Raw genomic sequence first — 57,671 nt, forward strand, 5'->3', positions numbered from 1 at the left:
AAAGCTCGACAGACGGGGGTTCATGAAAACACTAGTGGGAGCTGCAGGAGTATTCGCGATTTCCTCCCTTCCTTGGGGAGCGATTGCGGCTAAAGAATTGATGGGTCTTGGGGAAAAGGAGTATCCTCACAAAAAAATAACCGATGTAAGCGGACTTGCAATTGGTGACGCAGTGGAATTTAAATTTCCAGGGGATCATGATGATGCCATTTTGATCAGATTGTCTGAAACGAAATACGTAGCATACCAAAATGCATGCACACATCTTCGTTGCCCGGTATTTTGGGTGAAAGAAGAAGGTGAAATGATCTGTCCTTGCCATCATGGGAAATTTGATGTTGAAACAGGTGCTCCAACTGCCGGACCGCCAAGAAGGCCCCTGCCTGAAATTCAAGTGAAAGTTGAAAATGGCGCAGTATACGCTGTAAGGGTGAAGCGTTATGAAGTTTAAGTACATCGGTGTCGCGTTGCTTTGTGCCTTCTTTATGATGAATATTGTATTTACCCAATTTATGGTTCATCAATATTATTATGAAAATTATGTAAATGTTCTAATATTTGGGGGATTAAACATAGTGGTGTTTCCCTTAGCGTTATTTACTTATAAAAAAACGAAAAACGAAAAGGCGTGAATCAAATGAACAGTGAAACATACTTTGATTTTTGTTTTGTAAAAGAAGCATCTGGAAATTTTGCTGCTGAAATCGATAAGCTCCTTTCAGACCTTTTTAAAGATGTCCTTCTTAACTGGTATTTAGATGAAAAGTCAATAGATGGGGCCGATATTGTAGTTGCCGAAGTAAAGGGAATGAGCAATTGGGAGTCTGTAGTGGAAACAATTGAATTTATCGAGAATCATGCAGAAGATACATTCTGGGAATATTTGCAGGGTTTTCAAATGAATGTATACAGTGCAAAGAGAGGGTGCAATACATGTGGAACACATTAATTTGGAAGGTTTACAATCATTAGTCTCGGAAAAAGCCAGAGTGGCTATCTTGGATTATGATGGGCAGGATAAAGCGCTTTTTGTTACTAAAACGATAGATAAGGTGGAGATTTGTCCTGACATGACCCATCTACGCATTTATTTTGATCACCTGAATTTTTTCGCTGTTCCCCTGACATGCAATATGGTACGAAACAAAAATGAGTGGTCAGCTTTTGACGCAAACACGGGTTTACAATATGTAATTAGAAGAGAGAGTGATCAGAATGATTAAGAAAATACAGCTTCCATTACAGACTTTAAACTTAGTAGTCGGATTTATGGTATGGGTATTAATTTCTTCCCTGATGCCCTTTATTAAAGAAGATATTGCTATACCGGAGAGTCAGCTTGCCCTGGTGACAGCCGTTCCGGTCATTTTAGGATCTGTACTTCGTATCCCCCTTGGCTTTTACGCCAATCAGTTCGGTGCCAGGAAAATTTTCCTGATTAGCTTTATGTTACTATTGTTCCCTGTTTATTATATCAGCATTGCCGATTCCCTTGTCGATTTGTTGATTGGAGGACTTTTCCTTGGTATTGGAGGAGCCGTATTCTCAGTTGGAGTAACCTCTTTACCTAAGTATTATCCAAAGGAACGTCATGGTTTTATAAACGGAATTTACGGTGCTGGAAACCTTGGTACGGCAGTATCGGCTTTTGCAGCACCCGTTGTAGCTGAGAATTTTGGCTGGTCAACAACTGTACAGCTTTACCTTGTGATTTTGGGGGTCTTTATCGCAGGTAACTTTCTGTTAGGGGATAAAAAAGAGCTGAAAGTAAAAACACCGCTATTAGAACAAGTGAAGAGTGTCTACAAAAATGAAAAACTATGGCTGCTAAGTTTATTTTACTTTATAACATTCGGTTCTTTTGTTGCATTTACTATCTATCTGCCAAATTCTCTTGTAGCTAACTTTGGATTGGATAAGGTTGATGCCGGTTTAAGGACAGCAGGCTTTATTGTACTTGCTACCCTTATGAGACCAATTGGCGGATGGCTTGCAGATCGTTTTCATTCTCTCATTCTGCTCATGTTCGTTTTTGGAGTGTATACAGTTTCAGCGATGATCCTATCCTTTGCTCCATCAATTGGCTGGTACACTATTGGCTGTTTGAGTATTGCCCTATGTGCCGGAATGGGAAATGGTGTTATTTTTAAACTGGTGCCGATGTATTTCCAAAAGCAGGCTGGTATTGTGAATGGGATCGTTTCCGCCATGGGCGGTTTGGGAGGTTTTTTTCCGCCATTAATTTTATCCTTGTTATTCAATATCACAGGACATTATGCAATCGGGTTCATGGCGTTGTCAGAAGTTGCCCTTGCAAGTTTGATTTTAGTTGTTTGGATGTATTTCCAAGGCAAAATGGGGCTTGCCAAAGAAGTGATCGATCATACAATAGAAGGGATTCTAATTACCGATACCACCGGTAAGATCATTTCAGTAAACCCGTCGTTTTGCAGTATTACGGGTTATCAGGAAAATGAAGTAATTGGTAAGAGCCCTAGTATACTTAAGTCGGGTAAACAGTCTCGAACTTTTTATGAGGATTTGTGGAAATCCATTGAGATAAATGGATTTTGGCAAGGTGAAATCTGGAATAGCCGAAAGGATGGGCAGCAATATCTGCAATGGCTGACCATAAGTTCGATAAAGAATGATGCGGGGGATGTCGTTCAATATGCAGGTATGTTTAGTGACATTTCAAGTCATAGAGTGAAGAAAGCATAAAATGGACTGCGCACATGAAATGATTGGATTTGAAGGCTGAATTGGAGCTTTCAAGAACTACAAGTTCAAATGCTAGGTTTCAGGTGGGAAAGAAGGTATACGTCAGTTTTCTCACCACTCTGCCGAAAGTGTAATTGGGGGTGCATGCCGCATTTTGAATGGCCAATAATAAGCGACAATTGAAAAAGGAGGGTGGGAATGAATACTCAGCCACTTAAAAACAACATCAGTTCTTATATCATACAAACACATGAAGAAGAGATTAAAAGAATTGCTATGGAGCTTCATGAAGGTGTGGGGCAGTCCCTTTCCAGTCTCTTTTCCGGAATGCAGCTCATTGAAACGGCAATCGAACAGCCTGCCATGAAAATCTATGCAGGTGATATGAAACAGCTATTGGAGAAGGCAATTCAAGAAATCAGGCTTTTGGCTGTTGAATTGCATCCTCCTACCCTTACGACTTTTGGGCTTATTTCAGCTGTTAAAAGCTACATAAAAATATACACCTCAACCTACGGAATTGAGGTTGAGATGGAGAATCTGGGAATTGAATCGCAAATCTCTGATAGAGATAGCATTACACTTTTCAGGGTCTGCCAAGAAGCATTGGTGAATATAGCAAGGTATGCTGATACAACAAAAGCAAGTATACTATTCAAATGGGAAAAAAGCATGTTATTAATTATGATAAAAGATTCAGGGAAAGGATTTGAGGTTGAAGCCGCCATGAATAAGCTGAGCGGGCTTGCTGCCATGTGTGAAAGAATGCATTTGATTGGCGGGAATTGTACCATTTTTTCAAAAATAGATCATGGGACTTCTATAGAGATTTCTCTGCCATTATATTAAAATGCTAAACAAGGGGCTTGCGAATTGTGCAATCCCCCTTGTTGTTTCATATAACGATACAAACAAGAACAATGCTAGGGGGAGCTGCTTTGATAAAAATTTTGCTTTGCGATGATCACGCCGTTGTAAGAATGGGCTTAAAGATGCTACTAAATAATCATCCTGATATGGAAGTCATAGGGGAAGCTTCAGAGGGGAATGAAGGTATACAACGAGCACTAGAGCTTAAGCCTAATGTGGTAGTCATGGATTTAAGCATGCCACATGGGAAAGATGGCTTATCGGCTACTTCCGAACTGAAGAAACTAATGCCTGAGGTAGCCATATTAATACTTACCATGCATGATGATGATGAATATTTGTTCAGAACCATTCAAGCCGGGGCTTCAGGCTGTATTTTAAAAAGTGCTCCCCATGAAGAACTATTGGTGGCCATCCGATCTTTATCAAACGGAGATGCTTACCTTCATCCATCTGCAACCAAAAGGGTAATGGAAGAATATTTAGGCAGTGTGAAGCAGGGAACCGCTGATTCCATCAATCTTTTGTCTGACCGCGAAAAAGAGGTACTTACGTTGATTGCGAAAGGGTTTTCCAATAAAGAAATTGCCGGACAGCTTGTCATAAGTGTGAAAACGGTTGAAAGCCATAAGGGAAACCTAATGGAAAAGCTAAAGATGAAAACAAGGCATGAACTTGTTGCATTCGCTTTAAAAAAGGGGTTATTAGGGTATGGAATTTAACGGGGACAGTAAATCGAAAGATGATCAACCATTAAAAAAAGCGTGTGAATATGTATTAGATGAAATGAACGGTGATTTTGTAGGACTTGCCTTACAAAACAGAAAAGGTCCTGATATAAGCTGGCATTATGCTGCCGGAAACAGAAATGATAAGTACAAAAGGATAACTGTTCGATATGGAAAAGGAATAGCAGGCAGGGTCATATCAACGGGGGCGCCGATGAAGATTGAAGGTTTCCCAAATAATATCAACGGCAAAGCTTTAGATTATCCCATCATGCTTGCGGAAAATCTCAGTTGCGCCTTCGCAGTTCCGATTCAATTTAAAGGTGTTCCCAAAGGGGTATTATTAGTAGGTAAACGAACAGCTCAGCCTATTTCTGAAAGCGACCAGCATAAGATCCTTGATGCAGCGAAAAAACTGGAAAAAGAATTGAACAGCTCAATTTAATGGCAACAAGGGGGATTATGTATGGAATTTAAGAAACATTTGGAAATGGGAAAAGAGGTTACGCCTGGATCTAGCGATGCGACAATCCTTGTCAATGAATCTGGAGTCATCTCGTTTGCGAATCAACAGGTATATGAAAACTTTGGTTATGAACATCATGAATTGAACGGGGAAAAGCTTCTTAAACTTATACCAGGGGCAAACCTGCAACACAGCGGAGTAGGGGAGATTATCCACCAGTTGGGGATCCACCGGGATGGTCATGCTTTTTCGCTTTTTTTCAGGGTGAACTCCTTTCAGCTTGCGAAAGAGCTTTATTACTTAATTGTAGTCCATAAAGTGAAAGACCAATCACGGATTAACCAGCAGCAATCCTATCCGATCAATGAACTGGTTGATTTAATTTACGCACTTGATGAATCAACGATTGTTGCATTTACTGATGAAAAGGGCAAGATAATAAACTTTAATAAGAAATTTTGTGAGGTATCCAAATATTCAGCAACAGAGCTTATCGGGAAGGATCACCGAATTATCAATTCAGGTTATCATTCAAAGGAATTTATGCAAGATCTTTGGAGAACAATTTCATCAGGAAGTGTTTGGCGGGGTGAAATCAAGAATAAAGCTAAGGATGGAACTTATTATTGGGTCGATACTACAATTGTCCCTTTCTTAAATGAAAAAGGGAACCCATATAAATACCTGGCAATTCGCAAGGAAATTACCGAATATAAACGAGTTTTAGAGGAATTAGGAAAATTCGTAAATAAAATGGCCGATTTCCAATTTGCTTTGGATGCTTCCTCGATTGTAGCAATAACCGATCAAAGAGGGACGATCAAATATGTCAATGATCAATTTTGCCGGATTTCAAAGTTTTCAAAAGAAGAGCTGATCGGACAGGATCATCGAATCATTAACTCGGGATTTCATTCGAAAGAGTTTTTCAACAATCTTTGGAAAACAATATCATCAGGGGAAGTATGGAAAGGTGAGATTAAAAATAAGACCAAGGATAATACTTATTATTGGGTGGATACGACAATCGTTCCATTTCTTGATGAGTTCCAGAAACCTTACCAATATTTAGCGATTCGTTATGAAGTGACCCAGCGTAAGCTTGCGGAAGAAGAGATTCAGAAAATGACCGGGAAAATCATTGATGTGCAGGAAGAAGAAAGAAAACGCATTTCCCGAGAGCTTCATGATGATATCGGACAAAACTTATACAGCCATCTCATAACGATTAACAGACTGCAGACAGAAATGGATCATCCCTTGTTAGATCAAATGCAAGATGAAGCGACCGAAATTATCGAATCACTCCGGCATCTATCCTGGGAATTAAGGCCATCAGTACTTGATGATCTTGGACTGTTCCCTGCCATACGCTCTTTAGTGGTGCAATTTTTAGAGCATCATCATATCAAGATCCATTTTGAATGCTATTTGAACTGTCGTCTGAATGCAAACAAAGAAATTACCATTTACCGTATTATTCAAGAGGCATTAACAAATATTAGGAAGTATGCTGAAACCGAGGAAGCTACAGTGACGATCCAGGAAATAGAGGAAGAAGTTCGTGTAGAAATAGAGGATAAAGGAAAGGGCTTTGATATAGAAAAAGTTACCCGTGGAGTAGGCTTATTCAGTATGGAGGAGAGAGCCAGAGTTTGCGGCGGAAACCTTATCCTTCATTCTCGTGAAGGTAAAGGGACAAAAGTAATATTGAAAATGCCTTTGTAGTGGATAAATGATCAAGTAACTTTATCCCTAAACGCTTCAGCATTTCACATTATTACTCGTTCCATGGGCTTGCGGGATGATAAAATGATTCGATCAAATTTTAAAAAATGCCGGTAAATCAAATGAGAGTACAGACAGAGCATTTCGAAAAACAATCAATACGGTTATTTTCATTACACCCTTTCTTCCATGTTTTATAATAGAATGATAGTTAAGGAAAACATGTATCATGAAAGGAGACATTGTATGCAGGCACATAACAAAACGGTCGTGAAATCCATGCAAATCCTAACCCTTTTCATAAATCATCCAAAACTGACCTTTAATGAAATGATGGAACTATCCAATTTGCCGAAAACGTCGTTACACCGTATGGTGGGATCTTTGGAGGAAATGGGGTTTTTAACAAAGGACGATGATGGGCACTATTCACTTGGATTGATATTTCTGCAGTTTGGTCAACTGGTAGGGGAGCGTTTGGATATCAGGTCAATCGCCTATCCGATCATGAGAGACCTACGGGATGAAGTTGAAGAAGCAGTGAATTTAATTGTGAGGGATAAGGATGAAGCGATGTATATTGAAAAGGTGGACACCCTGCATCCTGTTCGACTTTATACATCCATTGGAAGGCGTTCGCCATTGTACGCTGGCGATTCTCGAATCATCCTAGCATTTTTGCCAGAAGAAGAGCGTAAAAATTATTTGGAAAACATCCAATTAAAACCAATCGCCATGGGAACGATTACGGATAAAACTAAACTCCGTCATGCAATGGATGAAGCGAGATCGAATGGTTACACGATAACTTCATCAGAACTTGAGGATTATACAAAAGCGGTGAGTGCACCGATACTCAATGGTAAAGGTGAAATAGTAGCTGGTATTAGTGTCGCTGGAATTGAAGCAAGATTTCAGGAAGATCGCTTGCCTGAATTGATTGAGAAAGTAAAGAAAGCTGCCAAAGGCATTTCCGTGAAACTTGGTTCTCAAACACATCAATGAAAATAGAAAATCATTTCATTTTCGGAATATATTTTTCTGAAATAAAATAACTTACATAAGATAGTCGATTCCTGCATACTACATATAGGAAGTAAAGCCACCGCTTATGGTGGTTTTTTCTCAAGTTGGCATGCCCTGCTGAACCAAAACGAAAAGGTGAACCATTAGTGGTTCACCTTTTCCAATATCGCAAGATTGTTAGTCAGCCATTAAATACGCACAAAGTGTGATTGATTTATATTTCTTGGCACCCCGATGTCAGCCATTGTAAGTAAACCTGTTTTTCGGAGGGCATCAATTTGCTTAGCGGTATTGATAATCATTGCTGCGGTTGCAGTATCTCCAAAAATTCCGTTTGGAACAATCAACCTTTGGGTTTCGTTCCCCTCAATAACGATTTCATCTTCCTGTTTAATACCTGCAGACATCGTTAAATCCAAGGAAATTTCCTTTCCGTCCACAGTCTTGCCTGTGGAAATTTGATGAAGCCCCATAACATTCCCTCGTTTTAAGGTAGTTAGCGGAACGGTCATATTTTCGCTTGCAATCGTTGGTTCAATGGTATTGATAACATTTGAAAGTTTCCAATTCAGCCCATAAGCGATTAACCTTACAGACTCCTCAAGACCTACATGCCCAATTTCATTCCGTTGGGCTAAAAATTCAAACTCTTCTCTGGTCATCCCGAATCCGACCTTTTTTTGTAAAGGGAGGCGCCTTTTCGAAACATCAACTTTACGAATGACCTTAATTTGGTTAACAGTGGTCAATACTGTCGTAAAAGAAATGGCCATAGTATCCATGATGTACCCTGGATTGATTCCGGTCCCGATGACACTAAGTCCTTTTGCTTTAGCATAATCATCTATTTCCTTTGAAAGTAAAGGGTAGCGATGCCAAGGGAAGGAAAGCTGTTCACAGGTGGAAACCACTGAAAAGCCGTGATCTAGCAGCTCTTTGATTTGGGGCCATACTTGTTGTGCATTGGAACCGGTTGCATGGAGGGCGATAGGGTGGTCAGCTTCAGTATTTACTTCCTGGATATGGGGAACTACACACTTGTTCGTTTCCTTTTCATTGATCAGGAAGCCAATATCCTTCCCTACCTTATCGGGATCAATATCGACAACACCGATAATCGATTGAGGATTCGTTTGATAAGCACTGCGTAGAATTTCAATTCCGATGGGACCGAGCCCGAATACTGCGAATTCAGAATATTGGATAGTCATTCATCTCTCATCCTTTCAAATAACTTATAACAAAATGCTAACATTGAGTGATAAATAATAAAAATAGTTAATTTTTATATATTTATAAAGAATCGTTATAAAAGGAAAGACGGCAACCGAATGAGCGGAAGAACATTCTTCAATTTTGAGTTTCCCTATCTAAGGAATCGTTGGTTGGCGGTTCAGGAACTGTATGCCTTTTTCACCTCAAGCTGCAGCATAAGTTGGGGTGATGGACTGAAAACCGCCATACTATTCCCGGTTAAAACTCTTTACTTGAACGGGAATACTTAGCAGTGCTTCAGTCTCATGATGGACACTTTTATTGCTGCAGATAATGATGTTTCAAATAATTATGGAGTTGCATTACCTAAGGTACGAGGATTTGCAGAAACGTTATCCGGTTTTATGTGATAGATGGGCAAGGTTCGGGTTGTTTTCATCGAAACAATACCTTATTTAGTTTTGTATATAAAACTACTTTTTCTGTTGGAAAAATATTATTCTGAATATTATTGACTATTACGAAAATTCAATATAACATTAAATATCGGTAACAATGTTTTTTATATGAAACAAGAGTTGCTGTTATCTTTTGAAAGGAGGAGTTGGTGAAGTTTGATAGCATGATAGTCATTGTCGTATCGAAAATCATGAAAGCGCATTCAAATGAGCCTATTATAAGGGGGAAATAACATGTTACAAGGTCAAAAAAGATGGTTGTACATTGCGATTCCTATTTTTTTCTTCTGGTTTTTCGGTCAGATTGATAAAGTAGGTATCTCTGTTATCCAAACCGATCCGGGATTTTTAAGTGATCTTGGTCTGACTGGTCCGGATAAAAATGCGAAAATTGGCTTGATCTCCTTTATATTCATGATTTCATATTCCTGTTCCAACATTTTTTGGGGAGTTATTATCGACAAGTTAGGGGCGCGGAAAACAGCAGTTTTAGGTTTACTGGTATGGACTGCGACAATGGTCATGGGAGGACTGTCCACTTCATACGAAATGTTTTTAATTAGTAGGGTCATCCTCGGAATCGGGGAAGGCATGATGATCCCGATATCGGGTAAATTCATATCGAATTGGTTTAATAAAAGGGAGCTTGGCAGGGCACAGTCATTCTGGATTACTGGAAACTACCTTGGCCCGGCAGTGGGTACCGTTATGCTGATCCTCATTATTTCAACATTTCATTGGCAGGCCGCGTTCTTTGCTCTCGCTGCCTTTAACTTGTTTATAAATATTCCAATGTTCTTGTATTTGGCTCGTAATACGCCAGAAGAACATCCACGCATGAGTAAAGAGGAAGTCTCCTATATTCGCCAAAAGGACGAAGCGCATGATGTGCAGTTGAAGCAATTCTTCGCAAAGGATTATCGTTATTGGATTGTCTGGTTTGGCAATTTGATGTCGTCCTTTCTTTTCTTTGGAATCAGTATTTGGCTTCCTACCTATCTCGTGGAGGCCAAAGACTTTGAAAGAGATGCAATGACTGGGATTACCTCATTATCATGGCTATTCGCGCTAGGATTTGTCCTGGCTGGCGGATTTCTGGCGGACAAAACGAAACGCCCGAGTTTGCTTGCGACGATTCTTTTCATACTAACAGCTGTATTTTTGACAATTGCTGTCATTGCACCTAGTCCTATTATGGCCGGGGTTTCAATGGGGCTCGCCATGGGAACTCAGGGAGGAATGTTTCATCTAACCAATTTCTTCATCATCAAATTTTCAACACCTGAAACAGCGGGACGCGCGGCCGGTTTAATGGGATTCACGAATATTATGGGTGGATTTTCAAGTTATATCATGGGGTGGAGCCGCGATATGTCTGGCGGTGATTTTGGTCCCTCCATTGCCATGCTGATTGTAGCAGCCACCCTGGGGTTTGTCGCGTACTTATTTATGATTAAACAAGAAGTTGCCGAAAATCACCTAAGTAATACGACAGGAAACAAAGTAACTTTATAGAGAGCAAAAAAGGTACTTATCATACGTTTTTTAGAAAGTGTTTCTCAGTAAGAAGGGACGCTAGATTCTTACTGAGAACCACAATAAATCTTGAATAACTCATTGACGTGTACACAGGAATAAGAATGACCACAGCTTGATATAGAACAAGGCACATATTCCCGAACGATGGTTTCAGTTTTTTTACAGCTTACATTGACAATGAAGCGATTACATTTTAGAATTGTTTATATAAAAAAACATAGTTTTATATATGAAACGTTTTGTACTCGCTACAAGAACGTATACTTGAATGGAACCGATCTTTGGATAACCGTTCATCATGTTTGAGAGATATTAGAAGGGGTGGAGACAATGGGCATGGCCTTAAAAGATAAAGTCGTTTTGATTACAGGGGGAGCTTCTGGAATAGGAGAAGCTGTCACGCGCCGTTTTATACAAGAAGGAGCAAAAGTGAGCATTATCGGCCGCTCTAAAGACACGTTAGCGAAAATGAAAGGAGAATTTGGTGAAAATATTCTTACTTATCAGGGGGATGTAAGCAAATACGAAGACAATGAGCAAGCGGTCCAAGCTACTGTTGAGCAATTCGGAAAGTTAGATGTTTTCGTTGCGAATGCAGGCGTGTTCGATGGATTTGCCAAATTTGCCGATGTGACTCCCGAGGCGCTTTCCGAAGCGTATGATTTCCTATTCAATATTAACGTAAAAGGCTCTTTTTTCGGAGCTAAAGCTGCTCTTGAAGAACTGAAAAAAACAAATGGCAATATTATTTTTACCGTGTCCGGTGCAAGTTTTTATCCAGATGGCGGCGGTGTTTGGTATACAGCGAGCAAACACGCCCAAATTGGATTAATGCGCCAGCTTGCGTTCGAACTATCGCCTTCCATCCGGGTAAATGCCGTAGCCCCAGGGGGTACATTGACAGCACTTACGGTGATTCCACCGCTGCGTCCATTTGTGAAAATCGTCGATAATGATACGAAAGCAACCAGCATTAAAAAACGGAATATTCTTCAACTTGCCCAGATGCCGGAAGATCACGTTGCGGCATATGTACTGTTAGCTTCTGACGAATCACGAGCAATCACCGGTGAAGTCATTTCCAGCGACGGCGGATTGTCAGTGCGGGGCCTTGGCTAAGCAGGCAAGGTATTTGAATTCGTTAGCTAAAGAAAGCACTTTCTTTATAGGATTTTCAAGCAAAATATAAAAATAGTAAATCATTCTCTAATTTAAGAAAGTAATATCAAGTTTGGGGGCTTTAAGAGTTAGAGACTTACCTTTAGAAGGGGACTGATCGTATGCCATTCGTAAAAGTAGAAGATTTAAGTATTCATTATGAAATAGAAGGTAATGGAGAACCTTTAGTATTATTACATGGTATGAGCAATAATTCACAGTCATGGAAGGAACAAATCCAGGAATTAAAGGAGCATTATACAGTAATCGCATGGGATGCTCCGGGTTATGGGAAAAGTTCAGATCCATCAGAAGAATATAGAAATTTTAAAGAGTTCGCACGTATTCTGAACGGTATGCTAGATCAGCTAAAGCTGGAAAAAATCCATCTGCTCGGCCATTCAATGGGAGCGGCAATTGCGATAGAGTACTGCAGCCTGTACCCTAATAAGGTTAATAAACTTATATTAGCAGATTCGACAAGGGGGGCAGCTGCTCTATCCCCAGAAGAGAACGAGACGAAATTGAAAAATCGATTATTTTCAATTGAAAACCTTTCTACTAAGGAGATAGCGGAAAAGAGGATACAAGCAATGCTATCTCCCCATGCTTCAGAAAATGTCCATACACGAGTCAAAGAGATTATGACACAGATAAGACCGGCAGGATATCGTTCGGTAGCATATTCACTTTATCATCTAAATCAAATGAGTATGTTATCTCATATAGTTGTTCCTGTTCTTGTGATTTGTGGTGAGTTGGATACTGTAACTCCCATTAAGGAATCAGAAGCCATTCATGAAAAGCTAATGAACTCCCAGCTAGTGATTATTCCAGATGGCGGTCATTTGTGTTACCAGGAAAATCCAAGGAAGTTTAATTCGAGCATTTTGGAATTTTTGAACGGGAATGAGTAAGGAAAAAACAGGACTGAGATTTAAGAGGGGAATGAATAGGAAAAATGGCTAATTATACAATCGTGGATAAAGAAACGTGTATTGCTTGCGGAGCTTGTGGTGCTTCAGCTCCGGATATTTATGATTACGATGAGGAAGGGATTGCGTTCGTTTTATTGGATAATAATGTTGGGGCAGCGATTATACCTGAAGAGCTCGAGGAAGATATGATAGATGCTTCAGAAGGATGTCCAACCGATTCTATAAAAGTGGCTCAAGCATCCTTTGATGGTAACCCTAATAAATTTGAATAATAATTTTAGGTGCGTTTGTGACTAGTAGCTTTATAGATTTTTAATGTGGTGACATATCCAGATTGTCTTTGAAAGGGTGGATATTCAATTGCTTTTATCCATCATTTCTGAAACAAAGGAAAAGGAAGAATTACTTGTGAAAACATTACATGTTGATCTCTTACAACCTGTAGATCATGTTCAGTATGAACAACCAACCTAGAAGAACAAGGAGTGATTGCATTGACAGAAGAAAAGAAGGTCTATGACATAACTATTATTGGCGGCGGCCCAGTTGGCTTGTTTACTGCGTTCTATGGCGGAATGAGGCAAGCGAAGGTGAAAATCCTCGAAAGTCTGCCTCAATTGGGTGGACAGCTTTCGGCTCTTTACCCCGAAAAATTCATTTATGATATAGCTGGTTTTCCAAAAGTAAGGGCGCAGGAATTGATAGAGAATTTAAAAGAACAAATGAAAGTATTCGATCCAACCATTTGTCTTGAAGAAGCAGTTGAACAAATGGAAAAGCAAGCAGACGGAACATTTAAGATCACCACAAACCTCGATACTCATTTCTCTAAATCAGTGATCATTACTGCTGGAAATGGAGCCTTTCAGCCTCGTAAACTAGAATTGGAAGATTCAACACAGTTCGAGGATAAGAATTTGCATTATTTCGTGAATGATATGAACCGATTTAAAGGAAGAAAAGTGGCGATTCTTGGCGGTGGGGATTCTGCTGTTGATTGGGCCCTTATGTTAGAGCCGATTGCTGAAAAGGTAACATTGATACACAGAAGAGATAAATTCCGTGCCCATGAGCATAGTGTAGAAAAATTAGTGAATTCCTCTGTTGAGGTCAAAACACCTTATATTCCCTCCGAATTGGTAGGGAAAGATCACATTACGCAAGTAGTTTTAGAACACACTAAGACTCAACAAAAAGAAGTGGTTGACGTAGATGATTTAATTATTAATTACGGCTTTGTATCTTCTCTTGGAGCGATTAAAGAATGGGGTCTAAACATCAATAAAAATGCAATTATCGTTAATTCCAAACAAGAAACAAATATTTCAGGCATTTACGCAGCCGGGGATATTTGTACGTATGATGGAAAGGTTAAATTAATTGCTTCCGGATTCGGTGAAGGTCCTACGGCAGTTAATAATGCCAAAGCCTATATTGATCCTTTGGCGAAAGTTCAGCCGCTGCATAGTACTTCATTATTTGGATGACCTCTTTCTAACAACAAGACTTTTCTGAAGACTAAAGTACATAGGCTGGGTCCCTGTGGTAAAAAGTGATGGATAGGGGGTCTCGGTTTTCCAGGTTTAAATCGAAAAAAAGTTAAGTTTGATATATTCGAGGCTTTACATGTTTTGTTACTTAACAAGGGAACAGGTTAATATGACTGTTATAATTAAAAGTCGAATTCCTCCACAGTTAGGAATTCGACTTTTTAGATTGGTTTAAGTATCGCCCCTATAGCGATTTTTCACAATATTAATGCGAGACGTGAAAATTTTTCGAAATCTGGTATCCTGTCTAAACTCATTCAAATGTCCCTTTTATCAACGGAATACCCTTGTCTACCATAACTTGTCCTTTTGCCATTACAGTGACAATTGTCATAGTTTCCTTTTGCAATAGCACAATATCTGCATCATTGCCGGTTTGGATCCTGCCCTTGGTTGATAGTTTCAGCACTTGTGCGGGATTCGTGGTGATGACCTTCAGTGCCGTTTCAAGTGGGATTCCTTCTTCTAAAACAGAATCACGCACTTCGTGATATAGCGAAGCTACTTTTCCTACTTGAAGGCCTGCATACTCCCCATGGTTGTTGAAAAACGGAAGACTTGCCTGACCGTCTGAAGAGAAGGTGATTTGTTCTACTGGAATCCCTTCTTCCAGCATTATGCGCAAGGCAATGCTGCACTTCACTTCGCCATCATCCAGAAACTGAGGAATGGTGCTTGTTGTAAAGTCTACGAACCCGCCCCGTTTTGCGTAATTGATTCCCGCCTTGAATAATTTTTCATTTCGGTTGATATGTGTCGGATGGAGCTGCCGAATCGGAATGTTGGTTTTATCAGCGATTGCATGTAACAACGAGAGCTCGCCATCACCGTCTCCTACATGAACTTCTAATATACCTGCTTTTCCTGACAGAATACCCCCGTTACGTGCGGCTGCGACGATTTTGGTCAATTCCTCAAAAGTGGGCTCTGATGATCTATGGTCGGAGATGGCAATTTCCCCGACACCGATGATTTTGTCAATGAAAATAAGGTCATCTTCAATTTTTCCTGTCAATGTTTTTACTGGCACTTGGTAGGAGCCTGTATGAATGAAACAGGAAATACCCTCTTCTTCAAGTGCCCGGGCCTTGGCAAGCAGGCTTTCCATTCTACGCGTAGTTCCGTCCGTACCAAGCAATCCGACAAGCGTTGTAATACCTGAAGTCGTAATGTCCGTAAGCATCAGCTCAGGGGTGCGGGTTTTAAATCCTCCCTCACCGCCTCCGCCAATAATATGAACATGTGAATCTATGAAACCTGGAACAACTAAAAGATTGGTCGCATCTATGATATGAATAGGAGCAAAGTTGTCAGGAATCTCGATTCTGTCATCTATGAATGCAATTTTTTCATCTGTAATCAAAATGTCTTTCCGTCCTAAGTAATTGGGTGAGTATATCTCGCCATTTTTAATTAAAGTAAGCAATGCGTTTTTCCTCCTGTAATGAATTCGTGATTTTTATCAAAATGGACCATATCCGATGAAGTGAGCCGTTATGACGGCTATTAATCCAATGAGATATTGAATAAGTACCAGCGGCAGAATCCACTTCGCCCATTTTGTCCAAGGTATGCCTGCAATTGCCAAGCCCGCCATTAAGGTGGTAGCGGTTGGGAAAATCATATTTCCGATTCCGTCCGCAAAAGAGAAAGTCAACACCGCAGTTTGGCGTGTAATATCCAATAAGTCTGCGAGCGGAATCATAATTGGCATGGTCAACATCGCATGACCGGTTCCGGATGCTAGAATAAAATGAATAAGAGTTTGGAAGCTGTACATGCCGGCAACACTTAAATAGGCCGGAATATGCTGGATAGCTTCAGATACTTGATGCAGCATAGGGTCGACGATATGCCCATCATTCAATACAACAAGAATGGCGCGTGATACGCCAATAATCAAAGCACCGCCTAGCAAGGCGGCAGATCCATTTGTAAAGGAGTTGACAATTTGATCCGCGGACAATTTACCGAATATTCCAATTACGATTGTCAAAACAATGAATAAGGCTGTAATTTCTGTAATGTACCATTGGAATTTGATGACACCAAATGCCAACACGATATAGTTAATTAAAAAAGAGATTAAGATGAATTTATGTCTTACAGTTAATTTCGCACTTGATTGGAGCAGTTTTTTTGCTTCTTCTTTTTTATATTTTCCGTAGATTCCTATAGAAGGATTTTTCTTGACCTTCATAGCGTAACGATAGATATAAAGAACGGAAACAAGGTAGACGATAATAAATAAAATAAGGCGCAACCCTATTCCTGAGAACATCGGCAATTCAGCAATTCCTTGTGCAAGTCCTACAGTGAAGGGATTCATGATGGCAGTCGTGAACCCTGACAATGCCCCTACAATGACGATGGCAGTACCTGTAATTGTATCGAATCCCAGGGCCAACGCCAGCGGAATGATAAGAGGAAGGTAAGCTAGTGTTTCTTCTGCCATTCCCATTAAGGAGCCGCCTATAGCAAAAAACAGCATCACGACAGGAATTAATAGCTTTTCACGTGTCGCCAACTTCCGAGCCATTGTGGCGATGAGCACATCAACCGTCCCTGTAGCTCTTAAAACACCGAAAAACCCTCCAATAATCAATAAGAAAAAGATAATATTGCCGGCTTCAACCATCCCTGTGTGAATAGCTTTTATCATATCGAACAATTCCACCGGTGCAGATTCTATCCATTTGAAAGAATTGGCGTCAACAGTTGTCCGTCCATCTGCTTCAATCCGTGTATATTCCCCGGCAGGCAAAATGTAAGTAAATAGAGTTGCTATTGCGAGAATGCAGAGCAGCAATACAAAAACATTGATTTTTCTCTCTTTTCCTCCCGCTGTTTCAAGCGAAACAGCCTTCTCTTCTACCTGGTTCATAAGTGTCTCTCCTTTGTATTTGAAATAAGTACATGGAACTAATACGCTAACAAAATTTTCCAGACTATCGACTATCATCTGTTTTTCTAGTATTCTGCTGTTTCCCTCCTTTTCAAATCCATGGGCACGTCAACTCAATCACGACAACTCAATATATAAGCAAATTCTGTGCCAATATGGGGTAATTGATTTTAATGAGAACTTATTGGGTGGATTGAAGTTAAAGGTCATTATTGGTTCTTTTTGGTGATATAATAAAACCAATTAAAGACAGGTAGGTGCTTTTATGTCAAAATCCTCACTTACACTTATAGCGGGAAGCTCAAAAACAAAGGAAGCCTTGCAGGAGCAACTGGAACAACTGCTTGGAGACTACGTTCATGTCAACAGCCATGCTACCGATGAGGGAATACCTCGTTCTTTGGGAGAGGGAATTATCTTGTATTCATCAGATGCAGCTTATGAAAAGAAAATGGGAATGGATGGCGTAAATGCCCAGAAAATAATTGTGGGAAAGAGAACTGTTAATCATGAATACATTGACAAACTATTAAGAATACCAGAGGGTTCGACAGTGCTTTTGGTGAATGATGATGACGATGCAACTATAAGCCTTATTGAATCCTTATATCAGCTTGGTGTCGATCATGTTCAATTTATCCCTTTCAGGAAGGGGATTTTATTTTATGATAATGTCCAAATAGCTGTATCGCCAGGAGAAACTCATCTGTGCCCCTCTTACATAAAAGAAGTAATCGATATAGGCGTGCGTCTTTTTGATATAACAACAATTCTGGAAGTTGTAGAATGCTGTGGTTTACATAAGGATATATCCTCTAAGATTTCTGAAAGGTATATTAGTAATATAATTGAATTACAACGTAAGCTGTTACATGCGGAGTGGGATGCCAAACAGATGAGTGATCATATCCAAAATGTGTTGTGTACTGTCGATGACGGAATATTGGTCGTTAACGAGGAAGGGCTGATAACGGTATTCAATGACCAGCTTGCGGCATTGTTCCAGGTTGATGCAAAAGATGTGGTTAATCAGTATCTAGAGCATGTAATGAATCGCCGTGATATTATCGATTTCATCATGGAAAGTAATGATGAAAGCAAGTTCTTCAACATATACGGTGTGGATGTCGTGATTTTCCGGTTGCAAATGATGAAAGAAAATACAATTGTCGCAACCTTCAAAAGTGTACATCAAGCCTTTGAAATAGAAAAGACTGCACAAAGAGAAATGCGCAATCAAGGATTTTATTCAAAATACTGCTTTGACGATATTATCGGCGAGAATGAAGTAATGAAAGAGCGTAAGCAGATTGCCAAGAAGCTTGCCTTGTCGGAGCATCCGATTTTGATTCAGGGAGAGACGGGTACAGGAAAAGAGCTGTTTGCTCATGCGATTCATGAGCATTCATTGCGAAAGAACGGGCCATTTCTAGCGGTTAACTGTAGTGCTTTAACAGAAACTTTACTTGAAAGTGAATTGTTCGGCTACGAAGAAGGGGCATTTACAGGAGCGCAAAGGGGAGGGAAGAAAGGACTGTTTGAAATGGCGGATAAAGGGACTATTTTTTTGGATGAAATTGGTGACATAAGTCTCACAGTTCAATCCCATCTGCTTCGAGTACTTCAGGAGGGGGAAATCCGCAGAATTGGCGGCAAGAGAATCATTCCCGTTAATGTCAGGGTGATTACCGCGACGAATAAAAATCTTTATGATAAAATGCGGGACGGTACATTCAGAACAGACTTGTTTTACCGGCTGAATGTGCTCAATCTTTACATACCGTCACTCAAAGAGAGAAGAGCGGATATTCCACTTTTGATAAAGCACCTCATCACAAAAAGCGGGAAGTGGGTAAAAGTAGAGGAAGACGTACTGGATTATTTCATGCAATATGAATGGCCCGGCAACATACGGGAACTTAAAAGTACAATCGATTACATGTTGACGGTTTGTGAGGGGAATGTCGTGACGAAAAGTGACCTTCCGTTCATGCACGGGAATAAGGAAGACAGTGTGAAGGCTGATTATCCCGTCTGTGAAAGTGTGTTGGAAAATCAGGAGCGCGCTTTCATCTTGGAAGTAATTAAGCAATACAACGATAAAGGAAAAGCGGCAAGCAGAGAACTGATTTCCAGTCAAAGTAAAGAATCGGACTTTGTCTTGTCCCCTCAGCAGATTCGTCGCCGTTTGGATATTTTAGAAATCGAAGGGTTTGTCGTCAAAGGCAGAGGAAGGGCCGGCACTAAGATTACCGCTGAAGGAATAGAGTATTTATATTTTCTTAGGTCAAAGCATGCTATGCATGGATATACTTAGTCACTACCAATAAGGGGAGTTTGCTAATTTAAGGTTTTCATAAGTTATATAAGGGGGAACGCCCCATCTCCAATAAGAAGTTTAAAAGGTGAAATGATCCTATATTAATAGCCCCGTTTCTCGGTGTCGTAAAAGAGAAATGGGGCTTTTTAACACCGATAATTATCATTCATTTTACTATAATTACCTCGCTTCACAGCAATTACCCAACCAAGAATCTTACATATTGTTAAAATCATCATCATTTTCTAACGTTTTCAAAATATGCTTAGTCAGAATGGAGGCATCCGTGTTTTTCCATACTGCCGATATCGAACTGGTTAATTTCGAGTTATCGATGTTCAAGGCTTTTACTTGGCTTTTTCCCAACAAACTCACCATATCTTCCGGCATGAGGGCTACGCCTAAGTTATTGGATATTAGATTGGCAATCGTCAGTAATTCAGAGCCTTTACATAATTCTTTAGGTGAAAATCCAGCAGTCAGACAAGCCTTTTCCAAAAGGAATTGAAGGGAGTGTGCTTGGACGGCATCATAATGGATAAAAGGTTCGTCTTTTGCTTCGTATAAATGAATAGTATCTTTTTGGGCTAGTGGATGATTAATGGAGACGACTAATTGTAAATGGAACCTCATGAATTCAATCATGCTTAATCCTTCATTGGCTATGATGTCACTGTGAATGGGCGTTCGGATGAAACCGATGTGATAATTTTGTTGGTTTAAGAGTTTTACCGCTCTTGAAGATGTTGTTTCATGCACGTAAAATTCTGTTTCCGGGTATTGCCCCACGATCTTTTTCAATAACTTCGGGATATATATACTAGCTGCAGAAGGGACGGTAGCAATCTTCAGTTTAGGCTTGGGGATGGCTTTATTTTCAACTATGTAATTCACTGTTTTCTCAATATCTTCGAAGGAAGGAGCTAGTTTTTTATAGATGTACTCACCTTCTTCCGTCAATGTAATTTTTCTTGTCGTTCGATTCAATAGTTTAAAGCCTAATTGTTTTTCGAGGGATAAAATCTGTTGGCTAAGTCCGGGCTGGGATATATGCAGGGTTTTGGAAGCCTCACTGAAACTAAGATGGTTAGAAACCTCTATGAAATAGCGGAGGGATAGGTAATTCAAACAATCACCTACTTCAATTGGATTTGAGTATACAAGGCTAAAGAAAGGGGGAAATTCCTAATATTCCCTCGCAAAAAAAGCTGGATATAAAATTAAAGGTTAGAAGATCATTTTATAATATAGACTTATAAGTTTATAACAATAATATATTTCTAAAATGGAAGAGTCAATATTATCCTTAAAGAAAGGAAGAATAGGTAATAAAAGGTAGAATATTACTATTGGATAGCGGATTTTCCTTGTTTTTAATAGGTGTTTATACATATTTGTGCTTGTTAATCTGATTTTTATAAAAAAATTCAAATCAATTACTAGTCCTTTTTGGTTATATGTCTGATTTTGTAAAAAAAGGGAAAGTGAGGCGGTCGGTAGAATAATAACACTATCATCTCTTGCGGATGAAGAAAACATATGAGGGGGGAATTTTATGAAAAGATTTCATAAGTGCTTTTTATTGGTTATGATTTTGACGGTCACCGGTATTATCACAGCTTGTAAAGACAGTAATGAAGGTGCTTCAGGCAGCGGTAACCAAAACTTGAGTCTGTTGACTGGTGGAACGGGTGGTACATACTATCCGCTTGGAGGACAAATTGGAAAAATCATTTCCGATAAAACAAAAGCGAACATAACACCTCAGACATCTGGCGCCTCCGCCGAAAATATGGAAACGTTAAGGGCTGGAGAGGCTGAAATCGCTTTTTCGCAAACGGATATCGCTGCATATGCACTTGAAGGAACAGAAATGTTCGACGGGAAACCCATTGACAATATTATGGCGATCAGCTCTTTATATCCTGAAACTGTTCAAATTGTAACGACTGCAAAAAGCGGAATCAAATCAATCGAGGATTTAAAAGGTAAAAAGGTATCAGTAGGCGCACCGGGTTCTGGTGCTTACATCAATGCCATGCAAATCCTGGAGATTCATGGGTTGTCTGAAAAGGATATAAAAGGGCAGAATCTATCTTTCGATGAGTCGGCGGAAGGAATCCAAGCAGGCAATATTGACGCTGCTTTCATCACGGCAGGCACGCCTACTGGTGCAGTTGAAGCGCTATCCGTCCAAAATGATATTTTGGTTCTGCCTATTGCAGATGACAAAATTCAAGCATTGGTTAAAAAGTACCCATACTATGCTGAAGATACAATTCCTAGTGGTACGTACAAAATCAAATCCGAGGTGAAAACAGTTGCTGTTAAAGCTATGTTAGTGGTCACTAAGGATCTTGATGAAGATTTAGTTTATGAAATGACTAAAGCTGTATATGAAAACACAGATCAAATCACACATGCAAAAGGCAAGTTCCTTACAGCAAAGACTGCACTTGAAGGATTAGGGGATATGGAAGTGCATCCTGGAGCAGCAAAATACTTTAAAGAAAAAGGTGTTTCCAAGTAATGCAATTGGGTCGGTAGCTCGCTTTATGTGGCCTATCGGCTTCATTTTTTTCTAAATGGGACACTGGTTGTGAAAGGGGTACCTATGATATTCAAGAAATTCATGGCTTTTGGTATACCTCTGCTCATCGCTTTTTTATTCTTCTTTCCTTATAAGCATGTAATAGCCTTTTCCTTCGAGGATCAAGGGGAATTAGTGGCATACTTTCCTTTGAAAAAAGAAAAAGAATTCAAGATTAAATATACACACTCCATCCACCTCACAGATGTTGTGGAATCATACCGGTTATCGGATAAGCAAATCGAACAAACCGAACTTGCCTATGATGATTTTGCGGTCGGTATGCCTTCCAATGCAGAGGGTAAGGAAGTGTTTGAAGTAAAAGACGATACCTACTTCATAAAAAATATGCAACGCACTTTCACCTATATAGATTTACGGGTAGGACAAGTTAAAGCCAATCATCGATTAATATATGATGAAAAAACATACACATTGGCAGACTTCATGAAACCAGGGACATGGGTCAGGATTTCATCGGAAAGGATTTCATTATGGGAACAGTTGAAGGGAGTGAAGATTAGTGGCTGATAATGAAAAAATCAAATATTTAACCGAAGCAGAGCAGCAGGAGTTATTGGAAAAATATGATCCAGAAGCCGGGACAAGGAAATTAACTGGTGTCTTGGGCCACATTGCGTTTTTTGGACTCCTGGCTTATTCGCTATTCCAATTATATACTGCCATATTTGGTGTTTTTACAGCACAAATCCAACGGACGATACATTTAGGGTTTGCACTCTCCTTAGTATTTTTACTATTTCCTGCAAACCGGAAGAAGGGTCAAAAAGGAAAGTTTCAAATTGCCTGGTACGATATCATATTAGCAATCCTTAGTATTGGGGTTGGTGCATATTGGCCCTTATTTTTCGAAGATATCGTCATGAATGTAGGGCGTTTAGGCGTATTGGATTTTGCTGTCGGTTTTATGGCCATTCTGCTGGTTTTGGAAGCAACCAGGCGTGCAGTTGGTCTTCCTATCATGGTCATTGCTATATTATTCATTTTCTATGGGATTTTTGGACAGTATATGCCAGGATTCCTTGCTCATCGCGGTTTGACTCTGGAGCGTCTGGTGCAAACGATGTTCTTCTCGACAGAGGGAATTTTAGGTACTCCGTTAGCGGTGTCATCGACATTCATCTTCCTATTTTTACTGTTTGGATCATTTCTGGTCCGAACAGGCGTCGGTCAATACTTTAATGATCTTTCTACCGCCATTGCCGGCAGAAGGATAGGGGGACCTGCAAAGGTTGCGATTTTTTCAAGTGCTCTTCAAGGAACGATTAGCGGGAGCTCTGTGGCTAATGTTGTCACATCAGGAGCATTTACGATACCGATGATGAAAAATCTTGGATATAAGAAGGAATTTGCTGGGGCAGTGGAGGCGGCTGCTTCAACAGGCGGGCAATTGATGCCTCCGGTAATGGGGGCAGCGGCATTCTTAATGGTTGAGTTCATTGGGAATGGAATTACGTATTGGGATATAGCAAAGGCGGCTGCGATTCCAGCTATCCTTTATTTTTCAGGAATTTGGATCATGACCCATTTTGAAGCGAAACGACTTGGGCTGCGAGGGTTAACTCAAGAAGAGATGCCAAGTAAAAAGGAAGTGTTCGGCAAGCTTTATTTACTAATACCGATTCTTGCCATTATCATTTTGCTCATGGCGAATATCACGGTTACACATGCAGCACTATATTCCATTGCCATCTCGGTTCTTGTAGGTTTCATTAACAAGGATGTCCGCATGAAATTCATCGATATCATTTATGCATTGGTGGATGGAGCCCGGACAGCACTTGCGGTTGCAGCGGCAACCGCAGCAGCGGGCATTATTGTCGGTATCGTCACGAAAACTGGTCTAGGACTTAAGCTGGCTAATGGCTTGATCGATTTATCTGGTGGATACTTGATCCCAACTCTGATGCTCACTATGGTAGCGGCACTTATATTAGGAATGGGTTCACCTACGACCGCCAATTATGTAATCACATCGACGATTGCAGCGCCTGCGATAATTTTGCTTGGTGTTCCCGATTTATCTGCACATTTATTCGTTTTCTATTTTGGCATTATAGCAGATATAACTCCTCCTGTTGCTTTAGCGGCATTTGCAGCGGCAGGGGTAGCGGGAGGCGAGCCGATAAAAACGGGGATTGAGTCATCGAAACTTGCCATCGCTGCATTCATCATTCCATATATTTTTGTTCTCTCCCCGCAAATGCTAATGATCGATACAACATGGATGGAGGTTGCGTGGGTCGTTCTAACAGCAATGTCCGGCATGATTGCAATTGGTGCGGGTGTCATAGGTTACTGGATGAGGGGGATGCGCTGGTTAGAAAGAGTCCTCGCCGTAATCGTAGGTTTACTATTAATCTATCCTGAAACGGTATCGGACATCATTGGGATATCCGCGTTTATCGTGTTACTGGCTTTACAATATATTTGGAAGAGTGACAATCACGATAGCTCCAAAATCATGGAAAATAACCAAAGCATTGAGAAAAATTGACCCTCCGAATATCGATCCGGAAGTAAAGGGTAGAGCTTAACCATTCGGGGGGGTGATTTTTTGAAGTGAAGCATCATTGAGAACGCAACGCCAAATGGGAATGTGCAGACTGCTTTTTATCGAGACAACCAGCATATTCCTACTAGAGAAATCTGCTCGTATATCCACTTGCCTTATGATAAAGCCCTAATTTGTTTTATTTTGAAAGGAGACTAATTCATGAAATTTTTAAAAAGTTTTATTTTAGTTACTTTCAGTTTCTTTTGTATGATCACACCAGCTTTTGCAAGTGTTCCTGGAGTGGATGGGTCAATGGGAAAGGGTTTTACAAATGGAATCGTATCAGTTTCTCATCCGTTAGCAGCTGAAGCGGGTATAGAGATACTAAAACAAGGCGGAAATGCAGTCGATGCAGCAGCTGCCATTCAATTATCATTAAATGTAGTTGAGCCAATGATGTCTGGAATCGGCGGCGGTGGTTTTATCATGATTTATAATAAAAATGAAAATAAAATAACGATGATCGAAAATCGCGAAATGGCACCTCAAAATGTTACGCCTGAACTTTTTTTAGATGAAAAGGGAAAACCTATTCCTTTTAGTAAGCGGCACACATCAGGGAAAGCGGTTGCAGTTCCTGGGACACTGATGGGGGTGGAGACTTCTCTTGAGAAATATGGAACATTGAAATTATCACAAGTCACTGGCCCGGCCATTAAACAGGCTGAAGAAGGGGTAAAAGTCAATTGGGCAACAGCACAGTATATCGATGAAAATGTAACAAAGCTTAAAAATAACCAAGCGGCTGCAAAAGTTTTTGTACCAGACGGAAAGCCGTTGGAAGAGGGAGACACCCTCGTTCAGCCAGATCTGGCAAAGACTCTTAAGTTAATAAAAAAACAAGGTTCTAACGTTTTTTATAAAGGTGAAATCGGGGAAGCACTTACCAAAGAAGTACAAAAGCGTGAAGGAACGATGACAACTGAGGATTTGGAAAACTATGAAGTGAAAGAGAGAGAGCCGATTAAATCAGAATATAGGGGATTTGAAGTGGTAGGGGCAGCTTCACCAAGCTCAGGCAGTTTGACTGTGCTACAAATCCTGGAGCTTATGGAAGGATACGATGTGCAAAAGATGGGGGCCAACTCACCTGAGTATCTTCATCATCTAACCGAAGCCATGCATCTTGCTTTTGCCGATCGCGCTGCCTATATGGCGGATGAAGATTTTTATGATGTACCAACAGAAGGACTATTAGATGAAGATTATATTAAAGAAAGAAGAAAACTCATCAATCCAAATAGATCAACAGCTGATGTCAAAGCAGGCGATCCATGGAAGTATGAGGGCAAAGAACCCACTGCAATGAAGATGGTAAAAGAAGAGAAAACCCCAATCGGACAAACGACTCACTTTTCTGTAATGGATAAGTGGGGAAATATGGTTGCTTATACGACTACAATCGAGCAAGTATTCGGATCTGGTATCATGGTACCAGATTATGGGTTCATGCTAAATAATGAAATGACGGATTTTGATGCCACACCGGGTGGAGTTAACCAGGTGGAACCAGGAAAAAGACCAAGAAGCAGTATGTCCCCGACCTTCGTATTAAAAGATGGAAATCCCTTCATGGCCATTGGTTCTCCAGGAGGAGCGACGATAATCGCATCGGTATCTGAAACGATCATGAACGTGCTTGATCATAAAATGCTCATTCAAGATGCCATATATGCGCCACGTATTTATTCTGCTGGATATCCGACAGTTAGGTGGGAACCGGGAATTGAACAAAATACAAGGCTGGAGTTAATGGCAAAAGGCCATGTTTATGAAGAAAAACCGCAACATATCGGAAATGTGCAAGCTGTTATTTATGATTATGAAAAGGGGAAAATGTATGGAGGAGCCGATAATACGAGAGAAGGAACTGTTCAAGGTGTGTATAATGTTTCCCATAAATCGAAAAAGCCAAAAGAAATAAAAGAAGAAAAAAAGGGACCGTTTACCTTAAAAGTGAATGGAGCCGTTTATCCTTATACAGCTGATCAAATGAAACTGATCGATGAGAAACCCTATATCCAATCAGATAAATTACTACTTGGTTTGGGTGTAATCCAAACAGGGGATTTAGAAACATTTAAACCAGATAAAAAATCGTATCTACCTGTGTTAGGAGTAGCGAAATCATTAGGGTATAAAACAAAATGGAACGAAAAAGACAAAGAGGCACTATTGGAAAATGATCCGGCGGATATAGAAGATCCGGACGAAGATGGCAGTGTCACGAATTGATTGCCTTTCTAAGTCTGCTCGGGAAATTGAATACTAAATGAACCTAAACTTGAAAACCCCAGATTTCTCTATGTAAAGAGAGGTCTGGGGTTGTTTTTTTAGTTATATGAAATAGTAGAGAGGTAGTCAGCCAGTTGAACGAAGGTTCCTGAAAAGCCTTCCTGAACCATTTCCTGCGACTCCTCTTAAGTTTTCATTTCCTCCTCGGTTGGTGATACAGGTGCCCCAATCATCGTAAGTGTTGTTTTGCTCGGTGAATGTAAAAGTGTTGAGAGTTTCCAATGGCCAGTTGTCGTTAAAAGGAGCACGTACGATGTTCCACATTTCATCAGAAAAGAAAGAGGTGTAAACGAGTTTATCTGGTGCATTTACTTCATGATAAACAAATTTGACCCACATTACATTACCATCAGGAGATGTCTGGCTCACCTTCCTGGCGAAGCTCAAACTTAGAAATATCAAAAGCCCATCCTTTTGGGCCCCACCAGTTCTGCAGATGTTCTAATTCGGTAAAAGCCTTAAATACAAGCCGCGAGGAGCATTGAAACTGCGGGTGATTTCGGTTTTTTGGAACATTTTATTCCTCCACTCCAATCATAATTTTTGTAGTTTCTTCAGATAAAGTTCCAAGCTGTCGAGTCTTTCTTCCCATATTTCACAATACTGTTCGAACCAAAACCAAATGTTTAATGCTAAAGGACTCTGGTTGGATGCCAATGGGTGCCGAATCTGAAGTCGTTCTGCATATTCTCCCGCGGTGAAAGGGCCGTTTCTAATGAGGTCATCACCCCCACTCGAAGAGTAATTAATAATGTAGTATTCATCTTTACCCCATGTTTTATTAGAATTATAGTCCTTTGGGTGAGATATAAACAAACAGGAATATTCCCGTCAAATAATATTGGAGAAAATATTTATCTCGGATTAACTTCATGTAGCAGGGGGAGGCAGTTTTCTTGTTTTGCTGTCCTACACGAGGCGGTACCAATAATATCCTTCCCCTAAAATGAAAAATGAGCGCTGATCCTTGTTCCGGATAGTGCCATATTGTGGAAATTATTATAAGTTTTGGTGATGAAATCACTTTCTATTTTTGGAAACCGTTTATCATGCTGTACGTCGAGAATATAACAATGCTATTTTTGTGCATAATGATACAGGTTTAAGTTTTTATTATAAAAAAGAATGATCAGAAGTTTTTATTTGAAAATAGAACTAATGTTCTTGTATGCTTGTAACGATGACAATCTTGGTACCGGTTATTATTAAGGAATCCAAACTTGATTCAAAGGAGAATGAAAATGATTAAACCATATTTAATGTTTAACAGAGAATGTGAAGAGGCTTTCAAACTGTATATTGAGGCATTTGGCGGGGAACTTATTGCTATGCAAAAATATAGTGAAATCCCATCAAGCCCAGACTTTCCTGTTGAAGAGAGTGATAAAGACCTTGTTCTTTACTCACAATTAAGATTAACAGAAGATGGAATTATAATGGGTTCTGATTCAAACCGTGAATTGAAGGATAGTGACAAAGTGGTTGTAAGTGTGGAGCTTAACTCGGAGGAACAAGCTAGAAAGGCATGGAACATATTAAAAGAAGAGGGTTCTATACATATGGATCTTCATGAAACATTCTTTGCGAAACTTCACGGTTCGTTGAAGGATAAATTTGGTGTTTCATGGATGTTTACTGTCAATTGAAACTATTCTTGAATCTAAATCCAGAAGACAGCCTTCTTTGTAAAGTCGTTTAAGTACAATTATTGGGAAGGTTAAAATTTTTAAAATCCTGATTAATACTCGGACGCTTTAATGGGGTAACCAAAAAAGCCCGATTTCTTATTAAGAAATCGGGCTTTTTACTATTGGGATTTCTGTAAGGTTGTAAATCCGTATTTCCCCGAACGCTGCAATAAATGATTGAATATCATTTATTGTGAGTGAGTTACCTTGTAAAATGGTGTTTTTCTGCCATTGCATTTACTTCAATTGTGGTCATGGAAATACATTGAAAACAATGAGAAACTGTGATAAATTTATATAGATACACTAATTTAATATTTTTTTATAGTTTATACCCTATTATAATTATACAACATAAATTCCTTCTCAGTCAATCCTTTTTTTTAAAAAGGATTGACTGAGAAGGAACATGGAACTTCAGTAGGAGCAAGAACGACTGGACAGCGTGAATGGTTGATCACATTAACAATTTTTGTCATATGATTGTCTTGGTACTGAGCGATAAATGGGAGGGAAAGAAATGAAACCATATGTACTGGAGTTTCGGGAGATCGATAAAACGAAACAAATGGTGGTCGGTGGCAAAGGGATGAATTTGGGCGAATGCTCGAGGATAGATGGAATTCTTGTACCAGAAGGATTTTGTGTTACCACTGAGGCATTTAAAAGAGTCATTGGGGAAAATGATGAGCTTCATCAATTACTCGATCAGCTTGCAGTACAAAAAGTGGACGAACGAAAAAGAATAAGTGAAATTAGCAGGAAGATTCGTGATCTGATTGAGGGAATCGAGATCGACAAGGGGATCGAAGAAGATATCGACCGATGTCTCTTAACTTTTGGCTTCGAGCATGCATATGCTGTTCGTTCTAGCGCTACAGCCGAAGATCTTCCATTTGCGTCCTTTGCAGGTCAACAGGATACCTATCTAAACATCAAAGGAAAAGATGCAATTTTACAACATATTAGTAAGTGCTGGGCTTCGCTATTTACTGATCGTGCTGTGATTTACCGAATGCAAAACGGATTTGACCATCGCAAGGTTTATCTGTCTGTTGTTATTCAAAGGATGATTTTTCCTCAAGCTTCCGGAATACTATTTACAGCTGATCCAGTTTCCTCAAACCGCAAGGTGCTTTCGATCGATGCTAGCTTTGGGCTGGGTGAGGCACTTGTCTCTGGCTTAGTGTCTGCGGACAATTATAAAGTGCAAGAAGGTAGGATTGTGGAGAAGAAGATTTCTGCCAAAAAGTTGGCTATATATGCACGAAAAGAAGGCGGAACGGTGGAAAAGGAAATTGAGCCGGGGCAGCAGGTTTTATCGACCCTGTCAGATGAGCAAGTGTTGGGGCTTGAAAGGATCGGCAGAAAGCTTGAAGCGCATTTTGGCTGTCCGCAAGATATCGAATGGTGTTTGGCTGATGATACATTTTATATTGTCCAGAGCCGTCCAATCACTACTTTATACCCCATCCCTGAAGCGAATGATCAAGAGAATCACGTTTATGTATCTGTCGGTCATCAGCAAATGATGACTGACGCCATGAAACCATTGGGATTATCTTTTTGGCTGTTAACGACTCCTGCACCCATGCGTATAGCTGGCGGAAGGTTGTTTGTTGATGTCACACATATGGTGGCTTCACCTGAAAGCAGAAAAATGTTAGTAGAGGCCATGGGACAACACGACCCGCTCATGAAAGACGCACTCATTAACATAATAGAGCGAGGGGATTTCATAAAATCTGTACCAAATGATAAGCAAGAACAGAGTTCCGGTAAAAGCAATAAAAGTGTGCCGTCTGCGGATTCTAGGGCACAAATTGAAAACGACCCGACAATCGTTTCTGATTTGATTAAACGTAGTCAAACATCGATAGAAGAATTAAAACAAAACATCCAAACGAAATCAGGTTCGGAGTTATTTGATTTCATTCTGGAAGATATCCAGATATTAAAGAAGATTTTATTTGACCCACAAAGTTCAGCTGTGTTTATGGCTGCTATAGATGCATCATCATGGATCAATGAAAAAATGAATAAGTGGTTAGGTGAAAAAAACGCAGCCGACACGCTTTCTCAATCTGTACCAAACAATATAACTTCAGAAATGGGTCTGGCCCTAATGGATGTCGCAGATGTGATACGTCCTTATCCAAAAGTAATTGATTATTTACAACAAGTAAAAGATGATAATTTTATGGATGAACTGGTTAAGTTTGATGGTGGTCAGGAAACTCAGGATGCTATCTATGATTATTTCGGCAAATACGGAATGCGATGTGCTGGAGAAATCGATATTACTAAAACCCGTTGGAGCGAAAAACCAACTACACTTGTCCCCGTGATTCTTAGTAATATCAAAAACTTTGAGCCTAATGCTAGCAATCTGAAATTTGAGCAAGGGCGACAGGAAGCTTTGAAAAAAGAACTAGAGATATTAGATCGATTGAAGCAATTACCGGATGGTGAACAAAAAGCCAAAGAAACAAAACGAATGATCAGTCTAATCCGGAATTTCATCGGTTATCGGGAATATCCAAAATACGGCATGGTTAACCGCTACTTCGTTTATAAGCAGGCTTTACTCAAGGAAGCCGAACAACTCGTACAAGCCAAAGTTATTCATGAAAAAGATGATATATATTATCTCACTTTTGAAGAACTTCATGAAGTCGTACGCACAAATAAACTAGATTACCAGATGATCAGCAAACGAAAAGACGAGTACAGATTATATGAAAAACTTACTCCACCACGTGTTATCACGTCTGATGGTGAAATCATTGTAGGGGAGTATAAACGAGACAATCTCATGGCCGAAGCTATTGTAGGTCTATCGGTTTCTTCCGGAATTATAGAGGGCAGAGCACGCGTTATCCTAAACATGGAAGATGCAGATCTAGAAGATGGAGATATACTGGTTACAACCTTTACCGATCCTAGCTGGACACCATTATTTGTATCCATAAAAGGACTCGTCACCGAAGTTGGCGGGCTGATGACCCATGGAGCAGTCATCGCACGTGAATATGGCTTACCTGCCGTTGTCGGTGTGGTAAATGCCACCAAGCTGATAAAAGATGGGCAACGTATTCGAGTAAATGGAACAGAAGGTTATATAGAAATACTATAATTCATTACATTTCTATCATAAAGAAGAACATTCGAATTAGGAGAATCATTGAAATCATGATGCTTTGCGGTTTTTGGCAAAGCCCCCTGTCACTAGGTCATATAAGGGGGCAGTAACTGAAAATTGATACTAAATTTTAGTAAGATCAACTTGAGGTCGGGCCTTCTGTTAAAGGTCGCTTTTATATGATGCCAAAGCCTAATTTCTCGCTTACAACATCAAGAAATTGGGCTTTTTGTGGATTTTATTTATAGGCAAAATCGATACTCCCTTGCTAAATCTACTGGCTTGAGCAGCAATGTCAAACGGATACGAGGAAGATATTCTCCAACAGATATATCTGTCAATATCATAAATGTACGCTGAAAGCGGCTATACCTTCTATAGAAATATTAAATTTTTGTATTGGTAATTATACATTATCTCCATTATAATTTTTAAGAAAGATATTTCAGAATTTTTAAAATAAAGGAGAAATTATGTATACTCACCCGACTTTAAAATATTGGAATGGAAGAATTGATTCCCAAACTGACCTAGACAGCTTCAGATACCACCAAAGAGTGCGCTTGGCACCAATTTCGGAATTAGCCACCTCTTCCAATGCATCACGAACTTTTGGACTCATTGGTTTTAAATGTGATGAAGGAGTCAAAAGGAATAAAGGCAGGGTTGGTGCTGCCGAGGGTCCTGATTATATTAGGCAGTCGTTGGCAAAATTACCCTGTCATTTACCTTCCCAAACCGAGCTGGTGGATGCTGGCGATGTAATATGTGAAAGTACAGATATGGAAGCCGCCCAATCTCAACTGGGATCAGCTGTTGCTCGGATTTTGGAGAGTAAAGCGATTCCTATCATACTTGGGGGAGGTCACGAAACCCTGTATGGCCATTATCTTGGGATTAGGAAATCCATTGGACCAAAAGCTAGACTAGGGATTATTAATATTGACGCTCACTTTGATATGAGACCTTATGAAAATGAAACTTCATCTGGCACGATGTTTAAGCAGATTTTGGACGAAGATCAAAGTTGTGGCTATTTATGTGTCGGAATTCAGAAGCAGGGGAATACGAAGGCACTATTTGAAACTGCAGAGAGGAGTAATGTCGACTACATATTGGAAGAAGATTTGTCATTATACGAAATGGATGAAACGAAGCGGAGGATAAATGAATTCGCTAAGGAAAATGACTATATCATGCTTACATTATGTACGGATGTTATTGATTCAGCCTACGCACCTGGGGTAAGTGCACCATCGCCGTTTGGACTGGATCCGAAATTGGTCCGAGCCATTATTAGGCATATCGTATCGAATGAAAAGATCCTCTCATTTGATATCTCTGAAGTGAACCCTTCATTGGACGAAAATAATAAGACCGTTACACTGGCAGGGCATTTAATAAATGAGGTTTTGCTGCATTTTAAATAATGGACATGGGATGGCGGCAACTCCAATTCGGTCTTACTAGAAAGAGCGTTTCTTTTCGTATCGACTGTTGGGGCTTTCCTTAATGTTATCTTCAGTATTGAAGCGAAAAACCTTTAAAGCGCCCAGACTGTCCATGAATCATTCATGGACAGTTTTTTGCGCCTCCTTCACAAGGATTCATGGTCCCAGGCATTGCTTCGTTCGACTAACCATTTAAAGTATAAAGGCATGTAGATTTTCCATGACTCTGCTAAGTTCAATACTGATACTTGTGGGTTTTTGGTTTATAATAACAACCATCTAGCCTTTTGAGGAGGGATTCCATGAATGAATATAAAGTAACGGTTAGGAATGGCAGTACCTTAATTTTGTCGGAAATCATTAAAGCTGAAGATGAAAGAGAAGTCCTTGGCACTCTTTTGATTTCCAGCGAATTATTTAATCAACCATTTACTGATATCAGGATTTTAGAACGCTGATTTGTGACTGCCCGTTCCATTTGATACACTGTAATAAATCTTAATACGGTGGCGATATTATGTGTGGACGTTTCACTCTTTTCACTGACATAGAAGAAATAAAAGAACGGTTTGATATTCAAGGGTCATTTGATGAGGAATACCAATTCAGCTACAATATTGCTCCCTCCCAATCCGTGCTCTCCGTCATTAATGACGGGGTAAGGAATCGGCTTGGATATCTTCGGTGGGGACTCATTCCTTTCTGGGCAAAAGACGAAAAAGCGGGCTACAAAATGATCAATGCCAGAGCGGAAACCATTGCTGAGAAAGCAAGCTTCAGGAATGCGTATAAGAAGAAGAGATGCTTGATAATCGCTGACTCTTTTTATGAATGGAAGAAGACACCAGAAAGAAAAATACCGATGCGAATAAAACTGAAGAATCATGCTCCATTTGGAATGGCCGGTCTCTGGGAATCCTGGAAATCTCCTGAAGGCATCAGCATCTATTCGTGCTCCGTTATAACAACTGTGCCAAATGAGCTAATGACCAGCATTCATGACCGCATGCCTGTCATCCTAAAACCAGAAGATGAAAAAGATTGGTTGAATCCTTCCATTAATGATCCTGCATATCTGCAACGGTATTTAAAGTCATTCGATTCGGAACAGATGGAAGCATTTGAAGTATCGACTGATGTAAACTCGACTAAAAATAATACACCTAACCTAATCCAACAAATTTGCTGAGAGTTCATTAGATTTCTCAGAATGTAGACAACTCGGTGGAAATCGAGTTTGTCTGCATTTTTTTATGGTTTATACAATTTGACGTTGCCTCCAGGACTCGCTTTTCCCGCAGAAATCTCGCACCCCCGCTCCAATCAACTTAGATCTCTTTATAAACAGTAAGGAGTACATGTGAAACACTTTAAAAATTACCCCTTGCGAAAATAGGCGAAATGCTGTACTGTTATATTTGCTTTTCAAAACGACTTTCGATGTCACGAACTCAGGCAAGTTCCAGCGTGGTACTTTTCTGGCAGGCATCGTAATTTTTGATAAATTATATAATGTAATCTTCTTATCAAGAGAGACGGAGGGACTGGCCCGAAGATGTCTCGGCAGCGGACTTAAATGGAGTGCTGTGCCAAATCCAGCAGGCTGATTTTCGCCTGAAAGATAAGGAGGGTGTTTTTTATAAATTAAAAGACCTCTTCTTGTTGTTAAATAGAAGGGGTCTTTTTTATGCCAGTTTTTTGCTACAGCTCCATGACTGGATAATCAGGTAGGTTCAAATTGGAGTTATTTGCGAAAACTGTTAATAGAATAAGAGCTGTGACACATGTCGCGGGAAAAATAAAAAGAGGTGTACATCATGAGTGCAAACAATAAAGGGAATCCATGGGCATTGATCCCATTTGTCGTATTTTTAATTTTATTTATTGGGTCCGGAATCATCACTAAAGATTTTTATTCATTTCCGGTGATTGTAGCGATATCCATTGCATCGGCAGCTGCATTGGCGATGAATCGGAAAGAGACATTCAATGAAAAGGTTGATATCTTCTGTAAAGGTGCCGGTGACGCCAATATTATGTTAATGGTAATCATTTTCCTTTTAGCCGGAGCTTTTTCCGAAGTTGCCAATGGTATGGGGGCAGTTGAATCAACAGTGAATCTTGCCTTAGCTGTTTTTCCCCAAAATCTATTAATGGTAGGAATTTTCATCATCGCTTGTTTTATTTCACTATCCATGGGGACAAGCATGGGAACGATTGTTGCCCTGGCACCTATTGGGGTTGGAATTAGTGAGCAAACAGATATTTCGCTTGCCCTTTCAATGGCGGCCGTTATTGGTGGTGCGATGTTTGGGGATAATCTTTCATTCATTTCAGATACGACAATCGCTGCAGTCCGAACTCAGGGAACGAAAATGAAGGATAAGTTTAAAGTGAATTTTTTCATCGTTTTACCTGCAGCCATCATCACATGTGCCATCCTAGGAATTTTAACGATGGGTGAACAAGCTGACATTTCCCAACAGTCTTATGATTGGGTGAAGATTCTTCCTTATCTTTGCGTATTGGTCACTGCATTGGCAGGAGTCAATGTGTTCTTGGTCCTTTCGATCGGAATCGTATTTGCCGGAATTATCGGGTTGGCGGATGGAAGTTATCAACCGTTGGGTGTCATCCAAAAAGTTGGAGAAGGAATGGCTGGAATGTATGAAATTTCCTTCCTTGCCATTTTAATTGCAGGTATGGTAGCTGTAATCAAACATAATGGCGGTATCGATTTTCTACTCCACCTTGTGACGCGAAATAGCAAATCGAAAAAAGGGGCGGAATTCAGCATTGCGGGGCTTGTTGGTTTGACGAACCTTTCAACGGCAAATAACACGATTTCGATTATCATTGCCGGGCCACTTGCCAAAAATATTGCTGAAAAATATGGAATTGATCCGCGGAAATCGGCGAGCGTCCTTGACATTTTTGCATGTTGTATCCAAGGGTTGATCCCATATGGAGCACAACTGCTTGTTGCAGCAGGGGTAGCAAAAATTTCTCCGTTAAGCATCTTGCCGTATTCATATTACCCAATCCTGATTGGACTTTGTGGCATCATTGCAATCCTGATTGGTTTTCCACGGTTTCAGCCGGGAAATAATGGATCGAAGAACTAAAAGTTAAAACAAAGTTGATTGAAGCGGGTGTGCGAGACTCCTGCGGGAAAAGCGAGTCCAGGGGAGACCCCGAAGGCGCAAAGGCGCCGAGGAGGCTCCTGGACCGCCCGCGGAAAGCGAGTGCCTGGAGGGGAAATCAACGTTTAAATTGAACAAACCCCTAAAATTTCATTGAGTTTGTCTACAGTCTGAACACCCTGAATCATTGGATGCAGGGTGTTTTCTGTATGGTAAATACATAAACTTAATAAAGTTTTCTCGCACTTATATAGTATCAATCATTTTTCAATTTTTCTGCTTAATTCCGGTCCAAATTAATGATGGTTGTGTGTGCGACACCTGTCATGAATAGAGGACAACACCAACTAAACCGGAAAGAATAATTACATAGGCTGGATGCCAGCGTAATTTCATTAGGGCAAATAACGATAAACCAAAAACGAGTAATAAGCTTATCGTATGCCATGAAAAGTTCACGGCTATCATATGATTGGAAAGTGCTAAACTGATCGCTGCAAAGATGATCAAACTAGTGACAATCGGTCTTAATCCATAAAACATGGATTGAACAACTGGATAATGATTCAATTTGCTGAAAAATGTAGCTATAACGGTTACGAATATAATGGCAGGAAGCAAGATACCTAGAGCAGATGATATGGCTCCTGCTAACCCAGCAGTCGAATAGCCAACGAGAATGGCACTATTGGCGGTGACAGGTCCTGGGGACATTCCGGAAATGGCGATTATATCGGTGAATTCCTGCGTTGTCATCCATCCATGCTGTGAGACTTCCGATTCTATTACGGGAATCATGGCGTATCCGCCTCCGAAAGATACAAAGCCGATAATAAAGAAGGTGCTAAACAACTCCCACAATACCATCATTCCATCACATGCTTTCTTGAAAATTAGTTAAACCTTTTTTGATTTACCTATATGCCAGCACCCATGAAAGGTTCGAAATCATTTTCTTCTATTTTCCTATCTTTTTTGTCCATCTTGACATCGTAACCTAATTTTCTCTTAATGGAGATGGTCACAATACCCGCTAGAGCTCCTGCTAATATAACCATCACAGGGTGAAGAAAGAAGAGGACGGGAATTCCTGCTATTAAAATACAGAAAGTTGATTTGTCTACAACTGCCGTTTTTCCTATCTTGATAGCCGCATAGGCGATGATGGCTACTATGGAAACTCTGATAGATATGAATGCAGATTCTACCTTCGGATTATCCTGAATGAAAAAATACACAATGCCCAGGAGCAGAACAATTAAAAAGGTAGGTAATGAAACACCGATCATGGCTGCCATTGCCCCCTTCATTCCGGCAATTCGATGGCCGATAAAGGTGGCGGAGTTAATGGCGACAGCTCCCGGTACGGACTGAGATAAAGCAAAAACATCCGTAACTTCTTCGCTTTTCATCCATTTTCTCTTTTCGACCACTTCATTTTCGATTAAAGGGATCATCGCAAACCCGCCTCCGAATGTGACAGGTGCTATTTTAAAAAAGGTCCAAAATAATTGGAATAGAGTTTTCCATTGTCCTTTCATTGACATCAGTCACTTCCTTTGCATGCTTTGTTTAATTCTTATCATTAACATATCAAAGAAAAAGGGCTGGGTAAATTGCAACAAAATCATCGGGTATAACAAAACGTTATACCCAGAAGATTCATCCGTTTTATAAAGAATGCCGCCAATAATTGAATAGCCTTAGAATGTATCTCACTATTTTCATTTCACCATTTACCTAATGATGCTATCATTTTAATAAACTATCTAAAAACATGGAGGTCGTTTTCTTGAAATTGGAAAATCTGAAAATGTTTTGTTTAGTGGTGGATGAAGGAAGTATAAGCCAGGCAGCAAGGTTAAGTTTCCTATCTCAGCCCGCTGTAACACGGCAGATCCATCAACTGGAAAATTATTATAACACTTTGTTATTCGACCGTGAGGAAGGAAGGCTGAGAGTTACAGAAGCAGGAAAGCTGTTATACCCTTTTGCAAAAGCCATAGTAAATGACTTCAACCATTCAAAAGAAGTGATTCAGCAATCGACGGGGAAGTACAATGCAAATCTCATAGTAGGGGCTTCCTTGACTATCGGCGAGTATTTGTTGCCTAGCTTGCTTGGGAGATTCAAAAAACAACAGCCAGAAATAAAAGTGACATTGACGATAAAAAATACACCCCGGGTTCTGGAGGATCTTTCAAACGATGTCATTGATTTGGCCTTGGTGGAAGGACTTGTGGAAAACACCGATTTTATTGTAGACAAGTTCGCCGAGGACGAATTGATATTGGTATGTCCATCAGACCACCCATGGAAAGACAGAAAAGAAATTCAGCTAGAGGAATTGGGAAATGAAAGGATGATTTGGCGTGAATCCATTTCCGGAACACGGCTTATCGTAGAAAATATGCTAAGGGAGCATGGGGTTTTAGAAAAAATTGAAAGCTACATGGAGATTGGCAGTACACAAGCGATAAAAAGTGCGGTTGAAGCTGGACTTGGAATCAGCATTTTGCCAAGGTTGACAGTGGCCAGGGAATTGGAGCAAGGCTTTTTGCGGGAAGTGGATATATACAGAATAAATATGGCAAGAAATTTATGGCTAGTCAGGAAAAACAAGCGTTTTAATAAAATAGGGGTGTCTAAATTTGTTGATTTCCTTCAATAAGGATGGGACTAAAAGCTCTTCTCTATCGGGAGGGGCATGTTGTATTTGGTTTTTCAGCCTTCGGTTAGACAAACAAAGGGATTAATGGGCATAATAAAAGATATAATGATGGTTCGGAGATGATATAGCGTGGAGTTAAAGGAAATAAAGAAGCTCGCCGAAGCATTAAATGAAAGCGATAAACAGCAACTTGTATAATTCTTGCAGTCTCGAACGAAACCGATGTCGGCTCCTATTCGTGCAATTTATGAAATCCAGGTACAAAAGCATAAAGCTAGTCTTGTCTGCCCACATTGCGACAGCCATTTTGTTGTGCGATTTGGTAAATACGTTATCAAAACACGTGCTGGAGAGGTGGAACAGCAGCGTTACCGCTGTAAAGCCTGCCATCAAACCTTCAACGACCTCACAAACACGCCTCTTCAACGCACCAGAAGAACGTTGTAAATTTAACATTTTAAAGTAAGAGCATTTCTTTGTAATGAGAAGTGCTTTTTATTTTTGTCAAAATTAAAAAGATATTTCAATAACAATAACAATAATAATATAAATAAAAACAATATAAATTTACTGTTATACGATAAATTATATGCTAAAATCAAGTTGTCATTAAATAAGTGAGGTGTTTTAAATGAATGTTAAACGAGGTTCAACCACTTTCTTAAAGGTAATTATTTTTCTGGCTGGAATTGCAGTGCTTGCTTTGTGTATCTGGTTGCCTGAGATAGCCGTTAGAGATGCAAGGGTACATCCAGATACGGCTTACTTCCTAATCCCCTTTTTAGTATGTGCATACGGATTCTGTATTGCGTTTTCTGTTGCATTGTATCAAGCATATAAACTATTAACCTACATCGAAAAGAACAATGCTTTCTCTGAATTATCCCTTAAATCTTTGAAGATTATAAAGAAATGTGCTTTTACAGTCATTTTCCTCATTTTGTTAGGAATAGTAAGCTTAAGGGTGCTTGCTAAAGTTACAGGTAGTGATGATGCAGCGGGTCCTACATCATTATGTCTAATGGGTATTTTAGCAACAAGTATCATCGCTGCCATTGTGGACGCACTTCAAAAGCCATTAAAAAATGCCCCAGATATAATGTCAAAAAAATGAATGATTAACGGATATGTAAGACTTTGGATTGTCAGCCAGGTGATTTTTGGAGTACGGGGACGATAGCTCAATGAACCGCCTTTTCACCAAGGCGGTTTTCTTATGGTCAAATATCAACATTAGAATTTAACATGGCCTTTATATAATTAAAATTGAAGTTACCATTAAAAATAGGAAATATACTTAAAGTCAAATTAATTATAAAATAAATTCATATTATTCTAAAAGTTTCTAAAAAATGAGAAAGTTTACTGCTGCAAAATTCGGAATAGATACAAGATATCTACTTAGAAAGGGGTATGAAATGTCCAAAATATCTTTTATAAAAGGAATTGTAACCGTTCCCATTGTTTTTGTTTTACTGGCAGGGTCTTCTGTTACAAATGCTGCTTCAGATAAGCCAATGCCGGCAACAGATGCAACAATCTCAGCAAATAAGGCTTTTTATGAACAGTTGAATTTTACAGACAAGGAAGATTTCAAGAATGCACATAAAGGATTCATTGCGCCTTTGAATATGAATCCCATTAAAAATCCAAAAGGTGACGTGGTATGGGATAGTAATCAATATTCATTCATCAAAGAAGATCAGCCGGCAAGCTTTACTGTAAACCCAAGCTTGTGGAGACAGGCTCAGTTACAAAATATAACAGGCTTATTTAAAGTAGTGGATGGCGTTTATCAAGTTCGGGGTCAGGATTTATCAGTGCTTACCATTGTGGAAGGAAAAACAGGATTAATAGTTTTGGATACACTTTCTACTATTGAAACAGCCAAAGCAGCCATGGAGCTTTATTTTGAACATCGGCCCAAATACCCAGTAAGTGCAATTGTTATTAGTCACAGTCATGCGGATCATTTTGGTGGTATAAAAGGCATTGCTCAATATGCTGAAAATCCAGCTAAAGTGCCGATTATTGTCCCGGCAGGTTTTAACGAAGAAGCGCTAAATGAAAACATTCTTTTAGGCAATATAATGTCTCGCCGTGCAGGTTATATGTTTGGAAATCTCTTACCCGCAAATGAAAGGGGATTTGTTACTTCTGGTATTGGCCCTGGATTAAGTAACGGAACTTTTAGCTATTTACCTCCAACAATGGAAGTGAAGGATGATATTCAAACGGTGGAAATAGACGGAATAACATTTGAATTTTTATTGACGCCGGATTCGGAAGCTCCATCTGAAATGCATTATTATATCAATGATTACAAAACTTTAGTGGTAGCGGAAAACACCGGACACACGTTACACAATATTTATACATTAAGGGGAGCTAAAACCAGAGATACTTTAAAATGGGTGAAAGCACTTGATGAAACAGTTGATCTGTTTGGAAACGAGGATATAGATGCTATGGTTACGGCCCATACATGGCCTATATGGGGAAGGGACAATGTTTTGGAGCAGTTGGAGAGTCAGCGTGATTTGTACAAATATATTCATGACCAAACCATACGATTAGCTAATTTAGGTCTCACACCCGACGAAATCGCGGAAAAGTTAAAGCTTCCTGAAAAGTTGGATAAAGTCTGGGCCAATCGGGGGTATTACGGAACATTGAAACATAACGTAAAGGCGGTGTACAACTTTTATTTAGGATATTTCAACGGTAATCCATCCGACTTGGATCCATTGCCACAAGAGGAATCGGGAGCTAAATATGTACAATATATGGGTGGAGAAAAGAAGGTCATTAAACAGGCAAAACTTGATTATAAAAAAGGGGAATATCGCTGGGTCGCTCAAGTCTTAAAGCATGTAGTCATGGCTAACCCCAAAAATACAGAAGTAAAAAATTTACTGGCTAAAGCTTATGAGCAATTAGGATACACAGCAGAATCTTCTGTGTGGCGTAATTTCTATCTTACCGGCGCAGATGAGTTAAGGAACGGCGTGGCGGACTCGAAGGGAAGTGGCGGAATGATGAATCTCGATACGCTGCTCAATATGCCAATGGATGATTTCCTGAAATTCTTGTCCATTAAATTAAACGGGATAAAAGCGGAAAATAAAAATATGACATTCAATTTGACATTTACAGATTCGAAAACCAATTACACCATCGATCTGAATAATTCTGTATTGAACTTCAAAAAAGGGAAAATGGCGTCCAACCCTGATGCAGCATTAATATTAGATAGAATAACCTTCTATCAGATTGCTCTGGGACGTGAAGATTTATCCAAAATGGAAGCAGCCGGTAAAGTTGCGATTTCCGGTGATAAAAAACAGTTTGAAGATTTCCTGACTTTGCTGGATCAATTCCAACCAAAGGTTAATATCGTAACTCCGTGATAATCAACCACTTCATATTCTGAAACCAGGATGAATCGGTTACCCACGAGTCTACTTAGCAGTCTCGTGGGTTTGAATGTATTAATTATTCCTGTAGGCATCCTGTTTCGTTTTTATTTTTTTATAAAACGCTCCTAATAGTTACAGAACAAAAGTCATAACCGTAAAAAGAAAATTTCAAGTTTTGTAATATGAAAGGAATTGTAAGCGCTTCCTATGTGACTGAGGTTTTGTGAAAATATGAAAAAATGGAGTGATGGGAAATGCAGTTATATGCAAGTAATAAACGAAAAATAATGATTAGCGGCCTTTTATTTGTTGGAATGATTTTAAGTTTTTTTGATCGCGTTGCCATAAATGTCGGGATTATTCCTATTGCAGAAGAGTTTCATCTCACTACGTCCCAGACAGGTATTTTAATTAGTATATTTTTTGTTAGCTACTCACTCATGCAACCGCTTGGTGGATGGATGACCGATAAGTATGGCGCCAGGGTCATGGTTACTGTTTCTTTGTTTAGTTGGTCCTTGTTCACTGTAATGACTGGGTTTGCTTGGTCATTTATGTCTTTATTATTCATCCGTTTTCTGTTCGGGTTAGGTGAAGGGCCTTTCTATCCTGCCAGTATGTCCACTATAAGAGATAACTTCCCGGAAGAAGAACGGGGCCGGGCAAATTCGTTTTTCCTGTCTGCCCAAAATATTGGCGGGATATTAGGTACTGCACTTGCTGCTTCAATGGTGGTGGCATTCGGTTGGCGGGGCATGTTTACCATTGCCGGAATTCTAGGGATATTGGCTTCTTTCGGAATTTGGTTCATTCTCAAGCCTCAAGGAAATCAAGAGGTTAAAAAAGACAAACCGAAACAAAAAAAGGTTGCTCTGAAACTGTTATTTAAAATCGAAAATATTTGGAAACTCATAACATTCAAGTTTATATCAAATATTATCAACTATGGTTTGATCACTTGGATGCCTATATATTTGGTTAAAGAAAAAGGAGTGGATTTAATAGCCGCCGGAGGTTTATTGGCAATCCCTTATATTTTTGGTTTCTTGATGTTTAATGTAAGCGGGTGGCTTCTGGATAAACATATGGCTAACCGGGAGAAGTATCTTGCCGCTGCAGGCGCTTTATTATCGGCAATTTTTCTCTTTTTAATGTCTAACGCCACGTCTATAGGACTTATCATCACGTATCTCACCCTCAACTCCGTAGCACTGTCTTTCTTTGGAACCGTTCTATATACGATCATCATAAAATACTCACCAAAGGAACTAACGGGCTCTGCCTCCGGACTCGTAACTTTCGCCGGTCAAATTGCAGGTGCGGTTTCTCCTTTAGCCCTCGGTTTGATTATCAGTCTGTTTAATGACTCCTATAATGCCGCTTTCCTGTTTTTGGTGATAATAGCGTTATTGGGAACGATTGTTGCCGTATCTATTAAAAATAATCAGGCACAACCCGCTAAAGAATACGAAAAAACATCTACCATTGTTTAAAACTGGATTCTGCTTTTGAGAATACAGCTTGAGGTGTTCTGATTCCACTTCTCTAAAATTGAAAGGGCTTTCTGTTCGAGGTATGATAGTAGTAATAGGCTAGAAGGAGAATAAACCATGAATATTGAACAATTGGAATATATCATTAAGGTAGCCGAGGTTCACTCGATTTCCACGGCATCAGAAAGCCTCCATATCTCTCAATCTGGAATCAGTATGGCCATTACGAGTTTGGAGAAGGAATTAGGTATAAAAATCTTCAAGCGGTCAAGGTTAGGAACCATACCTACAGAAGACGGAAAGGAAATCATCCAGAAAGCTCTTGAAGTATTAAGCAAATTGGAAGAAATAAGAGACAGTGCCCAAATACATTCAGATACGATGGAAAAAGAGTTGCGCCTTTCATCAACACAAGGTTTATTTCTAACGGTTTTGCCTAAATCCTTGGCCTTATTTAAGAAGAAGTATCCCGAGGTGAAAATTGTCATTGAAGAAAAAGGGGGACAAGAGATAACCGAAGAAGTACGGAATGGTAAGATAGACATCGGGCTATTGAATATCCCAAAGGTTAAACCAAAAGAAATTGAGTTGGAATTCCAACCTTTGATGGAAGCAAAAGTGATTGTGATGGTCAGTAAGAACTCCCCTTTAGTGAACCGTAAAAGCATAACCCCACAAGAGCTGATGGACCAAAATTTGGTCATTTACAATGGACCAAGAATGAAGTCGTTCATTAAAGGTTTTTTTGATCATTACGGTGAGATGAATATTTTGTTTTTCACAAATAATACAGAGATCATCAAAAAAACCGTCGCTGAGGGATTAGCGATTGCCTTTTCTTATGATATTGGAGTTAACAGCGACCCCTATTTCCTAAGCGGGGAACTTGTGGCCATTCCTTTGGTGGAGCTGGAAAATAATACAATGGAATTCGGTTACGTTCGCTCTAAGAAGCAGTATTTTTCAAAAGCTGCCAGGGAGTTTATTAAATGTCTCGAATTTTACACCACTCTTAAATATTAGTTTCCTATGATGATAGGGAACTAATATTTTTTTATTTACATCAATTTTTTTTATATTTACATCATATATCCTTATTTTACTTAAATATTATTTACATTTAAAATTAATTTTATAACATTTTAAATATTTAAAAAGTAAGACGAAAATAAAAAGCGAAAGGGGAAACTTATGGTTACGACCCAGGAAGAGAAATTAGAGGTACTTCAAACAAAGTTGCAGGATTTCATCCAAAATGAACTGCTTCCATATGAACAGGAGCATGGCTTGAATGCTGAAGAGGATATTCCGATGGAAGCCATAAAATGGGCAAGGAAACGATCCAGGGAATTGGGCTTTTACGGAATTAACCTCCCTGAAAAATATGGTGGACAAGATGTAAGCTTAAAAGGATTATGCATGTTCAAGGAAGAATTGGCACGTTCCGGAGCGGTTTTATGGGGGCAGGTTATAGGGGAGATTGGCGGGCCGCTAAGAATTGGTCAGATGTTGGAAAGTTTTACACCGGAGCAAATAGAAAAATATGTGATGCCCGTTGTGACGGGAGAAGTGAGTTGCTGCTTTGCCCTTACAGAACCAAATGCCGGTTCGGATGCCTTCGCTATCGAAACAACAGCCGTTAAAGACGGCAATGATTATATATTAAACGGAAAAAAACATTTTATCAGTGCTGCACCCTATGCTGATTTCGCCATTGTCATAGCGAAAGAAATCCGGAAAGGAGAAAAAGAAAGGATCACTGCTTTCCTAGTTGATAAAAAAACACCCCAACAGCCGGGGTTTGAACTAGGAGACATCCAAGTTCCTCTATCAGGAGAGCGCATACATGCTGAATTGAATTTCAATCAATGTCGGGTACCTGCCGCCAATATAATCGGTGAACCAGGAAAAGGGTTGCTGCTCGGATTAAAAAGAATAAACACAAATCGCGCATCCCATGCTGCCGGCTTCATCGGAATGGCTCAACACCTACTCGATTTATCTATTGAACATGCTAAAACGAGAGTCCAGCATGGCCGGCCCATCGGTGACTTCCAGGCAATTCAGCATATGCTAGCAGAAATGGCGACGGAAATCTATGCAGCAAAGTGCATGGTCTATGATGTGGTTGATAAAATTGATCAAGGAAAAGAAGATCGGGCCGGTACGTCCATGGCCAAGCTGTTTGCTTCAGAGGTAAATAGCCGTGTGGCTGACAAGGCCATCCAAATCTTTGGCTCCAAAGGCTTGGCAAAAGGGCATCCAGTAGAAAAAATGTACAGGAGTGCACGGATGTATCGGATTCTGAGCGGAACCTCAGAGATTCAAAAAAATACAATTGCCAAAGCACTATTAAAAGGGTGAAAACCTTTTCGGGGGAGGAAAAAATACATGCTGCATAAGTTAACATTTCAGTCACTGATGAATAAAGGAATGAAACGGTTCGGCGACCTGCCAGCTATTACCTTGTTGCCAAACGGAGAAACGATAACCTACGACGAGTTATGGACGAAAACAGAACTTATCACTTCTTATTTACTGCGTTTAGGTGCAGGAAGGGGCGTCCGCATAGCGACCATCATTCCAAACAGTTTGGAAAGTGTGATGTTTGGTTTGGCCGTCCAGCAATGCGGGGCTACCTTAGTACCATTAAGTGAAAAACTGGGGAAACGAGAAATACAATTCATTTTAAAGGAAGCAAAACCAGAAGTGGTCATAATTGCTACACAGACACACTTTGACAGCTTCATTGAGTATTTAGGAGAAATGAAGAAGGGAGATGTCCATGTCATTGGGCTCCCAGGCTTTAATAGTAATTATCCTGAGGAGTTTGAACTGTTTAAATGGCCTGGTGAAATAAATAATTTAGACTTGCCAATAGCTGAAGAAGATGACATTACCCTTCTGTCCTATACAGGCGGGACGACGGGCACACCCAAAGGCGTCATGCATTCCCAAAAGGGACTCGGCGCCGCGATACTTTCTGCAGCTATCGAAGACCCGCTGGACGACCGTGACCGGGTATTGCTAAGTACGCCCATTGTCCATTCAGCTGGTTCATTACTTTGGAGATCCCTTGTTTCGGGCGTCCATATCTATGTAATGGGCTCATTCGACGCTGCAGCATTCATACAGGCGATAAAGGAACACAAAATTACGACGACATTCATGGTACCGACCATGTTATACAGGCTTCTTGATCAGACCAAGAAGATGGAATATGATATGAGCTCCATGCGCAATATCTTCTACGGTGCGTCACCTATTTCACAGAAGCGCCTAAAAGAAGCTTTTGAAGTATTCGGGCCTATCATGCGCCAGCAATACGGCATGACAGAATGTAATATTGTCATTTCTAGACTATCGAAGAGCGCTCATGTATGGGCTTATCATAATAATCCGGAAGTTTTGAAAAGCTGTGGAAAACCGTGCATTCTTACCGAAGTTCGATTGATTGATGAGAATGGAAATGATGTAAAACCAACCGAGTTTGGAGAAATCATCGTAAAGTCACCAGCCATGATGGTGGGCTATTATCAAAGACCGGATCTTACCCGTGAATACCTCCGTGATGGCTGGTTCTATACTGGGGATATTGGTAAACGGGATGAAAGCGGTTACCTTTATATTGTAGATAGGAAGAAAGATATGATCATTACAGGCGGGATGAACGTATATTCTTCAGAAGTGGAGCGAGTGGTGAACCAGCACCCTTCTGTTGCATTAAGCGCATGCATAGGCGTTCCCCATCCAGATTGGGGAGAAGTAGTGTGTGTCGTGATAGCATTGCATGAAGGATTGAGCTGTACTAGTGAGGAATTAATTGATTTCTGCAAACAAAGGACCTCTAAGTATATGGTTCCTAAAATTGCCTATTTTCTTGATAAGTTCCCATTAACGCCGATTGGAAAAATAGATAAAAAAGAATTAAGAAAGATGTTTTCACAAGGTATTCTAACCATCTAGCAAAATTGAGACTTATAGCAAATATAAGATAGAGCAGAGGAATGCAAATAAGCCTCGCACGTTAACCTGGAATCAGGACGTGTGAGGCTTTTATGTACTATATCCAAGATTTGTTTGGAATATGAGTATAATAAACGTTGCAGTGAATGTTAAATGAAGTGAGGAAGTATGATTATTATCTAAAGGAAATAATACTGAAATATTATATTTTTCTATTGATTCCACCAATTCATGAATGAAAAAAATGGAGTGTTAGGATATAATATATTATTGTATTGGAGATTCATGCGGAATTTCCTTTTTTTATGGGTTTCATTTGTTTATCTCCCCAATGAACCGGGAAATAAATTATAGTTGTATATGTTTTTATAATAATATTAAAGTTAAGTAGAGGGGTTTGGTTTAATGGAGATGTTAGAAAAATTTATTAGTGGGACAAATGATGTGTTATGGTCTTCCATATTGATCATCATGTTGGTTGGATTGGGCCTTTATTTTACCGTCCGCACGAAATTTGTCCAATTCAGAATGGTAGGGGAAATGTTCAGGCTTTTGGGAGAAGGGGCTGCTGCGGATAAAAAAGGTGTTACATCCTTTCAGGCATTTTGCATAAGTACGGCATCGCGGGTAGGAACGGGTAACCTTGCGGGTGTTGCCATCGCAATCACGACGGGCGGACCTGGAGCCGTTTTCTGGATGTGGTTAATAGCGCTGATCGGGTCAGCTTCCGCATTCATTGAAAGTACACTTGCTCAAATCTATAAAGTCAAGGATGGGGATGCATTCCGCGGCGGTCCAGCGTATTATATGGAAAAGGCATTGAATGCCCGTTGGATGGGCATCACTTTCGCTGTGTTGATTTCGCTTACATTTGGACTGGCCTTCAACTCGGTACAAGCCAATACGATTACGAGCGCATTCAACGAATCGTTTGGGATTGAAAAGTGGGTTACAGCAATCATCTTGGCTATGGTCACGGCTGTCATCATTTTTGGCGGGATCAAGATGGTTGCAAAGGTATCTGAAGTCATCGTTCCGATCATGGCAGGAGCCTATGTGATAGTGGCGTTGATTATCATCATCATGAACATTACTGAGTTACCTGGTGTTTTTGCATTGATCTTTGAAAGTGCATTCGATGGAATAAAAGAAGTGGCTGGCGGAGTACTGGGAGCTGCCATGATGCAGGGAATCAAGCGCGGCCTATTTTCAAATGAAGCCGGGATGGGTAGTGCACCAAATGCTGGTGCGACGGCTGATGTCAGTCATCCCGTCAAGCAAGGTCTCATTCAGTCACTAGGTGTTTTTGTCGATACTCTCATCATTTGCAGCTCGACAGCCTTCATCATTTTGTTTTCCGGTCTTTATACATCGAAGGAAACGGATGGAATCGTCCTTACCCAAAATGCCCTCGGAACGGCATTGGGATCTTGGGCAGGTATTTTCCTTGCCATTATCGTCCTGTTATTCGCCTTTAGCTCAATTGTGGGCAACTATTATTATGGAGAGTCGAACATTGGCTTCATCAATGAAAATAAGGTTTGGTTAAACATCTATCGCGTCGCAGTCGTAGGAATGGTGATATTCGGTTCACTTGCCTCACTGGACTTTGTTTGGGGACTGGCTGATATGCTTATGGCCCTTATGGCCATTATCAACCTAATCGCCATAGCATTACTAGGGAAAATTGCTTTTGCTGCACTGGCGGATTATCAAAAGCAAAAGAAAAGTGGGAAAAATCCAGTTTTCCATGTGAACAATATTAAAGGTTTGAAGAATGTGGAATGTTGGGGTGACCCATCCGATAATGTGGATGTGAAGAAGGAAGCCTAAATTCTCATTAAGCTTACAAGTAAGTCCGTGAAAGGGGTTTTTACTTGTAAGCTTTTTTGTCTTTTCCCTCCTTTTTTCATCATTATTGAATATTGCTTCGTTTTTTACACAAAATACCTTTGTCTTTAATACTGCAATGATGATTTAAAAACTAGGAGTGAAAAAAATGGATAGCAAGCAATCAAAAAATGAATCTTCAGAAGTTGCCGGGAGATTATATGATGTCAGCGATTATAAACGGGAAGATCCTTTATCTACTGGACTGGCTCGAACCCACGAACAAGTCTCGGATACTTATGCGGAAGGCGAGATAAAGGCAGTCATTGATGATGTAAATGGAAGAGATATTGAGATTACAAAAGAAAAGGAAGAAAAGTAATACTGGGATTTTTGTTTTTTAGGGAGGATTATCGCCCGCTATTTCTAAAATATATCGGTTAGATCCCCTAGCTTCAGGAAAGCAGAAGCTAGGGGATAATTAATTAATAAATCTTTTCTGTCTCCAAATTTTGAAGCAATTCTTCCTTCGTTCTTGGGAAAAGGTACCTTTCTGCAAGATTCCTTGATTGAAGAAGGGCTTGAAACATTTCAAAAACCCACGGTTTCTCCAGATGTGCCTGCAGCAAAACGTCTTCATCATGGAAAACGGAAACAGGGTCCCCTTGGTATATGACCTTACCATCGTTCATGACCACGACTTCATCAGCCCATTGGTAAGCCAAATTAACATCATGAGTTGAGAGGATTATCGTTTTGTCAGGGTGGTGAATACTGTCCAGCAGATTCATGATCTGTCTTGAGAAATAAGGATCCAATCCAGCGGTAGGCTCGTCCAGGAGCCAGACATCGGGTTCCATGGCAAGTACCCCTGCGATGGCGACCCGTTTTTTTTGCCCAAGGCTCAAAAAATGGGTAGGTCTATCTTTTAGTTCGGTTACTTCCGTTTCAGCCATTGCCCAATTTACTTTCTCCTGGACTGCAATTCTATCCCATCCTAAATTCATTGGTCCAAACGATATATCCTGTTGTACATTAGCGGAAAAGAGCTGAGAGTCGGGATCTTGAAAAACGATACCGACTTGCTTTCGTAATGATAATAATGCTTTCCGGTCATATTTCATTTTCTTGCCCTTAAATCTGATCCTTCCTGCAGTAGGTTGTAATAGACCATTTAAATGGAGGAATAAAGTCGATTTGCCAGCACCATTATTGCCTAATAATGCAATTTTTTTACCTTGTTGGATCGTTAGCGAAAGTCCTTTTAAAGCGAAGGTCCCATCTGCGAATTGATGGGTGAGGCCTTCTATATGAAAAATATGCTCGTCCATTGTTGGGTTGCCTCCAATTTACAAATATCCATTAATAAGGATTAAGCTTCCTAGTATGACAATCGCGATCAGCCAATTGCGTGAGGAATAGGTGTAAGTATCCTCGATATAGGAAAGGTTCTCCTGATAGCCTCTTGCGTTCATGGCCATCGTCAACTGTCCAGAGCGCTGCAATACTCCTAAAAATAATGATGAAATTAGTAATCCGAGAGATCGAATGCCTTTCCTAAACGAACCATACCCCAGCCGTGAAGCTTGTGATTGGTGAATGGCCAAAGCCGTATCTAAAAAAATAAAGATGAATCGATAGGTCAATTCTATTAAATCGACCAATAACGAAGGCACTTTAAATTTTCGCAGCACGGATAGGATGACGGTAATGGGTGTAGTTAAGGTAAGGAAATATAAACAGCTGATGCTGCAGAATACGACAGTGATCAAATTGGCCACCGTACCAAAGCTGTCATCGCTGATGAATATTTGCCAATTCCCGATCTTCCAGGACCACCATATATTCGAAATCGAAGTGAATTTACCAGTGAAAGAAAAAAGGATGGTAATGGTTCCTGATAGTATAAAAAATCCTGGTAATAGAAGTAATTTAAGATAATAAGAAAGAGGGATTTTTGCCGCAAAAATGATTAAAGCGCTCATCACCGTAAAAGTGATGAGCGAAACGGCCATATCCCTTACCGTTAACGAAAACAGCAAAAGAGAGAGTGCAAAAACCATCTTTTCCAACGGATGTACATCCTTTAGCCCATTGAAATAGGCATATTTATCAATGAGTAACATGCTTCGATTTTTCGGGAATTTCTTGTTTGGTTTGCTTATTCCTTTGTCTCGTTACACCTATGAAATACCCAATGAAACCAGCTCCGATTGCAGCTTGCAGCGCAAATAATAAGCTTTCGGTTTCTGCACCTGGCGGCTCCCAAATACTGTTGAACCATGGCTTGTATTCCGGCTGGATCTTAGTGATGGCTTCCTCAGCTTCGCCGTCGGCACCGCCAAATTCCGTTCCTTGTTGGGTGATTAACGGTATGGTTGCAAGAATGACAACCAGGAAAAGCAGCAGTAAACTTTTTTTCATTTTAACGGGCCTCCTTAGATAAAACTCGCAGCAATTTCAATTCGCCTAGATTGTATTTTTTCAAGAAATTCATTACGACGACTGTCAATAACCCCTCACTGATGGCCAAGGGAATTTGGGTCAGGGCAAAAATCCCTGCAAATTTACTGAAAGAGGCCATGAATCCTCCTACCTCGGAAGGGAAAGCAAGAGCAAGTTGAACAGAAGTTACCACATAGGTGCCCAAATCCCCAAAAGCAGCTGCCAAGAATACGGCAAGTGAAAAAGACCACCCCAATTTAGTTGCGCCCTTGAAGACAAAGTAAGCAATGAACGGTCCGCAAACGGCCATGGAGAATGCATTGGCCCCTAATGTCGTCAAACCTCCGTGTGCCAGTAAAACAGCTTGAAATAACAGAACGATGGAGCCGACTACACTCATGGCCAATGGTCCGAATAGTATGGAACCTAAACCAACTCCGGTAGGGTGCGAAGAACTTCCCGTAACGGAAGGAATCTTTAGGGCCGATAATATAAATACAAATGCGCCCGATAGGCCTAGTATCATTTTTGTTTCTGGGTTTTCCCTTACTTTGGACCTAATGGACCGGTACCCCAGGATTAAAAATGGAAGCGACACGGCCCACCAGAATATAGCCCATTCTATGGGTAAAAAGCCCTCCATGATATGCATGGCCAATGCCCGTTTCGGGACAAAAAGCAGTAAAATGACAAAATAAATAATTTTCCAATTGGTTCTTTTCATTCTTTCTCCTTTCAACACTTTTAATTGTTCTGATCAATCTTGAGAAGAAAAGCGGCGCCCAAACTAAAAAGCACTTCTCTCAAAGGAAAGAAGTGCGTAATGAACAGGAATTTTGCAACATGAACCAACCTTGGGCCATTCTGCCTGATCCGCACGCCCATCCTCGTAGGCTGAAACAGTTTCACGCTTCATGGCAGGTCTCCTGGCTTTGGTTCATCATCCCATTACATCCTTCCCATCTCATTTGACAGTGGATTAAAGTTAAAGTAATGGAACTTCCCTTTACAGTGGCGGGACCGCTCCGGATTTTCACCGGCTTCCCTTTTAAGCTGAATTCCGAGAAATTCAACACCATGAAACTTATGTAATTATTTAGAAAATTCTCGTATAGTGTACCATAAAGAAATAATTCCAGCTACACTATCTTTTTTTTTGGGTCGAAGTTTGTTGCGAGGAAAGGATTGTAACTGGTTTTACACGTTTAAACTTTTCTAAACAGTCGGAATAAACTATTGAATTTTGACAAAGTTGTTATATGATAGATTAAGTTAGTTGGAAATGTATAATAAAACCAAATATTTCATTTTAAAAGTGCCCTTGTATGAATAATCAAGGGATAATAGGGAAATCGGTGAAAATCCGATGCAGCCCCCGCTACTGTAAACGCTGATGAAATTGTCGATAGCCACTGGCATGATGCCGGGAAGGGACAAAGTAAAATGAAGCGTAAGCCAGGAAACCTGCTTTTAAAATTGCATGATACTTTTCGGAGGGAAAGGTAGAAGGACTATGACGATTTTGGGAGGATTTGGCAAGCTTGCCTTTGGCTCCTCATTCATATAGTTTTTTTAAACCTTGACTCTTATGTTAAGGTTTTTTATTTTGCCTTTTCCCTGAACTCAGGAGGAAGAAGATGACTACTTGGAACTTGACGGGTACAAATACGCATCTGTTGATTTGTAATGGGAGCAGCTGCATGAAAAAGGGCGGGGAAGAAGTAACCCAAGCGATTCGCGATGAAATTGCTTCAAAAGGACTGGATCTGAAAATCCATACAACGAGGACACGCTGTAACGGGAGATGTAAGGATGCCTGCGTAGTTATTGCCTATCCCCAAGGAAACTGGTATCGAGTGGAAACGCCTGATTTCGGTCGGCAGATCGTCAGTAATATCGATGATGGTGAGTTTGTTCCACAGATGATCTATCAATACAAAGACGGGGAAATGACCCCTAATCCAGATTTTCCTGCTCATACGGGTATTTCAAAGAACAAAGCGTAAAAGGAGATGTCTTAATGAGTACAAACGGTAAATTATTCGTCGTGGGCTTTGGGCCCGGGAATTTTGAACACATTACCAAACGTGCCGTCGAAGCCCTTCAAGAAAGTGACTACATCATTGGTTATAAAACTTATGTTGAACTCATTCAGGGACTGCTAACAGATCAAACGATCATTAGTACGGGGATGACCGAAGAGGTATCACGTGCACAGGAAGCGGTGAAACAAGCGGAGCTGGGAAAGAAAGTGGCGGTGATTTCCAGTGGGGATGCCGGAGTTTACGGGATGGCAGGGTTGGTCTATGAAGTATTGATTGAAAAAGGCTGGAAAGAAGAAACTGGAGTGGGCATTGAAGTCATTCCTGGCATCTCAGCAATCAACTCATGTGCGTCTTTACTTGGGGCGCCTGTCATGCACGATTCGTGTACGATCAGCCTCAGTGATCATTTAACTCCTTGGGAACTGATCGCTAAAAGGGTTGAAGCAGCTGCAATGGCAGACTTTGTCATTGCACTGTATAATCCGCGCAGCGGCAGGCGGACCCGGCAAATTGTTGAAACACAGAAAATTCTCCTTCGCTACCGCTCGCCGGATACACCTGTCGGGTTGGTGAAAAGTGCTTATCGCGATAGGCAGGATATTGTCATTACCAATTTGAAGGATATGTTGAATCACGATATTGGAATGTTGACCACCGTCATTATCGGTAATTCATCCACCTTTTTATATGACGACAAAATCATCACACCAAGAGGCTATCAAAGAAAATATACGTTGAATTCGGAAAAGCAAACTTTGAAGCCGCATCAGCGACTGCAAAAAGAAGCGGAACCGTGGGCATTAGATCAAGAAGCCTTACCCGAGTCCGCTGGAGGAGTTGGCTTACTTACAAAAGCACCTGAAAAGAAGCAAGCTTCCTTCGAAATGGCAATGGAGGCCCTGTCAAGAGTCAAGGGTCAAGCCGTTCAGCAATCCATTAAGCCGGTTGTTCAGCAAAAAATGGAGTCGGTGTTCGAACTTGCCGTTAGTCCAGGTGTGGCGAATAAACAATTCACTCCCAAACAAATGATGACACTTGCGGAAGTTGTCGGGGAAAAGGGAACGATGGAATACACGCCAAATCATAAAATCGTCTTAAAGATTCCGACAACGGATCCGGAAGTCATTACGGGGAAATTGCAATCAGCAAACTTTCTTTTGTCGCCGATTGGAGATGTACTGACATTAAAAGCCTGTGATTTCTGTGATGGTGAAAAAGCGGAATCCATTCCTTATGCGGACGAAATACACCGGGTGCTTGGCGGAATGAGCATGCCCAAGGAACTGAACATCGGCTTTAATGGGTGTGGGATGGCTTGTTATAGTGCTGTGATGGATGATATCGGGATTGTCTTCCGAAAAGGGAAGTTCGACTTATTTCTTGGAGCTAAACCGGTTGGAAGAACAGCCCATCCGGGTCAGCCGGTAGCGGAAGGCATTGAACCGGAACAGCTTGTAGAACTGATCACGGACATTGTCGGCGAGTATAAGCAAAATGCCCATCCAAATGAGCGGCTTTTTAAATACTTCAAACGTTCGAAAAAGATACAGAATTTTTCTTATCAGGACATCGCTCCCAAAATAAACATAGAGCCTGCGCCTTGTGAAGACTAATCAAGAGGGGGAAAGTAAATGAAAGCAGTTTTGTTCGTAGGACACGGAAGCCGGTTGGCTTCGGGAAATGAAGAAGTCCGTCATTTTATTGAAAATATGATTCCGGCAATGGACGGGCGTTTCCTAGTGGAAACGTGCTTCTTGGAATTTGCGGCACCGAATATATCCAAAGGAATTGATAATTGTGTAAAACGAGGGGCTACTGAAGTTATCGTCATACCGATCATTTTGTTGCATGCAGGACATTCGAAATTACATATCCCAGCTGAAATAGAGGATGGGAAAACCAAGTATCCAGAAGTGAAATTCACATATGGCCAAACGATCGGGGTCCACCATGATGTATTGACGATCCTGACAGACCGTCTTGAGGAAGCGGGATTCGATACGACCTCTGAACATTCAGAGACAGCGATATTGCTAATTGGCCGAGGCGGCAGTGATGCTGATGCAAATAGTGATATATTTAAAATTTCACGATTATTATGGGAAAAATTAAACGTTAAATGGGTCGAAACAGCCTTCATGGGTGTAACGGACCCTCACGTTGATGAAGGTATTGAACGATGCATCCGCTTAGGGGCAAAAAAAATAGTGATGCTGCCATATTTCCTCTTCACTGGGGTGTTGATGGAAAGAATGGAGGATATGCTGAAAGGCTATCAAGAGCAATATCATGATCGAGAATTCATATTGGCAAAGTATTTTGGATATCATCCAACCTTACAGAACATTCTGCAAGAACGAGTAATTGAAGCCAGTGAAGGCAAATCAAGCGGGGCGCGTGATTTGGAAAACTATCGTAAACATGTCGAGGAACATGGACATGCTCACCATCATCACCATCACGACCACGACCATGATCACGACCACGACCATGATCACCATCACGACCATGATCACCATCACGACCATGATCATCACCACGATCATGATGGGCAAGCGGTGGGGACATCAAAATGATTTTGTTCTTGGCGGGTACAAGTGATGCAAGGGAATTAGCGATTGAGATGCAGCAGGTTGGGTTCAAGGTTTTGGCAACTGTTGTAACCGAATCGGCGGCCAAGAGTTTGCAGGATGCAGGGATATCCACCCGGATTGGCCGATTATCTGCAGATGATATGACATCTTTAATCTCTGCAAAAGGTTTTCAGGCTGTAGTCGATGCAAGTCACCCATTTGCCGAAGAAGCATCCAAAAACGCCCTTATTGGAGCAAAGGCAGCAAATGTTCCTTATATTCGTTATGAGCGTGAAAGTCAACGGTTTCAGAATGATAAATTGATAGTTGTCCGTGATTATGAGGAAGCTGCCAAGCTTGCCGCAGAAAAACGGGGAGTCATCATGCTCACGACCGGAAGTAAAACCCTAGCCGTGTTTGCAAAAGAATTGGTGGGGCTCGAGAATACCAGAGTCATAGCGAGAATGCTGCCACGAATGGACAATATGGAAAAATGTGCGCAGTTGGGCATTGAACAAAAAAATATCGTTGCGATTCAAGGGCCATTTTCCAAAGAATTAAATAAAGCTCTATATGAACAGTATGGGGTCACATTGATGATAACGAAAGAAAGTGGCAAGGTCGGTGCGGTTGATGAGAAATTGGAAGCCGCGTTGGAATGTGGAATAGAGACGATCATGATATCACGACCGGATGTTGATTATCAAAATGTTCATTCCA

General features: G+C 40.4%; 49 protein-coding genes, 1 pseudogene and 3 riboswitches (2 of these 53 only partly in view). Of the genes and pseudogenes, 39 read left to right on the forward strand and 11 right to left on the reverse strand.

All coding sequences use genetic code 11. From position 1 onward, the window contains the following. The 9 genes from ACZ9AO_RS01380 to ACZ9AO_RS01420 all read left to right on the forward strand — a co-directional run. A protein-coding gene (locus ACZ9AO_RS01380) for a Rieske (2Fe-2S) protein (RefSeq protein WP_251539171.1) crosses the window boundary here: on the forward strand, positions 1-451 show its 3' portion. Its footprint begins 77 nt before the window's first position; the window shows 451 of its 528 coding nt (coding positions 78-528); the start codon falls outside the window, past its left edge; it ends in the stop codon at positions 449-451. Between the two features lie 186 nt (positions 452-637). Further along, positions 638-949 (forward strand): hypothetical protein, encoded by a 312-nt coding sequence (locus ACZ9AO_RS01385; protein WP_476108270.1) that lies wholly within the window; start codon positions 638-640, stop codon positions 947-949. Then, on the forward strand, positions 936-1,223 hold the full coding sequence (locus ACZ9AO_RS01390; RefSeq protein WP_251539172.1) for a hypothetical protein: 288 nt from the start codon (positions 936-938) through the stop codon (positions 1,221-1,223). The genes ACZ9AO_RS01385 and ACZ9AO_RS01390 overlap by 14 nt, the downstream gene beginning before the upstream one ends. Continuing rightward, a complete protein-coding gene (locus ACZ9AO_RS01395) occupies positions 1,216-2,721 on the forward strand; it encodes an MFS transporter (protein ID WP_476108271.1) in 1,506 nt (501 codons plus the stop codon). Before ACZ9AO_RS01390 ends, ACZ9AO_RS01395 begins: the two co-directional genes overlap by 8 nt. Positions 2,722-2,919: 198 nt before the next feature. After that, positions 2,920-3,570 (forward strand): sensor histidine kinase, encoded by a 651-nt coding sequence (locus ACZ9AO_RS01400; protein WP_251539174.1) that lies wholly within the window; start codon positions 2,920-2,922, stop codon positions 3,568-3,570. A gap of 89 nt (positions 3,571-3,659) precedes the next feature. After that, positions 3,660-4,313: a response regulator gene (locus tag ACZ9AO_RS01405; protein ID WP_285856400.1), complete on the forward strand. Its 654-nt coding sequence runs from the start codon at positions 3,660-3,662 to the stop codon at positions 4,311-4,313. Continuing rightward, positions 4,303-4,764, forward strand: coding sequence for a GAF domain-containing protein (locus tag ACZ9AO_RS01410; RefSeq protein WP_251539176.1), 462 nt, complete (start codon positions 4,303-4,305; stop codon positions 4,762-4,764). The genes ACZ9AO_RS01405 and ACZ9AO_RS01410 overlap by 11 nt, the downstream gene beginning before the upstream one ends. A 21-nt stretch (positions 4,765-4,785) precedes the next feature. Beyond that, positions 4,786-6,513 carry a sensor histidine kinase gene (locus ACZ9AO_RS01415; RefSeq protein ID WP_476108272.1) on the forward strand — a complete coding sequence of 576 codons (1,728 nt, stop codon included), beginning with the start codon at positions 4,786-4,788 and terminating at the stop codon, positions 6,511-6,513. A 246-nt stretch (positions 6,514-6,759) separates the two neighbouring features. After that, the gene (locus ACZ9AO_RS01420) at positions 6,760-7,518 is read left to right on the forward strand and encodes an IclR family transcriptional regulator (protein WP_476108273.1); all 759 of its coding nucleotides are present in this window, start codon (positions 6,760-6,762) and stop codon (positions 7,516-7,518) included. A gap of 209 nt (positions 7,519-7,727) precedes the next feature. On the opposite strand, the gene ACZ9AO_RS01425 is transcribed toward ACZ9AO_RS01420, so the two are convergent. Further along, positions 7,728-8,750 (reverse strand): NAD(P)H-dependent amine dehydrogenase family protein, encoded by a 1,023-nt coding sequence (locus ACZ9AO_RS01425; RefSeq protein WP_251539181.1) that lies wholly within the window; start codon positions 8,748-8,750, stop codon positions 7,728-7,730. A 696-nt stretch (positions 8,751-9,446) separates the two neighbouring features. Here ACZ9AO_RS01425 and ACZ9AO_RS01430 point away from each other — a divergent pair. From ACZ9AO_RS01430 to ACZ9AO_RS01450, 5 genes are all read left to right on the forward strand, one after another. Beyond that, entirely contained in the window at positions 9,447-10,727 is a 1,281-nt protein-coding gene (locus ACZ9AO_RS01430) for an MFS transporter (protein ID WP_476108274.1), read from the forward strand. Between the two features lie 354 nt (positions 10,728-11,081). Continuing rightward, positions 11,082-11,870, forward strand: coding sequence for an SDR family NAD(P)-dependent oxidoreductase (locus ACZ9AO_RS01435; RefSeq protein WP_476108275.1), 789 nt, complete (start codon positions 11,082-11,084; stop codon positions 11,868-11,870). Between the two features lie 161 nt (positions 11,871-12,031). Then, a complete protein-coding gene (locus ACZ9AO_RS01440) occupies positions 12,032-12,826 on the forward strand; it encodes an alpha/beta fold hydrolase (protein WP_476108276.1) in 795 nt (264 codons plus the stop codon). A 44-nt stretch (positions 12,827-12,870) separates the two neighbouring features. Beyond that, positions 12,871-13,119, forward strand: a complete 249-nt coding sequence (locus ACZ9AO_RS01445) for a ferredoxin (RefSeq protein ID WP_048679242.1) — start codon at positions 12,871-12,873, stop codon at positions 13,117-13,119. 222 nt (positions 13,120-13,341) lie between these two features. Continuing rightward, the gene (locus tag ACZ9AO_RS01450; RefSeq protein WP_476108277.1) at positions 13,342-14,334 is read left to right on the forward strand and encodes an NAD(P)/FAD-dependent oxidoreductase; all 993 of its coding nucleotides are present in this window, start codon (positions 13,342-13,344) and stop codon (positions 14,332-14,334) included. A gap of 316 nt (positions 14,335-14,650) precedes the next feature. Here ACZ9AO_RS01450 and iadA read toward each other — a convergent pair whose 3' ends face one another. Next, entirely contained in the window at positions 14,651-15,823 is a 1,173-nt protein-coding gene (gene iadA / locus ACZ9AO_RS01455; RefSeq protein ID WP_251539191.1) for a beta-aspartyl-peptidase, read from the reverse strand. 36 nt (positions 15,824-15,859) lie between these two features. After that, positions 15,860-17,281: a YfcC family protein gene (locus ACZ9AO_RS01460; RefSeq protein WP_476108278.1), complete on the reverse strand. Its 1,422-nt coding sequence runs from the start codon at positions 17,279-17,281 to the stop codon at positions 15,860-15,862. 286 nt (positions 17,282-17,567) lie between these two features. Here ACZ9AO_RS01460 and ACZ9AO_RS01465 point away from each other — a divergent pair, with 286 nt between their 5' ends. Continuing rightward, a complete protein-coding gene (locus ACZ9AO_RS01465; RefSeq protein ID WP_476108279.1) occupies positions 17,568-19,619 on the forward strand; it encodes a sigma-54 interaction domain-containing protein in 2,052 nt (683 codons plus the stop codon). 219 nt (positions 19,620-19,838) lie between these two features. Here the strand turns inward: ACZ9AO_RS01465 and ACZ9AO_RS01470 are convergent, their stop codons facing one another. Then, positions 19,839-20,750 (reverse strand): LysR family transcriptional regulator, encoded by a 912-nt coding sequence (locus ACZ9AO_RS01470; RefSeq protein ID WP_476108280.1) that lies wholly within the window; start codon positions 20,748-20,750, stop codon positions 19,839-19,841. A gap of 427 nt (positions 20,751-21,177) precedes the next feature. On the opposite strand from ACZ9AO_RS01470, the gene ACZ9AO_RS01475 reads away from it, so the two are divergent. The 4 genes from ACZ9AO_RS01475 to ggt all read left to right on the forward strand — a co-directional run bounded on the left by ACZ9AO_RS01475 (position 21,178) and on the right by ggt (position 27,025). Further along, positions 21,178-22,152 (forward strand): TAXI family TRAP transporter solute-binding subunit, encoded by a 975-nt coding sequence (locus ACZ9AO_RS01475; protein WP_476108281.1) that lies wholly within the window; start codon positions 21,178-21,180, stop codon positions 22,150-22,152. 84 nt (positions 22,153-22,236) lie between these two features. Further along, positions 22,237-22,743: a DUF1850 domain-containing protein gene (locus ACZ9AO_RS01480; protein ID WP_476108282.1), complete on the forward strand. Its 507-nt coding sequence runs from the start codon at positions 22,237-22,239 to the stop codon at positions 22,741-22,743. Further along, a complete protein-coding gene (locus ACZ9AO_RS01485; protein WP_476108283.1) occupies positions 22,736-24,730 on the forward strand; it encodes a TRAP transporter permease in 1,995 nt (664 codons plus the stop codon). The genes ACZ9AO_RS01480 and ACZ9AO_RS01485 overlap by 8 nt, the downstream gene beginning before the upstream one ends. Before the next feature lie 219 nt (positions 24,731-24,949). Then, positions 24,950-27,025 carry a gamma-glutamyltransferase gene (gene ggt / locus ACZ9AO_RS01490; protein WP_476108285.1) on the forward strand — a complete coding sequence of 692 codons (2,076 nt, stop codon included), beginning with the start codon at positions 24,950-24,952 and terminating at the stop codon, positions 27,023-27,025. Positions 27,026-27,151: 126 nt separating this feature from the next. Here ggt and ACZ9AO_RS01495 read toward each other — a convergent pair whose 3' ends face one another. Then, positions 27,152-27,454: an SRPBCC domain-containing protein gene (locus ACZ9AO_RS01495; protein WP_476108286.1), complete on the reverse strand. Its 303-nt coding sequence runs from the start codon at positions 27,452-27,454 to the stop codon at positions 27,152-27,154. A gap of 872 nt (positions 27,455-28,326) precedes the next feature. Here ACZ9AO_RS01495 and ACZ9AO_RS01500 point away from each other — a divergent pair. The 6 genes from ACZ9AO_RS01500 (at position 28,327) to ACZ9AO_RS01525 (ending at position 36,491) form a co-directional block, all read left to right on the forward strand. Further along, positions 28,327-28,731: a VOC family protein gene (locus ACZ9AO_RS01500; protein WP_289349791.1), complete on the forward strand. Its 405-nt coding sequence runs from the start codon at positions 28,327-28,329 to the stop codon at positions 28,729-28,731. 562 nt (positions 28,732-29,293) lie between these two features. Then, a complete protein-coding gene (gene ppsA, locus ACZ9AO_RS01505) occupies positions 29,294-31,909 on the forward strand; it encodes a phosphoenolpyruvate synthase (protein WP_476108287.1) in 2,616 nt (871 codons plus the stop codon). A 479-nt stretch (positions 31,910-32,388) separates the two neighbouring features. Then, a complete protein-coding gene (hutG, locus tag ACZ9AO_RS01510) occupies positions 32,389-33,345 on the forward strand; it encodes a formimidoylglutamase (protein ID WP_476108288.1) in 957 nt (318 codons plus the stop codon). Between the two features lie 323 nt (positions 33,346-33,668). Beyond that, on the forward strand, positions 33,669-33,824 hold the full coding sequence (locus ACZ9AO_RS01515) for a hypothetical protein (RefSeq protein ID WP_153246094.1): 156 nt from the start codon (positions 33,669-33,671) through the stop codon (positions 33,822-33,824). 59 nt (positions 33,825-33,883) lie between these two features. Then, the gene (locus ACZ9AO_RS01520; RefSeq protein WP_476108290.1) at positions 33,884-34,555 is read left to right on the forward strand and encodes an SOS response-associated peptidase; all 672 of its coding nucleotides are present in this window, start codon (positions 33,884-33,886) and stop codon (positions 34,553-34,555) included. A 331-nt stretch (positions 34,556-34,886) separates the two neighbouring features. Further along, a riboswitch (SAM riboswitch) is annotated at positions 34,887-34,994 on the forward strand. Between the two features lie 189 nt (positions 34,995-35,183). After that, positions 35,184-36,491 carry a Na+/H+ antiporter NhaC family protein gene (locus tag ACZ9AO_RS01525; RefSeq protein ID WP_251539215.1) on the forward strand — a complete coding sequence of 436 codons (1,308 nt, stop codon included), beginning with the start codon at positions 35,184-35,186 and terminating at the stop codon, positions 36,489-36,491. A 342-nt stretch (positions 36,492-36,833) separates the two neighbouring features. On the opposite strand, the gene ACZ9AO_RS01530 is transcribed toward ACZ9AO_RS01525, so the two are convergent. Together ACZ9AO_RS01530 and ACZ9AO_RS01535 are read right to left on the reverse strand one after the other, a co-directional pair. Next, a complete protein-coding gene (locus ACZ9AO_RS01530; protein WP_251539217.1) occupies positions 36,834-37,379 on the reverse strand; it encodes a chromate transporter in 546 nt (181 codons plus the stop codon). Between the two features lie 47 nt (positions 37,380-37,426). Next, positions 37,427-38,056 (reverse strand): chromate transporter, encoded by a 630-nt coding sequence (locus ACZ9AO_RS01535; protein WP_240520656.1) that lies wholly within the window; start codon positions 38,054-38,056, stop codon positions 37,427-37,429. A 245-nt stretch (positions 38,057-38,301) separates the two neighbouring features. Between ACZ9AO_RS01535 and ACZ9AO_RS01540 the strand changes: the two genes are divergently transcribed. The 10 genes and pseudogenes from ACZ9AO_RS01540 (at position 38,302) to ACZ9AO_RS01585 (ending at position 50,270) form a co-directional block, all read left to right on the forward strand. Then, complete coding sequence (locus ACZ9AO_RS01540) at positions 38,302-39,180, forward strand: LysR family transcriptional regulator (RefSeq protein ID WP_053534783.1); 879 nt, start codon at positions 38,302-38,304, stop codon at positions 39,178-39,180. Positions 39,181-39,309: 129 nt separating this feature from the next. Further along, positions 39,310-39,618 (forward strand): annotated as a pseudogene (locus ACZ9AO_RS01545) (transposase); the annotation flags it as partial. Between the two features lie 193 nt (positions 39,619-39,811). Further along, a complete protein-coding gene (locus tag ACZ9AO_RS01550; protein WP_476108292.1) occupies positions 39,812-40,294 on the forward strand; it encodes a DUF2975 domain-containing protein in 483 nt (160 codons plus the stop codon). 304 nt (positions 40,295-40,598) lie between these two features. Then, positions 40,599-42,590: an alkyl/aryl-sulfatase gene (locus tag ACZ9AO_RS01555; RefSeq protein ID WP_476108293.1), complete on the forward strand. Its 1,992-nt coding sequence runs from the start codon at positions 40,599-40,601 to the stop codon at positions 42,588-42,590. Positions 42,591-42,853: 263 nt separating this feature from the next. After that, on the forward strand, positions 42,854-44,092 hold the full coding sequence (locus ACZ9AO_RS01560) for an MFS transporter (protein WP_048679211.1): 1,239 nt from the start codon (positions 42,854-42,856) through the stop codon (positions 44,090-44,092). Between the two features lie 117 nt (positions 44,093-44,209). Then, positions 44,210-45,115: a LysR family transcriptional regulator gene (locus ACZ9AO_RS01565; RefSeq protein ID WP_476108294.1), complete on the forward strand. Its 906-nt coding sequence runs from the start codon at positions 44,210-44,212 to the stop codon at positions 45,113-45,115. A 168-nt stretch (positions 45,116-45,283) separates the two neighbouring features. Then, a complete protein-coding gene (locus ACZ9AO_RS01570; RefSeq protein WP_053534787.1) occupies positions 45,284-46,456 on the forward strand; it encodes an acyl-CoA dehydrogenase family protein in 1,173 nt (390 codons plus the stop codon). Positions 46,457-46,483: 27 nt separating this feature from the next. Continuing rightward, a complete protein-coding gene (locus ACZ9AO_RS01575) occupies positions 46,484-48,058 on the forward strand; it encodes a class I adenylate-forming enzyme family protein (protein WP_476108295.1) in 1,575 nt (524 codons plus the stop codon). A gap of 405 nt (positions 48,059-48,463) precedes the next feature. Continuing rightward, positions 48,464-49,891 carry an alanine/glycine:cation symporter family protein gene (locus ACZ9AO_RS01580; protein WP_251539230.1) on the forward strand — a complete coding sequence of 476 codons (1,428 nt, stop codon included), beginning with the start codon at positions 48,464-48,466 and terminating at the stop codon, positions 49,889-49,891. A 166-nt stretch (positions 49,892-50,057) separates the two neighbouring features. Further along, a complete protein-coding gene (locus tag ACZ9AO_RS01585; RefSeq protein ID WP_476108296.1) occupies positions 50,058-50,270 on the forward strand; it encodes a YozQ family protein in 213 nt (70 codons plus the stop codon). Between the two features lie 103 nt (positions 50,271-50,373). Here the strand turns inward: ACZ9AO_RS01585 and ACZ9AO_RS01590 are convergent, their stop codons facing one another. The 4 genes from ACZ9AO_RS01590 to ACZ9AO_RS01605 are packed head-to-tail and all read right to left on the reverse strand — an operon-like array spanning position 50,374 to position 53,057. Beyond that, positions 50,374-51,219: an energy-coupling factor ABC transporter ATP-binding protein gene (locus ACZ9AO_RS01590; protein ID WP_336862465.1), complete on the reverse strand. Its 846-nt coding sequence runs from the start codon at positions 51,217-51,219 to the stop codon at positions 50,374-50,376. Between the two features lie 18 nt (positions 51,220-51,237). Continuing rightward, entirely contained in the window at positions 51,238-52,014 is a 777-nt protein-coding gene (gene cbiQ / locus ACZ9AO_RS01595; protein ID WP_476108297.1) for a cobalt ECF transporter T component CbiQ, read from the reverse strand. After that, entirely contained in the window at positions 52,001-52,312 is a 312-nt protein-coding gene (locus tag ACZ9AO_RS01600; protein ID WP_076371496.1) for an energy-coupling factor ABC transporter substrate-binding protein, read from the reverse strand. The genes cbiQ and ACZ9AO_RS01600 overlap by 14 nt, the downstream gene beginning before the upstream one ends. 1 nt (position 52,313) lies before the next feature. Beyond that, positions 52,314-53,057, reverse strand: a complete 744-nt coding sequence (locus tag ACZ9AO_RS01605; RefSeq protein ID WP_048679235.1) for an energy-coupling factor ABC transporter permease — start codon at positions 53,055-53,057, stop codon at positions 52,314-52,316. Between the two features lie 175 nt (positions 53,058-53,232). Continuing rightward, positions 53,233-53,428: riboswitch (cobalamin riboswitch) on the reverse strand. Positions 53,429-53,629: 201 nt separating this feature from the next. After that, a riboswitch (cobalamin riboswitch) is annotated at positions 53,630-53,819 on the forward strand. Positions 53,820-53,970: 151 nt separating this feature from the next. On the opposite strand from ACZ9AO_RS01605, the gene ACZ9AO_RS01610 reads away from it, so the two are divergent. The 4 genes in view from ACZ9AO_RS01610 to cobK are tightly spaced (at most 18 nt apart) and all read left to right on the forward strand, a layout consistent with a single transcriptional unit that may run on beyond the window. Next, positions 53,971-54,339: a (2Fe-2S) ferredoxin domain-containing protein gene (locus ACZ9AO_RS01610; RefSeq protein WP_048678453.1), complete on the forward strand. Its 369-nt coding sequence runs from the start codon at positions 53,971-53,973 to the stop codon at positions 54,337-54,339. 14 nt (positions 54,340-54,353) lie between these two features. Continuing rightward, entirely contained in the window at positions 54,354-55,991 is a 1,638-nt protein-coding gene (gene cobJ, locus ACZ9AO_RS01615) for a precorrin-3B C(17)-methyltransferase (protein ID WP_048678454.1), read from the forward strand. A gap of 18 nt (positions 55,992-56,009) precedes the next feature. Next, positions 56,010-56,954 (forward strand): sirohydrochlorin chelatase, encoded by a 945-nt coding sequence (locus tag ACZ9AO_RS01620; protein WP_476108298.1) that lies wholly within the window; start codon positions 56,010-56,012, stop codon positions 56,952-56,954. After that, positions 56,951-57,671, forward strand: partial view of a precorrin-6A reductase gene (gene cobK / locus ACZ9AO_RS01625; protein WP_251539233.1) — the 5' portion only. It continues 50 nt past the right edge of the window; only the first 721 of its 771 coding nucleotides appear in the window; it begins with the start codon at positions 56,951-56,953; the stop codon falls past the right edge of the window. The genes ACZ9AO_RS01620 and cobK overlap by 4 nt, the downstream gene beginning before the upstream one ends.

It is taken from the genome of Peribacillus sp. TE19612 (assembly GCF_056279465.1).

Excerpts from the sequence above, each read along its gene's own strand:
- ACZ9AO_RS01475 (WP_476108281.1), top strand. The coding sequence starts at position 21,178 with ATGAAAAGATTTCATAAGTGCTTTTTATTGGTTATGATTTTGACGGTC.
- cobJ (WP_048678454.1), top strand. The coding sequence starts at position 54,354 with ATGAGTACAAACGGTAAATTATTCGTCGTGGGCTTTGGGCCCGGGAAT.
- hutG (WP_476108288.1), top strand. The coding sequence starts at position 32,389 with ATGTATACTCACCCGACTTTAAAATATTGGAATGGAAGAATTGATTCC.
- ACZ9AO_RS01575 (WP_476108295.1), top strand. The coding sequence starts at position 46,484 with ATGCTGCATAAGTTAACATTTCAGTCACTGATGAATAAAGGAATGAAA.
- ACZ9AO_RS01445 (WP_048679242.1), top strand. The coding sequence starts at position 12,871 with ATGGCTAATTATACAATCGTGGATAAAGAAACGTGTATTGCTTGCGGA.
- ACZ9AO_RS01460 (WP_476108278.1), bottom strand. The coding sequence starts at position 17,281 with ATGAACCAGGTAGAAGAGAAGGCTGTTTCGCTTGAAACAGCGGGAGGA.
- ACZ9AO_RS01430 (WP_476108274.1), top strand. The coding sequence starts at position 9,447 with ATGTTACAAGGTCAAAAAAGATGGTTGTACATTGCGATTCCTATTTTT.
- ACZ9AO_RS01585 (WP_476108296.1), top strand. The coding sequence starts at position 50,058 with ATGGATAGCAAGCAATCAAAAAATGAATCTTCAGAAGTTGCCGGGAGA.
- ACZ9AO_RS01590 (WP_336862465.1), bottom strand. The coding sequence starts at position 51,219 with ATGGACGAGCATATTTTTCATATAGAAGGCCTCACCCATCAATTCGCA.
- ACZ9AO_RS01480 (WP_476108282.1), top strand. The coding sequence starts at position 22,237 with ATGATATTCAAGAAATTCATGGCTTTTGGTATACCTCTGCTCATCGCT.
- ACZ9AO_RS01610 (WP_048678453.1), top strand. The coding sequence starts at position 53,971 with ATGACTACTTGGAACTTGACGGGTACAAATACGCATCTGTTGATTTGT.
- ACZ9AO_RS01425 (WP_251539181.1), bottom strand. The coding sequence starts at position 8,750 with ATGACTATCCAATATTCTGAATTCGCAGTATTCGGGCTCGGTCCCATC.
- ACZ9AO_RS01600 (WP_076371496.1), bottom strand. The coding sequence starts at position 52,312 with ATGAAAAAAAGTTTACTGCTGCTTTTCCTGGTTGTCATTCTTGCAACC.
- ACZ9AO_RS01395 (WP_476108271.1), top strand. The coding sequence starts at position 1,216 with ATGATTAAGAAAATACAGCTTCCATTACAGACTTTAAACTTAGTAGTC.
- ACZ9AO_RS01550 (WP_476108292.1), top strand. The coding sequence starts at position 39,812 with ATGAATGTTAAACGAGGTTCAACCACTTTCTTAAAGGTAATTATTTTT.
- ACZ9AO_RS01440 (WP_476108276.1), top strand. The coding sequence starts at position 12,032 with ATGCCATTCGTAAAAGTAGAAGATTTAAGTATTCATTATGAAATAGAA.
- ACZ9AO_RS01435 (WP_476108275.1), top strand. The coding sequence starts at position 11,082 with ATGGGCATGGCCTTAAAAGATAAAGTCGTTTTGATTACAGGGGGAGCT.
- ppsA (WP_476108287.1), top strand. The coding sequence starts at position 29,294 with ATGAAACCATATGTACTGGAGTTTCGGGAGATCGATAAAACGAAACAA.
- ACZ9AO_RS01415 (WP_476108272.1), top strand. The coding sequence starts at position 4,786 with ATGGAATTTAAGAAACATTTGGAAATGGGAAAAGAGGTTACGCCTGGA.
- ACZ9AO_RS01420 (WP_476108273.1), top strand. The coding sequence starts at position 6,760 with ATGCAGGCACATAACAAAACGGTCGTGAAATCCATGCAAATCCTAACC.
- ACZ9AO_RS01385 (WP_476108270.1), top strand. The coding sequence starts at position 638 with ATGAACAGTGAAACATACTTTGATTTTTGTTTTGTAAAAGAAGCATCT.
- ACZ9AO_RS01520 (WP_476108290.1), top strand. The coding sequence starts at position 33,884 with ATGTGTGGACGTTTCACTCTTTTCACTGACATAGAAGAAATAAAAGAA.
- ACZ9AO_RS01570 (WP_053534787.1), top strand. The coding sequence starts at position 45,284 with ATGGTTACGACCCAGGAAGAGAAATTAGAGGTACTTCAAACAAAGTTG.
- ACZ9AO_RS01605 (WP_048679235.1), bottom strand. The coding sequence starts at position 53,057 with ATGAAAAGAACCAATTGGAAAATTATTTATTTTGTCATTTTACTGCTT.
- ACZ9AO_RS01410 (WP_251539176.1), top strand. The coding sequence starts at position 4,303 with ATGGAATTTAACGGGGACAGTAAATCGAAAGATGATCAACCATTAAAA.
- ACZ9AO_RS01530 (WP_251539217.1), bottom strand. The coding sequence starts at position 37,379 with ATGATGGTATTGTGGGAGTTGTTTAGCACCTTCTTTATTATCGGCTTT.
- ACZ9AO_RS01400 (WP_251539174.1), top strand. The coding sequence starts at position 2,920 with ATGAATACTCAGCCACTTAAAAACAACATCAGTTCTTATATCATACAA.
- ACZ9AO_RS01580 (WP_251539230.1), top strand. The coding sequence starts at position 48,464 with ATGGAGATGTTAGAAAAATTTATTAGTGGGACAAATGATGTGTTATGG.
- ACZ9AO_RS01565 (WP_476108294.1), top strand. The coding sequence starts at position 44,210 with ATGAATATTGAACAATTGGAATATATCATTAAGGTAGCCGAGGTTCAC.
- ACZ9AO_RS01620 (WP_476108298.1), top strand. The coding sequence starts at position 56,010 with ATGAAAGCAGTTTTGTTCGTAGGACACGGAAGCCGGTTGGCTTCGGGA.
- ggt (WP_476108285.1), top strand. The coding sequence starts at position 24,950 with ATGAAATTTTTAAAAAGTTTTATTTTAGTTACTTTCAGTTTCTTTTGT.
- cbiQ (WP_476108297.1), bottom strand. The coding sequence starts at position 52,014 with ATGTTACTCATTGATAAATATGCCTATTTCAATGGGCTAAAGGATGTA.
- ACZ9AO_RS01465 (WP_476108279.1), top strand. The coding sequence starts at position 17,568 with ATGTCAAAATCCTCACTTACACTTATAGCGGGAAGCTCAAAAACAAAG.
- ACZ9AO_RS01515 (WP_153246094.1), top strand. The coding sequence starts at position 33,669 with ATGAATGAATATAAAGTAACGGTTAGGAATGGCAGTACCTTAATTTTG.
- ACZ9AO_RS01525 (WP_251539215.1), top strand. The coding sequence starts at position 35,184 with ATGAGTGCAAACAATAAAGGGAATCCATGGGCATTGATCCCATTTGTC.
- ACZ9AO_RS01555 (WP_476108293.1), top strand. The coding sequence starts at position 40,599 with ATGTCCAAAATATCTTTTATAAAAGGAATTGTAACCGTTCCCATTGTT.
- ACZ9AO_RS01500 (WP_289349791.1), top strand. The coding sequence starts at position 28,327 with ATGATTAAACCATATTTAATGTTTAACAGAGAATGTGAAGAGGCTTTC.
- ACZ9AO_RS01560 (WP_048679211.1), top strand. The coding sequence starts at position 42,854 with ATGCAGTTATATGCAAGTAATAAACGAAAAATAATGATTAGCGGCCTT.
- ACZ9AO_RS01535 (WP_240520656.1), bottom strand. The coding sequence starts at position 38,056 with ATGTCAATGAAAGGACAATGGAAAACTCTATTCCAATTATTTTGGACC.